Annotated in this window: 62 protein-coding genes, 1 tRNA gene and 1 pseudogene (1 of these 64 running past the window's edge); 18 read left to right on the top strand and 46 right to left on the bottom strand. The window is 36.1% G+C overall.

Translation table 11 applies throughout. The features are described from left to right. The 4 genes from AC0INN_RS03170 to AC0INN_RS03155 all read left to right on the top strand — a co-directional run. A protein-coding gene (locus tag AC0INN_RS03170) for a DUF3574 domain-containing protein (RefSeq protein ID WP_273647612.1) crosses the window boundary here: on the top strand, positions 1–375 show its 3' portion. The gene continues 21 nt to the left of window position 1, outside the view; the window shows 375 of its 396 coding nt (coding positions 22–396); its start codon lies beyond the left edge, outside the window; its stop codon occupies positions 373–375. Between the two features lie 285 nt (positions 376–660). Next, positions 661–1119, top strand: coding sequence for a MaoC family dehydratase (locus AC0INN_RS03165; protein ID WP_273647611.1), 459 nt, complete (start codon positions 661–663; stop codon positions 1117–1119). Positions 1120–1178: 59 nt separating this feature from the next. After that, positions 1179–1709 (top strand): Crp/Fnr family transcriptional regulator, encoded by a 531-nt coding sequence (locus AC0INN_RS03160; RefSeq protein WP_273647610.1) that lies wholly within the window; start codon positions 1179–1181, stop codon positions 1707–1709. Positions 1710–1784: 75 nt separating this feature from the next. Then, the gene (locus tag AC0INN_RS03155) at positions 1785–2168 is read left to right on the top strand and encodes a hypothetical protein (protein WP_273647609.1); all 384 of its coding nucleotides are present in this window, start codon (positions 1785–1787) and stop codon (positions 2166–2168) included. 78 nt (positions 2169–2246) lie between these two features. On the opposite strand, the gene AC0INN_RS03150 is transcribed toward AC0INN_RS03155, so the two are convergent. The 3 genes from AC0INN_RS03150 to AC0INN_RS03140 form a co-directional block, all read right to left on the bottom strand. Then, complete coding sequence (locus AC0INN_RS03150; protein WP_273647608.1) at positions 2247–4046, bottom strand: BamA/TamA family outer membrane protein; 1800 nt, start codon at positions 4044–4046, stop codon at positions 2247–2249. A gap of 295 nt (positions 4047–4341) precedes the next feature. Next, positions 4342–4806, bottom strand: coding sequence for a hypothetical protein (locus AC0INN_RS03145; protein WP_273647607.1), 465 nt, complete (start codon positions 4804–4806; stop codon positions 4342–4344). A 165-nt stretch (positions 4807–4971) separates the two neighbouring features. After that, complete coding sequence (locus AC0INN_RS03140; protein WP_273647606.1) at positions 4972–5577, bottom strand: DUF6134 family protein; 606 nt, start codon at positions 5575–5577, stop codon at positions 4972–4974. A gap of 434 nt (positions 5578–6011) precedes the next feature. Between AC0INN_RS03140 and AC0INN_RS03135 the strand changes: the two genes are divergently transcribed. Then, positions 6012–7508, top strand: coding sequence for a BspA family leucine-rich repeat surface protein (locus tag AC0INN_RS03135; RefSeq protein ID WP_273647605.1), 1497 nt, complete (start codon positions 6012–6014; stop codon positions 7506–7508). A gap of 232 nt (positions 7509–7740) precedes the next feature. Here the strand turns inward: AC0INN_RS03135 and AC0INN_RS03130 are convergent, their stop codons facing one another. Beyond that, positions 7741–8595, bottom strand: coding sequence for an erythromycin esterase family protein (locus AC0INN_RS03130; protein ID WP_273647604.1), 855 nt, complete (start codon positions 8593–8595; stop codon positions 7741–7743). Here AC0INN_RS03130 and AC0INN_RS03125 point away from each other — a divergent pair. Then, entirely contained in the window at positions 8571–8762 is a 192-nt protein-coding gene (locus AC0INN_RS03125) for a glycoside hydrolase family 30 beta sandwich domain-containing protein (RefSeq protein WP_373428006.1), read from the top strand. The two genes, AC0INN_RS03130 and AC0INN_RS03125, sit on opposite strands and share 25 nt — an antisense overlap. 491 nt (positions 8763–9253) lie before the next feature. Here AC0INN_RS03125 and AC0INN_RS03120 read toward each other — a convergent pair whose 3' ends face one another. From AC0INN_RS03120 to AC0INN_RS03085, 8 genes are all read right to left on the bottom strand, one after another. Next, the gene (locus AC0INN_RS03120; RefSeq protein ID WP_273647603.1) at positions 9254–10270 is read right to left on the bottom strand and encodes an NADPH:quinone reductase; all 1017 of its coding nucleotides are present in this window, start codon (positions 10268–10270) and stop codon (positions 9254–9256) included. 23 nt (positions 10271–10293) lie between these two features. Next, positions 10294–11133 (bottom strand): AraC family transcriptional regulator, encoded by an 840-nt coding sequence (locus AC0INN_RS03115; protein ID WP_273647602.1) that lies wholly within the window; start codon positions 11131–11133, stop codon positions 10294–10296. 6 nt (positions 11134–11139) lie between these two features. Beyond that, a complete protein-coding gene (locus AC0INN_RS03110) occupies positions 11140–11631 on the bottom strand; it encodes a cupin domain-containing protein (RefSeq protein WP_273647601.1) in 492 nt (163 codons plus the stop codon). A gap of 975 nt (positions 11632–12606) precedes the next feature. Continuing rightward, entirely contained in the window at positions 12607–13017 is a 411-nt protein-coding gene (locus tag AC0INN_RS03105; RefSeq protein ID WP_273647600.1) for a nuclear transport factor 2 family protein, read from the bottom strand. Between the two features lie 33 nt (positions 13018–13050). Then, entirely contained in the window at positions 13051–13869 is an 819-nt protein-coding gene (locus tag AC0INN_RS03100) for an MBL fold metallo-hydrolase (RefSeq protein WP_273647599.1), read from the bottom strand. Between the two features lie 95 nt (positions 13870–13964). After that, the gene (locus AC0INN_RS03095; protein ID WP_273647598.1) at positions 13965–14543 is read right to left on the bottom strand and encodes a Crp/Fnr family transcriptional regulator; all 579 of its coding nucleotides are present in this window, start codon (positions 14541–14543) and stop codon (positions 13965–13967) included. A 162-nt stretch (positions 14544–14705) separates the two neighbouring features. Further along, positions 14706–15569, bottom strand: coding sequence for an alpha/beta fold hydrolase (locus AC0INN_RS03090; RefSeq protein ID WP_273647597.1), 864 nt, complete (start codon positions 15567–15569; stop codon positions 14706–14708). Between the two features lie 48 nt (positions 15570–15617). Continuing rightward, a complete protein-coding gene (locus AC0INN_RS03085; RefSeq protein ID WP_273647596.1) occupies positions 15618–16163 on the bottom strand; it encodes a carboxymuconolactone decarboxylase family protein in 546 nt (181 codons plus the stop codon). 382 nt (positions 16164–16545) lie between these two features. Between AC0INN_RS03085 and AC0INN_RS03080 the strand changes: the two genes are divergently transcribed. The 3 genes from AC0INN_RS03080 (at position 16546) to cuyB (ending at position 19982) form a co-directional block, all read left to right on the top strand. Beyond that, complete coding sequence (locus tag AC0INN_RS03080) at positions 16546–17121, top strand: isochorismatase family protein (RefSeq protein WP_273647595.1); 576 nt, start codon at positions 16546–16548, stop codon at positions 17119–17121. Positions 17122–17194: 73 nt separating this feature from the next. Beyond that, on the top strand, positions 17195–17926 hold the full coding sequence (locus tag AC0INN_RS03075; RefSeq protein ID WP_306611620.1) for a pirin family protein: 732 nt from the start codon (positions 17195–17197) through the stop codon (positions 17924–17926). A gap of 634 nt (positions 17927–18560) precedes the next feature. Continuing rightward, the gene (gene cuyB, locus AC0INN_RS03070) at positions 18561–19982 is read left to right on the top strand and encodes a cysteate racemase (protein WP_273647593.1); all 1422 of its coding nucleotides are present in this window, start codon (positions 18561–18563) and stop codon (positions 19980–19982) included. 624 nt (positions 19983–20606) lie between these two features. Here cuyB and AC0INN_RS03065 read toward each other — a convergent pair. The 8 genes from AC0INN_RS03065 to AC0INN_RS03030 all read right to left on the bottom strand — a co-directional run bounded on the left by AC0INN_RS03065 (position 20607) and on the right by AC0INN_RS03030 (position 26336). After that, complete coding sequence (locus tag AC0INN_RS03065) at positions 20607–21218, bottom strand: pyridoxamine 5'-phosphate oxidase family protein (RefSeq protein WP_273647592.1); 612 nt, start codon at positions 21216–21218, stop codon at positions 20607–20609. Between the two features lie 22 nt (positions 21219–21240). Continuing rightward, the gene (locus tag AC0INN_RS03060) at positions 21241–22209 is read right to left on the bottom strand and encodes a type I glyceraldehyde-3-phosphate dehydrogenase (protein ID WP_306612894.1); all 969 of its coding nucleotides are present in this window, start codon (positions 22207–22209) and stop codon (positions 21241–21243) included. An 82-nt stretch (positions 22210–22291) separates the two neighbouring features. Continuing rightward, a complete protein-coding gene (locus tag AC0INN_RS03055; protein WP_273647590.1) occupies positions 22292–23311 on the bottom strand; it encodes an Atu2307/SP_0267 family LLM class monooxygenase in 1020 nt (339 codons plus the stop codon). Positions 23312–23384: 73 nt separating this feature from the next. Further along, positions 23385–23912, bottom strand: a complete 528-nt coding sequence (locus AC0INN_RS03050) for a YceI family protein (RefSeq protein ID WP_273647589.1) — start codon at positions 23910–23912, stop codon at positions 23385–23387. A gap of 191 nt (positions 23913–24103) precedes the next feature. Further along, the gene (locus tag AC0INN_RS03045) at positions 24104–24472 is read right to left on the bottom strand and encodes a VOC family protein (protein WP_273647588.1); all 369 of its coding nucleotides are present in this window, start codon (positions 24470–24472) and stop codon (positions 24104–24106) included. 84 nt (positions 24473–24556) lie between these two features. Continuing rightward, positions 24557–25204 carry a malonic semialdehyde reductase gene (locus AC0INN_RS03040; RefSeq protein ID WP_273647587.1) on the bottom strand — a complete coding sequence of 216 codons (648 nt, stop codon included), beginning with the start codon at positions 25202–25204 and terminating at the stop codon, positions 24557–24559. 276 nt (positions 25205–25480) lie between these two features. Further along, positions 25481–25615 carry a hypothetical protein gene (locus tag AC0INN_RS03035; RefSeq protein WP_273647586.1) on the bottom strand — a complete coding sequence of 45 codons (135 nt, stop codon included), beginning with the start codon at positions 25613–25615 and terminating at the stop codon, positions 25481–25483. 136 nt (positions 25616–25751) lie between these two features. Then, a complete protein-coding gene (locus AC0INN_RS03030; protein ID WP_273647585.1) occupies positions 25752–26336 on the bottom strand; it encodes a Crp/Fnr family transcriptional regulator in 585 nt (194 codons plus the stop codon). Between the two features lie 280 nt (positions 26337–26616). Here AC0INN_RS03030 and AC0INN_RS03025 point away from each other — a divergent pair. Both AC0INN_RS03025 and AC0INN_RS03020 read left to right on the top strand, forming a co-directional pair. After that, a pseudogene (locus AC0INN_RS03025) lies at positions 26617–26697 on the top strand (hypothetical protein); the annotation flags it as partial. 113 nt (positions 26698–26810) lie between these two features. After that, positions 26811–27059 (top strand): hypothetical protein, encoded by a 249-nt coding sequence (locus tag AC0INN_RS03020; protein ID WP_273647584.1) that lies wholly within the window; start codon positions 26811–26813, stop codon positions 27057–27059. Between the two features lie 669 nt (positions 27060–27728). Here the strand turns inward: AC0INN_RS03020 and AC0INN_RS03015 are convergent. From AC0INN_RS03015 to AC0INN_RS03000, 4 genes are read right to left on the bottom strand one after another with little or no spacing between them, the layout of a single operon-like run. After that, complete coding sequence (locus AC0INN_RS03015) at positions 27729–28262, bottom strand: PH domain-containing protein (RefSeq protein ID WP_306611615.1); 534 nt, start codon at positions 28260–28262, stop codon at positions 27729–27731. Next, positions 28240–29154, bottom strand: a complete 915-nt coding sequence (locus AC0INN_RS03010; RefSeq protein WP_306611613.1) for a sporulation-delaying protein SdpB family protein — start codon at positions 29152–29154, stop codon at positions 28240–28242. The genes AC0INN_RS03015 and AC0INN_RS03010 overlap by 23 nt, the downstream gene beginning before the upstream one ends. After that, entirely contained in the window at positions 29151–29720 is a 570-nt protein-coding gene (locus AC0INN_RS03005; RefSeq protein ID WP_306611611.1) for an SdpA family antimicrobial peptide system protein, read from the bottom strand. Before AC0INN_RS03005 ends, AC0INN_RS03010 begins: the two co-directional genes overlap by 4 nt. Before the next feature lie 9 nt (positions 29721–29729). Then, positions 29730–30485, bottom strand: coding sequence for a sporulation delaying protein family toxin (locus AC0INN_RS03000; protein WP_273647582.1), 756 nt, complete (start codon positions 30483–30485; stop codon positions 29730–29732). Between the two features lie 156 nt (positions 30486–30641). Here AC0INN_RS03000 and AC0INN_RS02995 point away from each other — a divergent pair, with 156 nt between their 5' ends. Beyond that, a complete protein-coding gene (locus tag AC0INN_RS02995) occupies positions 30642–30965 on the top strand; it encodes a helix-turn-helix domain-containing protein (protein WP_273647581.1) in 324 nt (107 codons plus the stop codon). 54 nt (positions 30966–31019) lie between these two features. Next, positions 31020–31364, top strand: a complete 345-nt coding sequence (locus tag AC0INN_RS02990) for a hypothetical protein (RefSeq protein WP_273647580.1) — start codon at positions 31020–31022, stop codon at positions 31362–31364. A gap of 784 nt (positions 31365–32148) precedes the next feature. Here AC0INN_RS02990 and AC0INN_RS02985 read toward each other — a convergent pair. The 4 genes from AC0INN_RS02985 to holA form a co-directional block, all read right to left on the bottom strand. Further along, on the bottom strand, positions 32149–33369 hold the full coding sequence (locus AC0INN_RS02985; RefSeq protein WP_273647579.1) for a site-specific integrase: 1221 nt from the start codon (positions 33367–33369) through the stop codon (positions 32149–32151). A gap of 253 nt (positions 33370–33622) precedes the next feature. Further along, positions 33623–33707, bottom strand: a tRNA-Ser gene (locus AC0INN_RS02980). A gap of 226 nt (positions 33708–33933) precedes the next feature. After that, positions 33934–34875, bottom strand: a complete 942-nt coding sequence (gene trxB, locus AC0INN_RS02975; protein ID WP_172277927.1) for a thioredoxin-disulfide reductase — start codon at positions 34873–34875, stop codon at positions 33934–33936. Positions 34876–35143: 268 nt separating this feature from the next. Then, positions 35144–36181, bottom strand: a complete 1038-nt coding sequence (holA, locus tag AC0INN_RS02970; RefSeq protein ID WP_306611606.1) for a DNA polymerase III subunit delta — start codon at positions 36179–36181, stop codon at positions 35144–35146. A 6-nt stretch (positions 36182–36187) separates the two neighbouring features. Between holA and AC0INN_RS02965 the strand changes: the two genes are divergently transcribed. The 3 genes from AC0INN_RS02965 (at position 36188) to AC0INN_RS02955 (ending at position 38403) form a co-directional block, all read left to right on the top strand. Continuing rightward, entirely contained in the window at positions 36188–36622 is a 435-nt protein-coding gene (locus AC0INN_RS02965) for a type I restriction enzyme HsdR N-terminal domain-containing protein (RefSeq protein ID WP_273647577.1), read from the top strand. A 232-nt stretch (positions 36623–36854) separates the two neighbouring features. Then, positions 36855–37466 (top strand): HAD family hydrolase, encoded by a 612-nt coding sequence (locus AC0INN_RS02960; RefSeq protein ID WP_273647576.1) that lies wholly within the window; start codon positions 36855–36857, stop codon positions 37464–37466. A 193-nt stretch (positions 37467–37659) separates the two neighbouring features. After that, entirely contained in the window at positions 37660–38403 is a 744-nt protein-coding gene (locus tag AC0INN_RS02955; RefSeq protein ID WP_273647575.1) for a dienelactone hydrolase family protein, read from the top strand. Between the two features lie 84 nt (positions 38404–38487). On the opposite strand, the gene AC0INN_RS02950 is transcribed toward AC0INN_RS02955, so the two are convergent. The 7 genes from AC0INN_RS02950 to AC0INN_RS02920 all read right to left on the bottom strand — a co-directional run bounded on the left by AC0INN_RS02950 (position 38488) and on the right by AC0INN_RS02920 (position 43074). After that, a complete protein-coding gene (locus tag AC0INN_RS02950; RefSeq protein WP_273647574.1) occupies positions 38488–38847 on the bottom strand; it encodes a cupin domain-containing protein in 360 nt (119 codons plus the stop codon). After that, the gene (locus tag AC0INN_RS02945; protein ID WP_306611603.1) at positions 38844–39374 is read right to left on the bottom strand and encodes a GNAT family N-acetyltransferase; all 531 of its coding nucleotides are present in this window, start codon (positions 39372–39374) and stop codon (positions 38844–38846) included. The genes AC0INN_RS02950 and AC0INN_RS02945 overlap by 4 nt, the downstream gene beginning before the upstream one ends. A gap of 5 nt (positions 39375–39379) precedes the next feature. Beyond that, positions 39380–39985, bottom strand: a complete 606-nt coding sequence (locus AC0INN_RS02940; RefSeq protein ID WP_172277915.1) for a DUF2911 domain-containing protein — start codon at positions 39983–39985, stop codon at positions 39380–39382. 78 nt (positions 39986–40063) lie between these two features. Then, a complete protein-coding gene (locus AC0INN_RS02935; protein ID WP_273647572.1) occupies positions 40064–40618 on the bottom strand; it encodes a DinB family protein in 555 nt (184 codons plus the stop codon). A gap of 54 nt (positions 40619–40672) precedes the next feature. Next, positions 40673–41206 carry a Crp/Fnr family transcriptional regulator gene (locus AC0INN_RS02930; protein WP_273647571.1) on the bottom strand — a complete coding sequence of 178 codons (534 nt, stop codon included), beginning with the start codon at positions 41204–41206 and terminating at the stop codon, positions 40673–40675. A 48-nt stretch (positions 41207–41254) separates the two neighbouring features. Then, positions 41255–42298 (bottom strand): bifunctional transcriptional activator/DNA repair enzyme AdaA, encoded by a 1044-nt coding sequence (locus AC0INN_RS02925; protein ID WP_273647570.1) that lies wholly within the window; start codon positions 42296–42298, stop codon positions 41255–41257. Further along, positions 42298–43074, bottom strand: a complete 777-nt coding sequence (locus tag AC0INN_RS02920; protein WP_273647569.1) for an isocitrate lyase/PEP mutase family protein — start codon at positions 43072–43074, stop codon at positions 42298–42300. The genes AC0INN_RS02925 and AC0INN_RS02920 overlap by 1 nt, the downstream gene beginning before the upstream one ends. 123 nt (positions 43075–43197) lie before the next feature. Here AC0INN_RS02920 and AC0INN_RS02915 point away from each other — a divergent pair, with 123 nt between their 5' ends. Beyond that, the gene (locus AC0INN_RS02915; protein WP_273647568.1) at positions 43198–44049 is read left to right on the top strand and encodes a pepsin/retropepsin-like aspartic protease family protein; all 852 of its coding nucleotides are present in this window, start codon (positions 43198–43200) and stop codon (positions 44047–44049) included. A 35-nt stretch (positions 44050–44084) separates the two neighbouring features. On the opposite strand, the gene AC0INN_RS02910 is transcribed toward AC0INN_RS02915, so the two are convergent. From AC0INN_RS02910 to AC0INN_RS02880, 7 genes are all read right to left on the bottom strand, one after another. Further along, positions 44085–44588: a hypothetical protein gene (locus AC0INN_RS02910; protein ID WP_273647567.1), complete on the bottom strand. Its 504-nt coding sequence runs from the start codon at positions 44586–44588 to the stop codon at positions 44085–44087. A gap of 178 nt (positions 44589–44766) precedes the next feature. Then, entirely contained in the window at positions 44767–45351 is a 585-nt protein-coding gene (locus AC0INN_RS02905) for a hypothetical protein (protein ID WP_172277902.1), read from the bottom strand. Positions 45352–45598: 247 nt separating this feature from the next. Continuing rightward, positions 45599–46018: a hypothetical protein gene (locus tag AC0INN_RS02900; RefSeq protein WP_273647566.1), complete on the bottom strand. Its 420-nt coding sequence runs from the start codon at positions 46016–46018 to the stop codon at positions 45599–45601. Between the two features lie 199 nt (positions 46019–46217). After that, positions 46218–49400, bottom strand: coding sequence for a carbamoyl-phosphate synthase large subunit (gene carB / locus AC0INN_RS02895; RefSeq protein WP_273647565.1), 3183 nt, complete (start codon positions 49398–49400; stop codon positions 46218–46220). Between the two features lie 58 nt (positions 49401–49458). Next, positions 49459–49812, bottom strand: coding sequence for a four helix bundle protein (locus AC0INN_RS02890; protein ID WP_273647564.1), 354 nt, complete (start codon positions 49810–49812; stop codon positions 49459–49461). Between the two features lie 53 nt (positions 49813–49865). Then, positions 49866–50939: a carbamoyl phosphate synthase small subunit gene (locus tag AC0INN_RS02885; protein WP_273647563.1), complete on the bottom strand. Its 1074-nt coding sequence runs from the start codon at positions 50937–50939 to the stop codon at positions 49866–49868. A gap of 86 nt (positions 50940–51025) precedes the next feature. Continuing rightward, positions 51026–51916 (bottom strand): aspartate carbamoyltransferase catalytic subunit, encoded by an 891-nt coding sequence (locus tag AC0INN_RS02880; RefSeq protein WP_172277892.1) that lies wholly within the window; start codon positions 51914–51916, stop codon positions 51026–51028. 243 nt (positions 51917–52159) lie between these two features. Here AC0INN_RS02880 and AC0INN_RS02875 point away from each other — a divergent pair, with 243 nt between their 5' ends. Beyond that, the gene (locus tag AC0INN_RS02875; RefSeq protein ID WP_172277890.1) at positions 52160–52621 is read left to right on the top strand and encodes an Lrp/AsnC family transcriptional regulator; all 462 of its coding nucleotides are present in this window, start codon (positions 52160–52162) and stop codon (positions 52619–52621) included. A 92-nt stretch (positions 52622–52713) separates the two neighbouring features. Here the strand turns inward: AC0INN_RS02875 and argH are convergent, their stop codons facing one another. The 4 genes from argH to AC0INN_RS02855 form a co-directional block, all read right to left on the bottom strand. After that, the gene (gene argH, locus AC0INN_RS02870; protein WP_172277888.1) at positions 52714–54018 is read right to left on the bottom strand and encodes an argininosuccinate lyase; all 1305 of its coding nucleotides are present in this window, start codon (positions 54016–54018) and stop codon (positions 52714–52716) included. 246 nt (positions 54019–54264) lie between these two features. Further along, positions 54265–55347: a M20 family metallo-hydrolase gene (locus AC0INN_RS02865; RefSeq protein ID WP_306611595.1), complete on the bottom strand. Its 1083-nt coding sequence runs from the start codon at positions 55345–55347 to the stop codon at positions 54265–54267. Then, positions 55322–56113 carry an acetylglutamate kinase gene (argB, locus tag AC0INN_RS02860; RefSeq protein ID WP_306611593.1) on the bottom strand — a complete coding sequence of 264 codons (792 nt, stop codon included), beginning with the start codon at positions 56111–56113 and terminating at the stop codon, positions 55322–55324. Before argB ends, AC0INN_RS02865 begins: the two co-directional genes overlap by 26 nt. 9 nt (positions 56114–56122) lie before the next feature. Next, complete coding sequence (locus AC0INN_RS02855; protein WP_306611591.1) at positions 56123–57085, bottom strand: N-acetylornithine carbamoyltransferase; 963 nt, start codon at positions 57083–57085, stop codon at positions 56123–56125. Positions 57086–57183: the final 98 nt, after the last annotated feature.

Below are 57183 nucleotides of genomic sequence, written 5' to 3'. Positions count from 1 at the left end.
TTATCTGTATCTATTTTCAGTCTTGTTCTTACTTCCTGCGCTACCATGCAGCGAACCGATCTGTATTTTGGAACCAATATCCCGACCGGAGGCAATGTAACCCAGCGGCAGTGGAAGGAATTTTGTGACGGGGTTATTACCCACTACTTCCCTGAGGGATATACAGAAGTAGATGCTGTCGGGAAATGGATGGACACCCAGACCAAACAAACCATTTCCGAAAATACCAAGGTGGTGACCTTTCTCGGTAAACCCACCAAAGAAAGAAATGCTTCCCTCGACAGTATTACACAAAAGTATATTCGTCAATTTCACCAGCAAAGTGTACTGAGAATAGATAGCAAGCCCAAAGTAAAATTCATCAGTAAGACATAATCTGTTTGTAAATTACTCTTTTCCTACATTTCATCCTTCAGGAAACTCCGTGTATACCCTTTCCATTAGAAAAATCATTAGTAACTGATTTTACTTATATTTTTTACAAGTAAGCTCAAAGTGAAATTCTTTTGTTCAAAACCCTCATCATCATTCATATAAAGAACAACCAAAAAAGTGAAATGAGTTTTAATATGTAATTCCGGATCAATAGCCTTAACTTGGCAGGAAACTTGGTAAGTAAAACAATAAAGCCGATCAGGTTAAAAAATAAACGGAAATACAATGGTAACGATCAACAATTTTGAAGAATATAAGTCCTATGAAGGAAAAACCATAGGTGTTTCCAACTGGCATCAGATAGATCAGGAACAGATCGATAAATTTGCTGATGCAACTTTAGACCGGCAATGGATACATGTCGATCCGGAAAGGGCAAAAAAAGAAGGACCTTTTGGATCAACCATAGCCCACGGGTATCTCACTCTTTCTCTTATCCCCTATTTATGGAAGCAGATAGCGGATGTCCGTAATGTAAAAATGGAAATCAATTACGAAATAGAAAGCTTCAAATTTGGGCAGGCTGTACGTGTTAACAGCGAAGTACAGCTACAAGCCACCGCAAAAATGATATCCAACCTCAGAGGAACTGTTAAAGCGGTGATCCAGGCTAAGCTGATCATTAAAGGTGAAGAGAAACCCGCATACACCGGTGATGTTATTTTTCTTTACCACTTCGCTTAAAAACAGGAAGAATTCATTATTTTCATCCCGTAAACATGAATAATGTTTAGTTGCATTCTATGAAAGACCACGAATTACATCAGCTTACTGATCTTCTTTTCAAATCCGGGAAAGAAGAAAAATACGGGCCTAAAAGCGTAATAATCGAAGAAGGAACAGTTTCGCGAAAGTTCTATTATTTAAAAAAAGGAATTCTGAGAGGCTGGACAAATTATGACGGTAAAGAAGTCACATTTCAATTCCTGTTTGAAAATCATATTTTTTGCTGTTCCGAGAGCTTCTTTTATCATCAGCCAAGCTCTTATACAGTGGAAACGATCGAAGCATGCAGCCTTTTATCAGTAGAAAAAACGGATATCGATACATTATCCGAAGACATTACCTTCGTGAATCTCTTTAATAAATATCTCATAAGCCGGGTAAATGATTACCAGCAGTTATTGATCTCTCAGATCCGGGAAAAGCCGGAGATGCGCTACAAAAAGCTTCTTGAAGAAAATCCGGAAATCATCCTCCGTATTCCTCAGCATTTGATCGCGTCTTACCTCGGTATGACGCCGGTCAGCTTAAGCAGGATCAGAAATCGATGAACGCTTCATTTCTTTACAATTGTTAACGACGGATCACTTACTTCCAGGCTACATTTGTTGAAAATTATATCAACAATGGAAAAATTAATACAAGCCGTATTCAAAGAAGTCATAGAAAACAAAAATTATGACGAATCCCTGATCAACAAATACTTCAGTGAAGATTATATTCAGGAGGTAGATGGGGTAATGCTGGATTTTAATTCTTTTAAAAATCATATCCGGAAATTAAAGGAAAAAGTAGTTGAGCAAAAGGTAGTGTTTGACAATATAATGAGTGATGAAAATTGCGTGATTACAAAGCATTATGTGACCAGTATTCTTCAGAATGAAGAGGTAGTAAAACACAAAGTCTTTGCAGAATTCAAATTCAAAAATGACAAAGTAGTCCATTGTGACGAACTAACTTTCCTTTTAGAAGGTGATTCATCTGAAAAAAAATTAGGTTCTGAAGTTTGATCTATTTCGGGCTATAATCTAAAACAAAAAGAGCCTTCTCAGGAAGGCTCTTTAAACGAAAGTATAAAAAACTGTTCTTTAATTTCCAAAATTCACAAAATGCGGAATATCGGTCGAAAAGTTATTGATTGGTAAAAGATTATTTCGGTTGCTGTTAAAATCAAAAACCGAATTATTATCAAACGGAACACGCGGATAATAAGTAAAAGAGATCTGGATCCTGTTGAATACCAGAAAAGGATTATTGATCAGAACACCAATTCCTATTTTTGTGTTGGCTGTTGTTTTCAGTAATTTGTCATCAGGCATACCCAGCCAGCCCACTGCGGCGGTTAAATACGGGCTGAAGTGAAAATTCTTCCATGTTTTATTAACGAACAACTGAAGCTGATATCTCAGAACCAGTTTCTTAGTCCCGATATAATCCGAGTTATAAACCGGAAATTCATCTGAAGCCGAAAGATTAATTCTGTCTTTGTACGAATAGTTATGCTGTGGATTTCCCAAAGCCAGGGTCGGAGAGAAAAAATGTCTCACCTTGGCAAATTTCCAATCCATCAGATGGGTAAAATAAGTTCCATCCAACCGGAAGGACTCGCGATTTTGATTGTCTTCATTAAAAAACCTTCCGAACTCAGCTTTTAAATTAAAATATCCCAGCCTGGTAAAATTACCATAAGATGCCGCAACTCCCACATATGGTTTTACGTCGTTATTCCTTGACAATCCCCCGGCAGTCAAATTCAACGATTTACCATAAGCAATATCTTCCGGCAAATCATATTGAAAAATATTTTTCTGAACCGAGAAATTTCTTTGGATAAACCCGATAGACATCAGGAAACTGCTGTAAGAATTAAAATACTGATACCGGTCGATTCCCGGGCTGTCTTTATATTGATAGTTTTGAAACCTCCCGATTATGGCAATATTACTGGAGACTTTTTCATTCGGATCGGATGAAACAGGAATCTGATATCCACCCCATACATCCTGGCTATATACCTTGATCTGGACTTCCGGATATGTTGTATCATTCTCTACAGGAAGTAAAACATGCCTCATGAAATATTCCAGACTAACACCACCGGCCCATTTGGTGAGCGGTGAGAAAAAGTCTCTCCTGACATTGAAGTTGATTCTTTCATTTTTAAAAAAATCCCTCTCCCCCAGAATCTGTGCATCAACATAGGACCCGAAAAGGTTATAGGCCGTGTAACTTCCCAAAAGGTAGTTTTGCTTTTCTTTAGAATCGTTTCGGTAAAGGAAATCGAAGGTATGGCCTAATCCCAGAACATTTTCTTCCGTAACTCCAAGGCCGATTTTACTTCCCGAGTAGCTTAGCCTGGGTTTTAAACTCCATGAGTCGAGAACCCTTACCACCACATCAATAGAATCATTGTTGGAATTACTTTCCTCAACACCGATATGAACCCTGTTGACAAAAGCCATCTTTCTCAACAAACGTTCGGATTCATAGAGTTTCTGCGCATTATACTCTTCCCCCTCGTGAAAAAGCAGGTAATTATTAACCGTAGAAGTCTTGGTATTAGGATGAAGGTGATTGGTGATCCAGTCGTACCATTTAGATTGCTCTTTGGTATCCTTGGAACCATATCCAAAGGGGTCTATCGTTTCTATACGGATATTTCTGATGTATTTCCTGTTATATTTCTCCTGCGATAGCTTTTCAGTTCTGGACTTAACAGAAGTAGAATCCGCTTCTCTACGGAATATGAGACGGTGAAAGAATTTGGTCACTTTATGATGATCCGAAAATTCTTCTATTTTGTAATAAAGAGAATCTTTTTTTTCCTGTGCATTTAAAAAGAAAAAACCACTGAACAGCAAAATTAAAAATATAGTAGATCTAGTCATTAGTCATCAAAAATTCAATAAGCTTGATAATATCAATTTACAAGCCAATAAGAATTAAAAACGTACTAAATTCTATTGAAATCACATCATCTTTCACTCCAGGAAAGATGAATGCATCTGCAGATAGCAAATGAAAAGTTATCTTTTGGTATAAGTTGAACTGAAACAAATTCAAAATCAATCAATTACTTTGTTATAGATCAACTGGCAATTTATTGCGCTTTGAACCAAAATAAACAGCAAGCGAAATACTGGGGTGTTCAACCGTAATAGCGCAAAAAACTTTTGTAGAAAACTATTTCAAAAGCGACCAGATAAGAACCCCCGCACCGGCATAGGCCGCTACCGTAATGATATCAGCTATGGGTTGCGAAAATCTTTTTTCAGCAATTCTTTCGGCATTAATCTGATTCTTATGAAATTTTAGAATTTTCTTGGGATTATGGACCGGATGCGCAACCAGACTATCACTCTCCCATCTGTCCACTATTACTTTGTAGGTTTTGCCGTCTGCTTCAATCCTCACATTTTTATTAGGTGAGAGCTTCTCCTGAACATTCACAGGAGCGGATACTTGTTGCAGATTCAGATTTTGGGAATCAGCGTTTGGATTTTTCGTTTGCGCAGGTGCATTATTACCAGAGCTCATTTTGGATGCCTGCTTATTGTCGGCTGTGGGATCGGCCTGTTTTTTTACCTGATAAGTATAGCAACTCACAAGAGAAAATGATATAAGGATACAATAAAGATTCTTTCGCATGAGTCAAATTTAAGAAATAAACGCAAAAATCAGTATTTTCTTTTGAAAGATCCTGTGATATTATTACCAAAACAAAAAACACTGTCAACAATAATATTTCCCTGTTTTTAAATGTATTGATTTCGGCCTTTAGGAGAAAGGGTTCAGGTCATTTGTTACTCCTGATTATCGGTTCTGATCAAGAACAAATTTTAAGTTCGCAAAATCCGTATCGGCTTCCACCAAAGTACAAATTCCATTGCTGTAGGTATAAGTAGTGGAGTTTCCGTTGGGCAGATCGATTCTGTACTTTCCCGAAGTAATCTTCCGGACAGGAATCATTTTTTGGAATTTCTCCGAAAAAACGGATTTTATATTTCCCGGTTCATTAAAATACAAACTTGCCGTCGAACTGAAAATTGACTGTTTCAGCGAGCCACTAGCTCCATCTTTATCCGAAAGATGATAAAAACTTCCGTTCCAGGTAGCGGTATTGTTCACCTTTAGTTTCCCGTTCATTGTCCGGTAAAGTCTGGCCTGCTGAAGGATATTCTGTTTAAAGGTAACCCCCATTTTGTCATAAATTTCAATACTGTAAAGAAGTTTTACTTTGGCCCTGGATTCAAAAAGATATTCAGTGACATCATCTTTTAGAGAACGTTCCACATGGATCTTGCCAATCATTTTATTGTCCTTGATAATGGAATAGTTCAATTCTTTGTTAATGGGTGGTGCCATGAAAGGTTGAAAATAATTGTACACCATCACCGTAAAAATCAGGAGTGCTTTCATAATAAAAATATTTATGAAGCAAAATTAGTCCGGGAAAAAGCTTAAAATGTTCCGGAGGATAAATGTGAACTTATTATTTTAAATAATTTAAATGATTAAAAATGAGATATTTGAATACGGATCTTCGTTCTTGTTTATAAAATTGAACTTTTTTAAAATAATTGTACTAAGCTTAGCCACCGATTCGTATTGCTGCAACCCAATTGACATGGGATACATTTTTCTTCACACTCTTTCCAATTTAAATTGTTCTGTTGTTACCAATATTTACAGGATAATTTTCATCAAAAAACTCAAAAAAAGAAATGATAATTTTTAATACGACGAGTTCTGTCGCTGTGCAAAAGTACCTTTGTATTAGAGATAAGATAAAGAATCCCGGGAAATTAATTGTCTTACTAAGCCAAATTTTAACCTAAAAACAACTTTTTTACATGATGTTTAAAAAACAACTGATAATCATTTTTCTTCTTTCTTTTTTCATTTCCTACGCGCAGAATGAATTTACTACGCTCTGGAAACCAAATGCAAATGGCATTATTGATCATTCAATAAAGTTCGGCGGCACAGGAACCGATTACACCATTTATTGGGAAGAAGTAGGATATCCTCAGCATAATGGAATCATGAATTCTGTCACTTCAAACAGTAACAATCCTATAACCATAAATTTCGGACCTTCATTACATGCGGATCCTCTGCAAGCCACCTACGAAGTGAAAGTATCCGGCGGTAACGGATTATTTTATGGGTTCAGGGCCAATACCGGTATTATGCCTCCTGAGGGAAATCAGGAGCTCATAGAAGTAAGTCAGTGGGGAAATACTACATGGCTCCAGCAATTCGAAAGTGCATTCGCGAACTGTCCCAGTCTTAATGTAACGGCTGCAGATACTCCTGACCTTACACATATAAACAATTTGTCACAAATGTTCCTAAACTGTTCATCTTTGACAGGGCACACTTCATTTTCTTACTGGAATCCGTACAATATTACGGATATGAGCGGTATGTTCAGCGGAGCTACTCTGTTTAATCAGAATATTGGAAACTGGGATACAGCAAAAGTAACCAATTTTAGCGGCATGTTTTCTTCTGCTTCTTCTTTCAATCAAGATATTTCTTCCTGGAATACAATGTCCGGAACTGACTTCTCTTCTATGTTTTCGGATGCTACTTCTTTTAATCAGCCATTAAATTCATGGAATACGGAAAATGCTACTAATTTCCGTTATACATTCTATAATGCAAAAGCATTTAATCAGCCTCTTAATAACTGGAATACAGGTAAAGTAAAAGATTTTGAGCATATGTTTGAAAATGCAGTATCATTCAATCAGCCCATTGGAAATTGGGACGTAAGCAAGGTTGATTATATTGCCGGATTTAATATGTTTTCGGGTGCTTCCCATTTTGACCAGGATATTTCTTCGTGGAACATCAAGCTTCAAAATTTCAGCTGGAATGCAATCTATTTTGGATTTAAAAATGCGGGCTTATCATGTACGAATTACAGTAAGTTTCTTATTGCTCTGAATAATAATCCTACATGGGGGAACTCAACAATAACATCCGGAACTATAGATGCAACAGGACTTGTTTATTCTACACCGCAGGCTATGCTGGCCAGAGCTCAGCTGATCAATAAAGGGTTTAATATTATTGGAGATTCCTATATTGCCGGTTGTTTTCTGTCAACAACAGAAGTTTCACCAAAAACAAAAACCTCTGCTTATCCTAATCCAACGACAGGAGTGATTAATGTGGAATCCGCTTCGGACGAAAATGTTCATTTATATAATATCAATGGTAACCTCATTAAAAATATGATGTTTAGAAAAGGGAAAAACACGATCGATCTTACTGAATATCCATCGGGAGATTATTTCTTAAAAGGTGATACGACTCTAACTAAAATAATCAAGCAATAACAGGTTAATTTACAATTAAATCAGCTCCAAAGTCATTGTACTTTGGAGCTTTTTAAGTATTATATTTATGTAGGTGAAGAAAATTTAAAAGGCAATATAAAATGACAAAAATTTGATAATTACTATATTATCCTTACCGCTTTAGCAGCTTGTGGATGCACAAAAATGCATTTTTAAGCAACTGTGAACCATGACGACTTATCAATTTCTTTCATCTGTTGTGTATTTCCTGTTAAAATCCTCTCAATAAATTTGAATGCGAAGATTTATTGATAAAAATCAAATAGTCAAAAGAATCTGCAATATTTGTTTTTCTAAACTCATTACTTTCAGTTCCGGAACCGGTTTTTCGAAACAGAATCTTTTTCAATATCCATTCTCCCAATTCATTTTTATCAGTCTTTATAGATTTTAAATCTAACACAAAATAAGGTATGTTTAATGAATTTAAATTATATTCTAAACTACCTTGTGGTGATGTTTGTGATGTGAATGTTCCTATCTTTTTATTTACGCTCGCCGTGTAATTCCCTTCAAAAAATGCAAATCCAAAGTTCACATAATCACTTTGATATTTTTTGTTTATATGAAACCCCATTGACGAGGAATCTTCTTTAGAAACATGGAAGTTATGGGCAGATACGATTACCCTGCTTGGGTTATAATTTTGTTTGATCCAATCTATATTTTCAGCCATAAATTTATCCCTGGTAACTGAACTTCCAACCTGTATATTTTGTCTTATTACTGTAATATTCTGTAAATATCTTTTCTTTGTCTCTGCATCATCAATTTTCACAGCATTTTGGGAGATTTTATCCAATAAGTTATTTATAGCATCCTGAATTTTATCTGTATATTTTCTTTGACCTCGATTGTTTTCTTTTAAAATTTTAGTCAGATTATTAATATCATCTAGCTCATAATTATTTGCTTTATAAATGTCTGTAATCTGCTGTAAAGCTCCAAAATAACATTGCATGTCAAAGCCGTCAAACAGTATTTTGTTATTCATATTTTCGTTATGAAGCTTTAACCATTCAACAAAATCCAAGGTCTCTTGTGTTTGCCAAAGCCAAAAATACATTCCGTGCAACAGCATTTAGAAATCCCGATGGTTCAAAGGTTCTTATCGCATACAATAATAGCAGCTCAGCAACTTCATGCAAAGTCAAATGGGGGGCACAATCCTTCACCTATAGCATACCTGCCAATTCGGCGGCCACATTCAAATGGATTGGCAGTGTCTCATAGTCATCCACTGCACCAGGTAGTTAACAATTCCTGTCTAATTTGGCTAGGCGAATTAGATCATCAATAAAAATGTTTGAAGATACGCTTGTTTTGGTCACATGACAAGATTATTCAATTCTGCAATTCTTTCTAAATCTTCCACTAAATGTTTCGATATTTCTTCTGTTACTGGTACCAGAAATTCAGTATTATATAAACAGTTAATGACAGGCTTTCCTAATCAGAGAAGCATGAGATCGGGTTGTCTAAAAAAAGCAATAGAATCCAATTAAAAGAAAGTTAATAAAATTGTAGATACAAAACTAAAATTTAATGCGAGGTTACTTAACTACAAAAATTGCGTTACTAATCTTAAAAATTGCATTTACATTAAAAATATATTTTGGTACACTTATGTATATTATTACCGAAGTTTTTTCTCTTATAATCTTTAAGCTTCAACTTTTTAAAAAGAAAATGAATTGGTACACTAAAGTGTATCATTGCCTATTTTAATTTTCGTCATTTAAAATCCGTACAAGTACTTTCCCTTTAACCTTATGAAACTCCAACGCTTCATGCGCTTCCCAAATCTTGTCAAGAGGAACAGTGAGTCCAATAGTAGGAGTATATTTTCCTTCACTAATACAATTACTAATATCTTCAATCGCTTTCTTTTTAAATTCTTCTGGCATTGTATAGACATATACAAATCGGAAGGCAATATTATTTATCATGGAATTTAATATCGAAAGAGCGAAATTTTCGTCCATTTTTTTTGCAGAGTATGTACTTATAACTCCGCCTTTTGCAATGCTTGCAAGATCAATATTTAAATTGGAACTCAGGTCAACTTCAATAATCCGGTCCACTCCCCGACCGTCTGTTGCTTTTTTTATTTCCTCAGCTACATCTTGGTTACTCATGTTGATAACAACATCTGATCCTTTTGAACGGACACGCATTTCGTCATCCGGGTTCCTTATGGTAGCTGCAACCCATGCTCCTGACCATTTAGCAAGCTGTATTGCCGCTTCACCGACTGCTCCTGCTCCCCCTTGAATTAATACCCTTCGACCTGCGATATTCCCGTCTGCAAATAAACAATAATGCGCGGTCATTGCTGCTATTCCTAAACTTGCACCAGTCTCAAAAGAAACATTTTCAGGTAGTTGTACAGCCTGATTGGCAGGAATAACAATGTACTCGGATGCTGTTCCATTTGCTCTGCCATATTGTGCTTCATATATCCAAACTCTTTCGCCAATCCTTATAGCATCTATTCCTTCTCCCACAGCATCTATAATACCTGCACCGTCCTGATGTGGTATAATTCTGTTAAAAAGCATAGGCCCCAAAAAACCTGTCCTCGATTTTATATCAGAAGGGTTGACGCCTGATAAAATAACACGGATACGAACTTCTCCTCGTCCGGGAACAGGAATCGGCAATTGATTTACCTGCAAAACGTCGGATGCTGATCCCTGTTGTTCAAAATAAGCAGCATGCATCGTAATTTTATCTGTCATAACTTTTATTTTTTAATTAATACTTAATACACAGACTCTGTAACTTTTTTACGGTAATGAACAGGGGATACTCCTTCTTTACTTTTAAAAAACCGACTGAACGTCTGAATATTATCATATCCAAGTTCGTAAGCAATCTCTTTTATGGATAAACCAGAATAATTAATCTGTCTTTTTGCATGAATCATTATTCTATCATGAATTATATGAAGCGGAGCCCGACTAGAAACAAGAGAAAATAAGTTCGACAATGTTTTTGGAGATTTATTGAGTCTGGAAGCATAAAAAGCAACATCGTGATGCTCTGCAAAATGTCTTTCAACCAAATAATTAAATTCCCTGATTACATCACTTTGGCTTTTTTCAAGATTACTAAATTTGTTTGACTGTCTGAGGATTCTTACAGATAAGATTAACATTCTTTTTAATAAAGATTGTAACATGTCTTGCTTAAGAATATCGTTTTTATTTATTTCCGAGCAAAAAATCTCCCAAGATAACTCAAAATCCCTTATCATATCATCATCAACAGTAACGATAGGAATGTCCGAAGCTCCGAAAAACAACATTCCTTTACTACCAACTTCATTATCATGGTTTACAATACAATAAAACGGTTGATTAAATCTTACCATTCTGGCAGACTCAATCTCCAGAGAATCAATCTTATGGAATTCTGTTAGAAATATAATCTGATTCTTTTGAAGAATATAAACATATTTATCTACCTCTATTTTCATGGATTGCCCCGTATTCCATATAAAAGTCATGTCAGTTTTTTGTACGTTTGAAACGATATCAGCATTTGTCTGGTCTAGATTACAGACCTGCAATGTTTCATTTAAATCATTCGTAAAAATCATAATTTTTTAATCTAAATAATTAACATCATAAGTTTTTTGTCCATTAAGTTCATCCAAATGTTTTAAAAAACTTTTTCTTTCTTCCGTCATTTCGGGAACGGGTAAAAATTCATTTTCTGCCACTGGCTGGCCGATCGCTTCAAAAATCTTTTCCAAACCTGCAGGCATAACCGTACAAAGAAGTTTAACAAAAGAATCCGATGTATTTTTAAAACAATGAATTGCACCACCAAGAGGGATTGTTACAAATCCACCTTGAGAAACGACTTCTTTTCCTTTCTCTGTTTTAATTTCAACTTCTCCTTCCAGTACGTAAAATATTTCATGTGTATCCGGATGAGAATGAGGCGGGGGACCGCCTCCGGGCGGAACCGTCATTTCGATGACTGCATAACTTTGATCAGTGTCATCACCTGACACAATTACTCTGTAATTACCGCCCGCAACACCCAATCTTTTTCCTTTTTCTTTATCTCTGATGCTTATCTCTGATTCCATAATTTTCAGCTTAGGGTTTTCTGTAAGCAAATTTACAGACCATATAGCTTCAAAACGTTGACATTTGTCACAATACTCAAATGATAAATAATGAAAAGAAAAAGAAACTATGTTACAAAAAATATCAGGGAATACACTAAAGATCACGATCCGATCAAGATACTTTATCCTGGTTCAAATAATTACTGCAGACTCAGATATTGGAAGTATCGGAATAATAGATCACGTGACATTTCGGAGTAAACAGAAATCCCTATGCATCCTCACGTTAAAAATGAAATTCTTTCTTATTTCAGTATAGGAAAAGTAAAACATTCGGATTCTGAAGATTCACTGAAAATCTTGGTAGCAAGAAACTAATGCTGATGGAAACTGGTAAACGATTTATCATGAAGAAGATATTGACGGACAGGCCAAGTTGCTCGAGAGACTACAAATATATATCGAGTCCGGAGAGAGTCTGAAACCAGAGGTAATCATCCAGGATTTCGATAAGCTCTACAGCAATAACAAATGACGTTTGCTGGGATCTCAATCAGCAAAAACCAAATCCCACTTCAACAGCCAGACCTGAATATTTTTTACAAGATTGTTCGGTATACAAACATTGTCCTTCTAGATTGTCTTAAAATGGTCTTATCGGCCTGCTGCACGTTTATCCAGGCTTTTCTATAATAAATTCGGAGATTATTTTAGAAAAAAATGATTCACTTCTTTTCATAGACGAAAAATTTACTATCGTCACTTCAGCGGAAGTAGAATTGGTTTATTTTTCACAGATGAAAACAGTTCTATTTTTAAAAGAGGCATGTATGGTGGAAATAAAAGGGGTTAAAGTTATTTAATACAAATTAAGACCTACTATCCCCACTTCGTGCTAGATAATAAGTCTTTTAATTTTTTTAATGTAACTTTTAGGATATTTAAATATAAATTAAAAAACAGTCTTAATTAGACTGTTTTTTTAAGTGGTTGCTAAAATCGTCTTTCAGACTCCTGTATAGGAAGATCATTTACGCTTGCAAAACGTCTCTGCATCAAACCATTCTCATCAAATTCCCAGTTTTCATTACCATAAGCTCTGAACCACTGGCCTTCTGCATTATGATATTCATATTCGTAACGTACAGCAATACGGTTATCCGTAAAAGCCCACAGTTCTTTTTTCAATTTATAATCCAATTCTTTTTGCCACTTTCCTGTTAGAAATTTTATAATTTCTTCACGGCCTGTTATAAATTCAGAACGATTGCGCCACTGGCTGTCAACTGTATATGCTAATGCTATTTTTTCAGGATCTTTAGAATTCCAAGCGTCTTCTGCCAACTGTACTTTTTGTATAGCAGTTTCCTGAGTAAATGGAGGTAAAGGATGTTTCTGTTCCATCTTGTTATATATTAAAGGAGATTGAAATTGTATTTAATTTGAGTGTAAAGAAAGCATAGTTTCAACACCTGGTTTTAAAATCTGAAGTCTTTCTCTAATTCCCAAAATATCGAAAGCCTCTTCCAAATTGGCATTGTTTTCTGTATAATGTGACCATCCTTCCGAATGTAAAGGAATAATAATTGATTTTGGAAAAACATGAGCGGTATCTAGAACATCGTTGGTACCCATTGTTAAGTTAAATGGTCCCCTGGGACGAGCCGCTCCTGCAAATGCGAAAATGTAGGCCGGATTTATTGTTTTCCCGAGATTTTCAATTTCATTGTAGAAGACGGTATCTCCGGTAATATATAATTCAAAATTATTTTTTCCTGAAACGGCAATATGAAATCCTATAACATCGCCTGCTAGCTTTTCTATTCCTGCGGGACCGTGGCGGGCAGAAGTAGCTGTTATTCTGATTTCGTCCCCAGCAGGGGAACTATAAGCTATATATTCTTTAGGATCTAAACCGATACTGTTTCCTTTTAATCTTTCCGCTCCTTTTTTCGTGGTCAGCGTTGCTTTCACTTCTTTTAGGTATTCCCGGCCCATGTTATCTAAATTATCAAAATGCTGATCATGACTCAATAAAACAATGTCAACGGGCTTTCCGGGAATTATTGCAGGTCCCGACAACTTTGACTCTTTCATTTTTTCATTTAAAATGAATGAAGTTCCTTCAGGATCTAAAGTAGGATCAGTCATTATACGAAATCCGCCAATATTAAGAAGTACTGTAGGACCTCCGATATATGTGGCAGTCATGAGAATATTATTTCCCGTATCTGTAGTTTTGATATTTCTTTCCATGATTTTAATTATAATTCTATTGAAACAAATTTACAGCAGCTGCACATTCAAAACGTTGATATTTGTCACAAACTCACAATCGACAGAAAAATCAATTACCGAAAGCTTTGTTTACGGATTCTGCTTAATGTCTCTCTTGAAATTCCCAAATAAGAGGCAATCTGATGCAATGGAAATCTTTGGATCATTTCAGGATGAAGTTTAACGAAACTCTTATATCGTTCCAAAGCACTCAGGCTAATCGCATCGTCAACACGTTTTTGCGTTGCGATATGGTTGTTTTCACTCATCTTCCAAAACATGGCTTTAATAGCCGGAATTTCCAGAAACGCATCCAGATTAGGTCTTGGTAACACTAATAATTCTGTGTCTTCCCATGCTTCAATATAATATTTTGAAGGTGTTTGATTAATAAAACTCTGCCGGTCTACAATCCACCAATTTTCTATTGCCAATTGAAGAATGTATTCGATGCCGTGGCTGTCTACACTGAACATCCGGATTGCTCCATTAAGAATAAAACCTGTGTATGGACACGCATTACCCTCCTCCAAAAAATATTGTTTTTTTCGCAACTTTTTAGGAAGCAACAACGATTGAATTGTTATTTTTTCTTCGGACGAAAGCCCTGAATTGCTGTAACGTTCTATATAATCAAAAAGCGGTTCGTACATTTTTAATAATTATTTGTTAGTTGGCAACCATAAAAGTCGCTTATTATCAAAATTAAAAAAATTCCCGCTTTTTTCATATTTGTATATTTTATTAATTTAAATAGTAGTGAGTATTAAAATCACCCTGTAAGTTTTATAGGGTGATTTCAAAAAGTGAACAACTTATTTAACTTTTCTGTCTAAGAAATTTTCAATAATTGCCGCAATTTCGTCACCATGACTCTCTAAAGCAAAGTGACCAGCTTCAAACAAATGGAATTCAAGATTTTTTACATCTTTCTTAAATGCTTCTGCCCCTGAACCCGGAAAAATGTAATCATCCTTGCCGTAAACAATAAGCATTTCCGGTTGATAATCTCTGAAATATTGCTGCCAACTCGTGTACAAAGGGATATTATTCTGATAATCATAGAATAAAGCTAATTGTATTGCTCCGTTTTCAGGTCTTTCCAAATGTCTCAGGTCAATTTCCCAGTTATCCGGAGAAATTACGCTTGGATCCGTTACACTGTGGGTATATTGCCATTTCAGACCATTGAGGTCATGGAAACCCCTTAATGTATTTTCAGCTTCTTTATTGTTACGATCTTTCCAATAGGCTTTAATCGGATCCCAGAACGCTTCCAGCCCCTCTTCATAGGCACAACCGTTCTGTACAATTAATGAATCTATTTTTTCAGGGAATGCACTGGCAATTCTAAAACCGATGGGAGCTCCATAATCCATCAGATAAAGACTGTATTTTTTAATATCAAGTTTTGCTAACAACTCTGTCACTATTTTTGCAAAATTATCAAAAGTGTATTCGAATTCACTCATAGGTGGCTGCTCACTTCTTCCATAGCCTGGATAATCAGGAGCAATCAGATGATATTTATCTGAAAGATCATTGATAAGATTTCTGTACATGTGCGATGAGGTCGGATAACCATGTAACAAAACTAATGTCGGATTTTTTCTGTCACCTGCCTCTCTGTAAAAAATTTCTATTCCGTTGATATCAATTGTATTGAATGTTGTCTTCATTGTTGTAAGTATTTAAGTTTAAGATTTATTTTAAATTATAAGTGTTGATTAGTTTTTAGAGATTGGAGCCAGCTTTGGAAAGTCAATATCTGTATCTGCCAAAATATTTGCATAATTAGTAAAAATGCTGAGTGATACCTGAGCTAAAATTTCCAGAATCTGAGCGTCATTGTAACCTGCTGCTCTTACTCTTTCTAAAGATTCATTAGAAACTACTCCTTTAGTATTCAGAATTTCTTTAGCAAAAACCAGGGCTGCATTTACCTTCTGATCTGAAGAAACTCCATTTCTTGCATCGTTAATATCCTGTTCGCTGATTCCCATTTTGCCACCGACAAAACTGTGTGCAGCGTTGCAATAGTTACATCCGTTTTCGTTGGCTACGGTAAGTGCAATCAGTTCTCCTAATTTTCCTCCAAGCGAAGAATAACTTAATCCGGCATTGAAACCCAGATATCCATTAAGTACCGCTGGAGAATTTCCTAAAGTTCTCATCATGTTGGGAACCATTCCCATTTTAGATTTTACAGTCTCGAAAAGTTCTTTTGTTTTTCCGGTAGCTTCCTCCGGATTTAATGCTTTAATGCGTGCCATAATAATATTGTTTTTAAATTATTAAATATGTTTGTCGTTATTGACGGTACAAAATTGTGAATTTGAACCAGGCAACAGTTAGGCATCATTTCCCGAAGAGTTGGCAATTTTTCTAAGCGTTATTTTTCTTAAATTTTTTAACAATTATTTTTTTTAAAATGACAAAATATCAATTCCAAGATGGTCTTTTATCATTTAATAAACTGATAATCAGGTTTTTTAGATATAAAATTTAAAAATTGATTGACATTTATCACAGTTTTTTTGTATCAAATATCACCGTTTTAGGGCTTGCAATGAGCATAATTTTGTCCTGTACAACAATCATATAATTTCTGTTGTAGCAAAAACAAATTTTTATTAACATTTAAATAATTACATTATGCACACAAAAGCATTCAACCCGGAAAACGCAGCAATGCTGCTAATTGATCACCAAGTAGGAACAATGGCATGGACACATTCTCATGACATTAATTTAGTAAAGCAAAACGCAATTAAACTGGCAAAAATTGCAAAAGCGCTTAATATGCCTGTAATTCTTACTTCAAGTATGGAAGAGTATGTACAGGGACCGTTGATTCCTGAACTTGAAGAAATTTTACCGGAAGCATTCAAAGCACGTATTAAACGTCCGGGAATTGTAAATGCCATGCACCATGACGGTTTTAATAAAGCAGTAAAAGATTTAGGACGTAAAAAACTTTTCGTAGCCGGAGTCACTACTGAAATCTGTGTTACTTTCCCGGTTTTACAGATGTTAGATGAAGGATATGAAGTGCAGGTTTCTGCGGATGCATCGGCTTCTTATACAAAATATGGAGATAATCTAGCTTTGGAAAGAATGAGACAGGCAGGAGCTATTATTACAACAGTTGACCAGATTATTTCTGAATTGGCTATCGACTGGACAAGCCCTAACGGACAGAAATTGGTAGGAATTTTAAACTATCATTAATCGTCAATTTAACAAAAAGAAACACGGGTTCTGTGGAACTACCTGTGTTTCTTTTTTTATTAAAATCAAAGTTATGAAAATTATAAAAGCTTCAGAAAAACATACTCACGGAAATTCTACTTTTCAAGTGGAAATTCTATACCCTGGTGCCAATTTGGATAAAACAGATACCGGCTTTTTTACCATTGGAAGAATTGATCATGCGCTATTCAAACCTCCCGGACTGGTGCCGATGCATCCTCATCAGAACGATGAAATTTTATCTTACATGCGCTCAGGAAAAATGATTCACAAAGACAGTACCGGACATGAAGAGCATTTGAATAGCTCTTATATGATGATGATGAACGCCGGAAGTGGTATTTCACACGAGGAAAGTTCAGAAGAAAACGTTGAAATACTTCAGATCTTTATGCGCCCTACAGAAAATGATTTGCCTCCGAAGGTTCAGTTTCATCAGTTTGAAAATATTTACAGCGATAATATTTGGCGTTTAGTTGCGGGAAATCAAAAACACGCTCCTTTGAAATTAAGAGTGGAAACTAATATTTTTGATATAAGATTAAACAAAAAAAATTCTATTAAAGTTCCTGAAAATTATGATAAGATTATTAATTTTCTTTACTGTTTTAATGGAAATATTAAAATCGGAAATGAGACAGTTACAAAAGGGGATTCTGTGATTTTTGAAGAAAATTTAATTATTGAAGCTGAAACAGAGAGTAATCTGGTTTTATTTCAAATTAAAAAAAATGCAGAATATAGTGATACCGGAATGTTTAGTGGTAACAAGTTTTACATTTGATTTTACCTATAAGCTACTTTGAGACAATTTGTTGAATTCCCTCCATACTCTGCTGTATAATTTGTCCCGATATACAATTTATCCAGATTCGTTCCGTCTTCATAGTAACCGATCGGCAGGGTGTGGTTTCTTGCGCTAAGATTTGCTGTGGCCAACAAATCTCAGGTCCATACGTTTGAAGACTTCAGTCTGTTCATATTTTGCAAGTTTTATAAAATCTTAAGTTTAGCAGTCCTAGTTTTAAACTTTGTTAACAACTCCTTAAAAAAACTATTATAATCCCTTCTGTACTGTAAGCATCCAGGAGCCGAACGTTATACACTGGTTTCCATGTATACAGAAGCAATAACTTATTTCACACCACATGCATATTTTGAGCCATTACCTAATTATTACACTTCTTTGAAATGATATCAAAAATACTCCATTCTTTCACAAAATAGCTTCCAAGCTCAAATAACTATTGATAATTCGTTTTTTTCTAAGATCTTGTAATTCATTATATTGATATTAACTAACAAAGCAAAGTCGCCCTTTCATTAGTAGTTCTTTTTTTATCGCTAAACTAAAAATTAGTCCTTAAGTTTTGCTAAAAAATTTTGTAAATTTGTAAAATATTATTTAGTCAAGCGGAATGGTAGAAAAAATTGCAGTAATCGGCGGCCTTGGCACTTTATCCGGTGGCGACCTGTTCTTCAAATTACTCAAAAACAAGAAAGTTCTTAAAAATCAATTGGGCTACCACTTTATCTTTGAACAGCAACCCTACAGCCAGATTAACCTCCCCTTACATCAGGAAGAGGATATCAGATCAAGAAAATTTTATACATATAATGTTAGTAAGAATTTTGAGAAAAGAGATGTCACTAAAATACTACTGCCCTGTTTTGCAAGCCATTCTTTCATTGATGAGCTACAGAAGGAAATTTCTATTACGATCGTAAATATATATGATGCTCTTGCCGCTTATATACGTTCGAGATTCTCCTCTGGAACCAGAATTGGTATACTTACCTCTGATTTTGTTAGGCAGAGCAAAAAGCTTGACGAATATTTTCTTGATTATGAACTCATATTTCCTATTGATCAGGATAAGTTGATGGAAGCAATATATGGTAAATATGGAATAAAAAACGGATATTTTGAAGGCCTATCATTCGAGTACATTTACAAAATCTGTGCAGAACTAACTGAAGGCGGCTGTGATATTATTTTGCCAGGTATCACTGAACTCTCACTAATTACTGAATTATTGCATAGACGTGGTATCCAAATGATTGATGTGAATCAAGTGTATGCAGACTATGCCCTGCTGAATCCTAACAGTAATGTAGAAAAGTCTTTTAAAATAGGTATCCTTGGAGGAGTCGGGCCATCAGCTACAGTAGACTTCATGAACAAGATTATACAGAGTACACCTGCCCAAAAAGATCAGGATCATATCAAAATGGTAGTCGAACAAAATCCGCAAATTCCCGATAGAACTGCTAATCTTATTCGGCAGGAAACTGATCCTACTGTAGCCATGTTTTCAACTTGTAAGCGATTAGAGGCGGAAGGTGCAGATGCGATCGCCATTCCGTGCAATACGGCTCATGCTTTTGTCAAAGATATTCAGGAGCATCTGGGAATTCCAATTATTAATATGCTGAACATTACCGCTGAGCATATTCTACAAAATTATGGTTATATAAAAGTTGGTCTGCTTGCTACCAGTGGAACTTTACATAGTAGGGTTTATCATGATGTGCTAAATGAGATGAAATTGGAAGTTATTATACCCGATACAAAACATCAGGAGTATGTTATGGAAAGTATTTATGGTCAATTAGGTGTAAAAGCAGGATTTGCTGAAGGTATTTGTAAGGAATATGTACTCAAAGCCGCTGACTTTTTGATTCATGAAGGTGCTGATGTGATCATCCTTGGTTGTACCGAATTGCCATTAATGTTCTCATCGGAAGACACTATTATAAGTAAGGGGAGAAAAGTTACTTTAGTAGATCCCACACTAATTTTAGCTAAGAAAATAGTTGATCTTTCAACAGTACAATGAATCATATAGATTTGAAGTTCTGATGACTATTAATATATTTTTTTAGAATATTTTATCATTGAAAATTTTGCGACATTTCCAGGCAGTATATTGAACCCTATTGAAATATTGCTCGTAAAGAGAAACTGCAGGACCGACTACTAAAATTGCAAAGCCACAATCGGAAATCTTATTGGCTCCCAACGGAATAAGCCACACCCTGATTTGCTCCTAAAAATCCCATTTTGGAATAATTCAGGTCATTTCTGTTTTTCAAATAATTATAAGCGGAAACAGCATCATCCGATAAGTCATTAATATCTGCGGAGAAAAAATTACCAGTTGATTTTCCAGTCCCCTTTTATCAGCTTTTCATTATAGTACACGGTATCCTCTTTTATATACAGCTCAAAATTCTTTCTTCCACTTACACGGTAATATGAAAGCCCATCAAATCCCCCGTGATTCGTTCGATGCCTGCAGAACCGTGTCGTGATTGAGTTGCCAGTATCTTAATCTGATCGCCGGAAGCTGTGCAATATGTTCAATTTTGAAAAGAGGGGAAGGTTAACTGAGTTTCGCTATAATCTTTCAGCACCACCTTTAGTGGTCAGAATATCATCTGTTTTTATTTTTAGTTAGGAATTACCCTTTTATACGATTGCGCAAAGTACTTAGTTCTTCCTCTAGCTTTTCAATATATTCCAACTTAGGTCCAAGTATTTCTGTAATTTCCGACTCGGTGTATCTCGGTATAATATGTTGTGGGCAGTTCCAGTCGTAAGCTTCGATCCGAAAGATCAGCATTCGCTCCGGTTTGAATTTATAATCATTAGGTTTCAATTCTTTAAATAGAGCCGGATCGTCCTCAATTTCTATAACCTCAGCCTTAGCATAGATTTTTAATCTTGCACGCATAGGATATGACATCATTATCAGTGATACCTTATTATTGGTGACAATATTTCCAACGGAAATATATTGCTTATTCCCACTGAAATCAATCATACCAAGGGTCTCCTTATCAATAACTTTAACAAAGCCTTTTGGACCACCACGATGCTGAATATAAGGAAATCCATTTTCGCCAAATGAAGCCAGATAGAAGCTATCCATCCCACTTATAAAACCCTTTTCAACTTCTGTCAGACCATCGCGGTAACTTTGTTTTTCCATCCGTTCATAGATATCACGGCTTCCCTGTTGTTCCTGGATCGCCTTAATTACTTCTGTAAATGCTGTGTTTGCATAATTCATCTGCTGTAGTTTTTTGATAGTTTTAAATAGACTGGATCTGTCTGATCATCTGATTGCTAAATCCCCATTCATTGTCATACCATGCCATAACCTTTACCAGGTCACCATCAACAACACGGGTCATTTCCAAATCAACAGTTGAAGCAAATGGACTTTTGATGATGTCAGTAGATACAAGAGGTTCGTCTGTTACAGAAATAACTTTACTATACCGCTCAGTTTTTGATTCTTCAGTCAAAATTTGGTTAATTTCTTCAATGCTCGTAGGTCTTTCTGCAACAAAAGTTATGTCGGATATAGAGCCTACAGGAACTGGTACTCGAACTGCTATACCATCAAACTTTCCTACATACTGAGGTAGGGCTTTTGTTGTTGCTATAGCAGCCCCTGTAGCAGCTGGTGCCAGATTGATACCTGCTGCTCTGCCCATACGGGGCTCTTTCTTAGATGGGGCATCAATTAGGGTCTGAGATGCTGTATAACCATGTGTTGTATTCAAAATTGCTTTTTTGATACCAAGTCGTCTTCCCAGTATTTCAATAATGGGGCTAATGTTATTGGTAGTACAGCTTGCACATGAAAAAACTGAAACTTTACCGTCCTCTGTATTTACACCATGTACGACAGTTGGAGTATCCTTGGTCGGACCGGAAATCACCACAAATTTTGCACCGGCTGTAAGGTGCTTCTCAGCATCATTTTTATTGGTGAACAAACCTGTACTTTCAATGATTATTTCTGCGCCTATTTCTTTCCATGGTAAACTTTCTATGTCCGTGACGTTAGTATATTTAACTGGCTTACCATTCACAACAATTGTATCACCAGCAATCTGAACATCTTTTTCATATTTGCCATAGTTACTGTCGTATTTGAGCAGGTACACAGCATTTTCTATACTCATTAGATCATTGATACCAACTACTTCAAGATCATTCGTATCAAAAATGATTTTTAAGGCAGCACGGCCAATACGGCCAAATCCGTTAATAGCGATTTTTTTTCATTTTGTTACTTTTTTAATATATTTGGAATTGTGAAATTTGAATGAAATTACAACATATTTTCTACATTTATGTCATGTTCACAGTCGGAATAACCTTGGAACCAATTAGTTCTATGGCCTTCATTAACTGGCTGTGTGAAAGACCGGCATTGTCCATCTGAAAAGTGAATCTTTGGATACCTCCGAGTGACTCACTGTGATTAATTATTTTTTCTGCTACCGCTTCGGGACCACCTACTACTAATACACCTTTGGGACTGACATTTAAATCAAACTGAGAACGTGTGATTGGCGCCCACCCTCTTTCTTTGCCAATTCTGTTCCACTGATCAACATGTCCGGGATAATATTCGGCGATAGCATTCATATCGTTTTCAGCAACATAACCAGGTGAATGCAGACCGACCTTTAAATCCTCGGGTCTAAATCCAGCCTTAGCTCCTGCTTCTCTGTATATATCAACCAAAGGTCTAAATCGTTCCGTAAAACCACCAATGACAGCTACCATTAGTGGTAATCCTAATCGGCCTGCCCTTTCAAAAGAGGCTGGAGTACCGCCCACTCCCAACCAAATAGGGAGCTTTTCTTGCAAAGGTCTTGGATAAACTGGAAGATTGTCTAACTTTGAACGAAATTTACCGCTCCAAGTCACGAATTCGTTTTTACGGATTTCCAGCAAAAGATTCAGTTTTTCATGGAACAGCTCATCATAGTCGCTGAGATTCAGTCCGAAAAGCGGGTACGCTTCTATCGAGGATCCCCTGCCAACAACCATTTCTGTTCTTCCCTCAGAAATAATATCCAGAGTTGCAAAACTCTGGAAAAGCCGGACGGGATCTGCAGCTCCAAGAACTACTACTGCGCTTGCCAGCCGTATCTTCTTGGTACGAGCTGCTGCGGCAGCTAAAATAACTGCAGGAGCAGAATCTAAAAATCCTTTTTTATGGTGTTCACCAATCCCAAACACGGATAATCCTACCTGGTCGGCAAGCTCGATACGCTCAAGCAATTCTTTCATTGCAAGATCTGGTGTAATTCCTGTAGTGCCATACATGGCAGATGCAAAACTGTCAATTCCTATTTCCATAATAAATATTTGCTTTTGAATGAAAGCGGCTAACATTTAGCTGGCCGCTTAAAATTATTTCTTCAGAAATGCTTTAGCCTTCTTGTACCTGCTTTACAAATTGCAGATCTCCAGCTAATTTGACATCTTCTCCAATCATTAGCCCGCCTGTTTCCAGGGCAGCATTCCATGTCAAACCAAAGTCTTTTCTGTTGACTTTTCCTTCAAAAGAAAAGCCAGCTCTCGAATTTCCATAAGGATCTACTTCGATCCCGTTAAAATCCAGGTCGATGGTAACAGGCTTAGTAATTCCATTGATGGTAAGATTACCTGTAAGCCCATCACTAACATTTAGTGCTGAAGACTCAAAAGTGATGGTTGGATTTTGTTCCACATTGAAGAAATCAGCGGATTTCAGATGGTTATCACGATCAGTATTATTGGTTGAAATCGAATCGGTTTTGATCGTTACTCTCGTTTTTGCATTAGTAAACGTATCATCCTCAGTATCCACTTCCACATTAAAATCTGTGAAGCTTCCTCTTACGTTAGAAATCATCATGTGCTTTACTTTAAAAGTAATATCACTGTGCGTTGGGTCAAGATTCCATTTTGTTGCCATGTTTGTAAATTTTTAAGTGTTATTTATAATTAATTTTTATTTCTATTAGTAACTTCTTAGAGCAAGAAGATTATATATTGATAATCGTATCTGAATTACTGTCGTTCTTAAAGTTTGTATGTCAAAGTTCAGCTATTGTCAAAAGATAGGGAATGATGTTTATCAAAAAATACGATTGATAAATGTCAAGCCTAGTCGATCTGATAAAGTCCAAAAAGATTTCCGTCAAATAAAAGATGACTGTAAGCATAGCTTTCACATGTCCTGATAATACCATCAACAGGTTCAACTCCAGCTTTTAGCAAAATATCCACGGATTTTTCTAGGTCGTCCACCTGGAAACCTATCACAATATCGCCGTCTCTAAAAATCATTTGAGGACCGACCAGACCTGTTCCATAAATCTCCAATACTGTATTATCATTTAGCTTATAGGCCGAAAGGCCTGGATCTCCCAGCATGTTTTTTGCTCCCAATACCTTTGCAAGTGCTTCCCAGTATTGCGCAGTTTCAGGTTTGCCATTTATAGAAATTCGAAGCGGAATTTTATTTTTTCTCATAGTTTGAAATCTTAATTTTTGAACTTAAGAATGATAAAATGAAAAACACTTTCGTTTTATCATTCTTTAATAAATCCGATAGCTTTATTCAAAACGACAAGCTTCTTCAAAGGCCAGACGCGGATCACGCGGATGCAATTTGGAATCATCTCCATAACCGATCGTGCAGATGAAATTTGCCTTCCATGAAGTCCCTTTAAAAAATGTTTCATCGATAATATTATTATGGAATCCGGACATTGGACATACATCCAGTCCGAGACCACGTGCCGCGATCATGAGATAAGCTCCAGTTAGGGAACTGCTCCTGTAGGCTATAGATTCAGCAAAGCTGGGATCATTTTCAAACATTGGTTTAACATCTATTCTCGGAAATAGTTTTGGTGCCTCCCGCCAAAAAAGCTCGTCCTGTGCTATGATCGCGGTCACTGGTGCTGACTTAACCTGTCCTAGATTGCTCCCCATCCCTTCTAATGCGGGATAAAGTTTTTCTTTCCCTGCTTCACTTCGAACAAATATAATTCGGGCAGGTTGCAGGTTGCCGCTTGTCGGACCATATTTTACGATCTCATATAGTTTTTTTAAGTCTTCATCTGAGACTGCCTTATCCGTCCAATGGTGGTGTGATCTTGCTTTGGTAAAAAGCTGATCAAAAACATCGGTAGAAAGAATTTTTCTATCTAAACTTTCGGCATCATTGTAATTTGTGTGAGGATTTGAATTTGTTGTCATTATAGTAAATTTTAATTGTCCTTATATTATCTAATGTATTCTTTGTTTATAGGGACATTGCCCTTGATTCATTTTGATGTTACAAATTTGCGTTAATCATAAATAAGCATTAATGACCTTTGTCAAAAAATGGTCTTGACATTTATCAAGAGCATAGCACTGACATCAATCATGGATTCGTGTAAGAGAGCAGATGTTTATAAACAAAAAAAGGACTCAAGCGAATCCTTTCAATTACTAAAACGTTTATGCAGTATTGGAAATTTACAGCCGTCTCTATTTTATGTTTTTATGCAACAGATTATCCAGCGCTACCTTTCCTGAACCATATTTCGCCAGCACCACTAATATTCCTATCACAAGCAAATGGTATTCATAACCTTCCCCTTGTAAAGTGCCGGCCCAGCCCATAAAGAATCAAACTTGGATATGCGCTTTAAAGATCATACCTAGCCACAGCAGTGATCCGCTTAAAAAGTCCAAATAAAATAAGCAGGAAAGTAACCACCTTTTGATTGTATGATCGTATAATTGTATAATCATTTAATCAACCGTTCAAGGCATTCTTTTTAATTCTGCTTAATGTTTCAGGGGAAATACCTAGGTAAGATGCAACCATGTTTTGCGGAAATCTTAAAATGAACGATGGATAGGACTTCATCAACTCTTCATAGCGCTCTTCTGCGCTCATGCTTATGGCTGCATGTATTCGTTTTTGGCTTGCTATGAAACTCTGCTTATCCATTGATTTTAAGGTAGCTGCAACAGCAGGAATCGCCGCCATAAGATCTTGAAGATGCTCCCAGGTAATCTGCAATAGTTCAGAATCTTCAAGCATTTCTATGTGAAATTTTGTAGGGGTGCCCTGCGTATAGCTTTCAGGATCACCGAGCCACCAATCCTCGACTCCAAAACGAACAATATGTTCCTGACCTTTATCATTAACCGAAAACATACGGGCAGATCCTTTAACAACAAAGCTGGCATATTTGCACACATCACCCTCCTGCAGAAGATATTGCCGTTTCCGAAATTTTTTTGGTTTGAATTTTTCTTCTATGAGGATCTTTTCATCAGATTTCAAGGTCATTCCGGATTTGTCTTCAATATATTTGAATAAGGTTTCGTGCATAGGTGATCAAATAAAAGCTGTACTAAAGGTAAAAAATCTTTTTTAAGTAGAATAATGTGCTAATTGTTATTCTTACTATAGTTTACTTAAGATGCTTGTATTCCTAATCTACCACATTCCTTTTAAACATATTTTGAGTTTAATATTTTTGTTTTCAGGATGCCGTGATATTTTTTTGTTAACAATTTTTTTAATGATCCAGACCGATAATATAGATAACTAATACTTTAGTGAAGTCTTTCACAATACTTCACTCGGGAATCTTCCCGGTGAAGAATGGAAATCTATTGAAAATTTTGAAAACTACGCTATTTCCAACTATGGAGATATGAAAAGCCTTGAGCACCTGATTACATCATAAGATGAAAAAAGCGTAAGCCATCGGAATTGATTATGAGACAATTCATGAAATTCTTCAACAAATACCTAGAAAAGATTTTTATAATATACCTGCTTATTATAATCAGAGGGAAAATGATAGCGAAGGTCTGTGCCCCGTTTGGTATAACATCATTTCGTGGAAATTCAAATACCGAGCCTTTTCTGATCTCATTTAAAGATGGTAATAGGTTTCACCTGCATGCTGAAAACTTGGAAAAGCTATCTGTCAGTAAAGACCATTTTAGAAGAACCGGGGCAAACCTGGTTGCAAATAGCAGAGACATGTATGAAAAAGAAGGTAACCTATACAGTGTTGAAGGTGAGCTTATAGCCACTTTTTAAAATATCAATATTAACAGCAGGGCCCTGGAAATTGTCAGTAGAAATAACCTTCACAAACTAAGCATGAAACATCTCACAGTAGGAGGATCCAGATGGTTCTTTAAGAATTACCATCCTACAAAAGAAGATTTTATTTATAAAAAGAATAATTCGGAAACAATAAATTATTAAAGGAATCCCTTGGAAAAAACTGGGTACCGCATCCATAAAATACCCCATGCATGAATTTAAGCTTTTGGAAACAAGAATAATGTCTATTAATTTGAGAAATAAGCATGACGAATAATCCATACTTTTATAGCCCAGTAAATCATGATAGTTAAAAAATTTTGTTATCACTTACCAGTTACTTTATGAAAGAATATGACATTAATGATAAAACACTTGTTATAATTAATGAAAATGAACCCTTATGGGATTTCAATATATCCAAACTTTGGTTATACTCAGAGTTTCTTTACTTAAGGGAAAAGATAAATGATAAAATACTGATCGAAAATATTTAATAAGTAGGTAATGATGGTTTATTGAATTTTTCGGTTTCGTTTCTTTTTATAATTTCAAATTCGTCACCCTTGTTACCTCCAAATTGCATTAAAGAAATCCTTAAAATTTTCTCAAAAGCTGAAAACGGGATGTTATTATCTTCGAATACTTTTTTACAGAGTCCTAATTAATTTTTTCTAATTGCTGAGATCTGATACTCTGACAGGTTGTTATAAAATCAAGCCTTTGTCTTGGGCTGATAATAGTGATATCCTTAGTCTTTGTAATAATAAATACAAGATCTGTTAGATTGGAAGCATATACTGAATACCTGCCATATGGTTTTGAATTAAATATTCCAAAGTATCCCCAAAAACCCTTCGAAGCAAACATACGCATATGCATGTTGAATGCACGTGTATTTGTTTCTTTTATATCCACCAAATCATAAATGTTAATCTTTTTTATTGTAAAAACAGGTGATTTTATAAGGATATAATTATCCTTTATCAAATACTCTCTAGGATGTAATATATAGGGGACTATCGCTATTATTGCAAACAGCATTAAAAGAAAATACTTCGCTGCTGCTGAAGGAACCTCAACATAATCTTTTTTAAAAATAATAAAATAATAAAGACTAATAATAAATAGATTTAAGACTAATGTTAAGACTATAGTCATTGTGCCCATTTTAGCTTTGTACTTTCTTACCATAATAGTTTTTGATAAATAATTTTTTTATTTTCGAATATATGATATTTTCATCATCAAGATAGAGTATCAATGCTGCAGCCATGGAACAGAAAAAAGAAACTAAGCCATGAGTAAAAATAATACTCAAGTGAAAAATCAACCCAACAATTAAAAAAGAATATCTTAATTTTCTATTGGTAGCTAATATACATGCAAAAAGTAAGAGTTCCAAGATAATTACAGACCATGTAAATAAAGGAGTAAATTTACTTAGTGTAAAAATATTGTAGATTCTCTGAATCCAAACCGGCGCTCCAAATACGTTGTGCGTAAACCAATAATAGGCACAGGTTCCATTTCTCCATTCTTCATTGTATAGTTTTCCAACAGCCGAATGCAGGTATATTATAGCAACCTGAAGAATAATCAAAAAATAGTATATATTAAAAAAAACATTAATAGGCTTTCTTCCCTCACTTTTTCTTTCTGGTCTCCATTGATTTAACCGATTATCAAATAAACAGATAAGAACAAGCAGAATGGTAAGATTTGAGGCAATTTGATCACCACCTTCCACAACCAAGAAACTATTACAAATGCTATAATGTACCCATGCTTGTAATAAGCCTGTTACCTGGGGAATATATCCCGTAAAAACAGATAGCAGGATCAGGATCGAAATATATTTTCCCAACTCCAAACCTAATAAATAGAAGATACTGAAATTGGCGAGTGGTATATTTCTTACGAATATCATTTCCTGTTTATTCGACAATAACTCAAAATCAGCCAATTCTGGGACGTTATTGAATAAAAGAGTTAATAAGGCGCCTAAAGCAAATATAGATCGGGCAAATGCTAAACGCTCACTAAATATAGATTTTCTTTCCAACAACAAAATTAATGACCTCATTTCGTGATAATATTTATGGGGAAAACTACAAATTTGGAAGGGTACTCTGGACTTTGGTTTAATAAAGACCAGGGCGGGAGAAATTCCAATGAAATTAAGTATCTTCCATTAAAATTTTTAATACTTTTCTTATCTATCACCAAATCTGAATATTGTAAAGTGTCAGGTTTTATCCCATCCAGAATATTTAATTCAGACTTTGTAGTTATTGTGAAAGATTTAACAGAATCTTCTTTAATTCTTTGTGTAATATTGCCTATTTCAACATTTAATACCCGATTGTGTCTCGATATACCAAAATAATATTCAGAAGAAAAATTTCTAAGATTAAGGTATTCTATCTTATTCCCTTTGACAGAAAAGATATGAATTTTTGGATCTTTTGAAGTCTTGGTAAAAAAAGCCCAACCTTCCGGAAAAAACGATACGTAGGATGCTTTTATGCTCTGACTATTGTTAAGAGGATTATTTCCTAAATAAACACTGAGGAGTTTAAAGAATATGAATAAAACAATAAATAGCCCTGAAAAGAGAGCTATTATTGAATATATACTTACTTTCTTCATGTAAAATACTTAAATTCCCTTTAATTGCATTGTTACATCCGAAGTAAATTTTTCTTGTAAGTAAGGAGTATCCATTCCTGTCTGTGGAGCATATAAAAACACAGCTACTGCACCTACAACCACCACAGCTCCTGCAACTGCCACAACTGCCCAAACAACAGTGTCAGTATCAAACCAAACCGTATCCCCAGCCTGTATTTTGATTTGTCTCGCTTTTGAAGCAACCTCTGGGACTGATGTAGAACTGCTGATGTCACTTTGTTCTTTGACCTGTGTCGCATAAAGATTTGTAAGCTCTGTTGCCGTTGCATCATTAGTTTGAGCTAATGCTATTGTTTCTTTTCTTACAAGCTGGGCAGCCTCTTTAATGGCAGCTTCAACTTTGTAATAATCCCCAGAAGAAATGTCTGTTCTGAATTTATCCAAATAACCAGGATTTGAAACTTCAATATTATTAACAACATTATTTTGGAATGCTTCAATCTCTGCAATTTTTGTATTGTCAGTAATAAAGTTTCTAAAGTTTAATTCTTTAAAATCTGATAAGCTATTAGCAATATCTCCTTCAAAAAACATTACTCCTTTAAAAACATCAGCATCACTAAGCGATGCTATTTTTGAAAAATTACTACTGTTTTTTTCATTTTTGATTTCAATACTCTGATTGTCACGAGTATCACCTTGACTACACGACATGTTTAAAAACGAAGCAAGTAATGTACCTAATATGATAGGATGACTTGCGATTTTTCTTACCGATTTCATAATATAATGTTATTAAGTTTTAATATTTGGTAAAACTATAGATTAATACCTTATTTAACAATCCGTAAAATGTATACTTTATACGTTTTTAGAATACAATTATTTTGTTTATAAATTCACAATAATTTTATATTTTTGATTTATATTTTTGACATTATGAAAGTCAGATTAGAAAAAATAAGAGAAAAACGCATACAAAAAGGTTATTCTCAAACATATATTGCAGATCTACTTGATATTTCACAAGCACAGTATAGTCGTTTAGAAAAGGGAGAAAATGATTTTGATATAAAAAAACTGGGTGAATTATTAGAAATTTTAGATATTAATTTTTTTGATGTCATTGAATTCAGTGGTAAGCAAAAACTTTTTGCTAATTCATTACTATTAGGAGGTAGTGGCTTTTACAATAGAGATGCTGAGTTGATTAAGAAAATTGTAACTGAGGTTGTGGATAATTTATTTACTTATCTCCAATAAGTTTGAAAATATTTGAAATTTCTAGATTTAATTGATGTAAAATAGAGATTGATCGTGAGAAATAATGTCATTAAAAATATATGTATCGCCTTAACTACAGGATCTGCAGTCTATGTAATTAATAAGTGGTACTATACAAAAGAATTAGACTATCTTGCATTAGTATTTGTTATTTTATTCCCTCTTATTGCAACATTACTACCATACTTCAATCGTAAAGATTATATTTTTAAATTTGAGCCATCTGATTGGACTCAACTTCCAGATGGCCACTTCCACATGAATGTTCCTTACAAAGTCCATGGAATAGAAAACCCAAAAGCAGTACTTTATGTTATAATTAACAATTCGTTATCGCGTGTATCCGGATCTCTTAATGTGGAAACAAATATCTCTTAAATTGAAAATAGTGAATCCCTCCGTAAGATCAAACAGGTCTACAGGAAGGTTCAGTGCTTTGTACAGCTGAAATAGAGAATGAGATTCGAAATAGTCTAGTGATTCCAATTTTACTGCATTACAAATTTGAATTCCAAATTTAATAATTTGAAAACTTAAACTGATGAAATCAGGAATTGATTTGTAGTCTTGATACAAATATTAATATTTAGAAAATGCTTAATCCTGATATGCTCCTCAATGTCTATAATTACCTGATTGATAAGCTAATATTTTTTATAGTAATTCAAACAACAGGTTAATAACTAGATAACACCATAAAAAAATAAGCACACCCAACGGCATTCATTGTTGCGGGTCTGGCATCAAATATAGAATCTAGTACTCTCAATAATTCTATCTGGACTAACGATTATCGCCCGAATCGGTTGTGATATAGATAGCTCCGTCCTTGTTTGCTTCGTATAAATCATCTCCCTTTGCAAAAACTTCAGCTAATTTATCCACCTACCTTTAATTTCTTTACACTTTTAACAATAAATGCTAAAAGCAGTTCACCACTTGTGCTTATCCTAACTTATAGTAAATTTCAAATTATAATACTAAATATTTCTGAAGAAAAAATTGATTCTATAAGTATAGTTTAATTTGACTTAATCGAACCAAATCATCGATAAAAGTGTTTGAAGATACGCTCGTTAAGGTCCCTTGACAGGAATTATTTTAGACTTTCCGTTTTCAATTAATGACTGTTCTACCAAGATAATTGAGCAAGAAATAACGTCTATTTTTGTTCTCCAAGTTTACCTTTTAGAGTTAACATGTCGTTACTCAATTTTTCATCCAAAATCTTAGCATATTGTTGTGTAGTTTTAATATTTTTATGTCCCAGCATTTTGCTCACGCTTTCAATCGGTACTCCATTAGACAATGTAACAGTAGTAGCAAAAGTATGTCTTGCTATATGAAATGTCAAATCTTTATTGATTCCACAGACACTAGCAATTTCTTTGAGATAAGAATTCATTTTCTGATTGCTAAGAACTGGGAAAAGGACATCTGAATTCACACATTGCGGATGATTTTTATATTTTAAAACCAGCTCCTGAGCTAAAGTCAATAATGGAATTCTGGTTGAAGTACCGGTCTTTTGACGATGTGTAAAAATCCACTGTTCCCCATCAATACCAATATTGATGTTAGATTTTGATAATTGTTTTACATCTACATAAGCCAGACCTGTATAGCAACTAAAAAGAAAAATATCTCGTACTTGCTTCAATCGATCGGAAACAAATTCCTTCTCATAGATCATCTGAATTTCTTCTTTAGCAAGGTAAGGACGTTCAACAGCTTTAATCTTTGCTTTATAGCCCAGAAAAGGATCTTTAATGATCCATCCGTGGGCCATACATAATCGGATGATCTTTTTGAAATTCTTTAGGTATTTCACAGCTGTATTGTTTCCACATTTACGTACACTGCGGAGCCAGAAGTCATAATCACTTACAAAACCGTGATCGATTTGCGTGATATCAATATCAGAAACTTTGTATTTCCATCTAATGAATTCCTGTGTATGCTTTAAAGAAGTTTTATAACGCTCCAGTGTTCCTGGGGCAAAATCCTTACCAACCAAAGCTTCCACTTTGTCATTATGCTCCTGGAATATCGGAATAAGCATTCTTTGCTCAATATCAGTTCCAAGCAGTTTAGATTTTAAACTCTCTGCTGTTACAAAGTTTTCATCTTTCAGCATCAGGTAGTGGAAATCGTAAACTTTCTGTTCTAAAGTTTTAAGATAGAGATTCAGTGTTTTTGCTTCTTGCGAATTGCTTAGTGCTTTGTGTGCTTTAACATCCCATTTCTTCGGATCGATATACCTTTTAGCAGCAATGTCTGCTGCCTTGCCGTCTATCGTAATTCGTAAGTAGATGGGAGCGGTTCCGTTGTTTCTGATTTTATTCTTTTTGATAAAGAATAACAGGTTGAATGTTTTGTTCATTGTGTGATAACTTTAATGATTTACTAATTTACTTTTTGTTACCACTTTTTGCAAGATGTACAATCGTTAGACTGCTTATTGGTCGGGCTTTCCGTGATTTTTCGTGACCCATTTTTGTTATTTTTCGAATGGGATACGAAATAGGACATATAAATCGTGACCTAGTTTGTTTTTTTTTGATACTGCACTAAAACAAAAAACGCTGTAAACATGATGTTTACAGCGTTTTAGCTTATTTTGGTTTCTAACCTTGCGGAGAGTGAGGGATTCGAACCCCCGGACCTGTTACAGTCAACAGTTTTCAAGACTGCCGCAATCGACCACTCTGCCAACTCTCCCTGAACTCCGGCTATGCCTTCGTTTTCAGTGGTGCAAATATAGAACGTTTTTTAATTCTGACAAAATAATTCCCGGATAAATTTTAACAAAATAAAATAATCAGCTAGAAATCAACCGGATTAATTTCCTGGGATTGTCTTTCTGTGTGTATTGATCAACAAACAGGATAAAAAATAAACGCACCAATTCATGATGCGTTTATGATATGATGTATTGATTCAAGTATTAATGCAGTTCAGCAAGATACTTTTCAGCATCCATGGCTGCCATACATCCGCTTCCCGCAGCTGTAATGGCCTGTCTGTAGATGTGATCCTGAACATCTCCTGCTGCAAAAACACCAGGAAGGTTGGTTCTTGTTGATCCTTTCTCCGTTTGAATATACCCGTTTTCATCCAGATCAATTTGTCCGGCGAAGATATCTGTATTAGGCTTGTGGCCGATGGCAATAAAGATCCCGTGCACATCCACGGTAGATTTTTCCTGAGTCTGGTTATTGATCACCACAGCTCTTTCTACAAGATTGTTTTCCCCTTCGATCCCGATCAATTCGTGATGAAACTTCACTTCAATATTCGGTGTATTCTGAACTCTGTGAACCATTGCTTTTGAAGCTCTGAACTCATCCTTTCTTACCAACATGGTTACTTTATTCACCAATTTTGCAAGATAGGTAGCTTCCTCAGCAGCTGTATCACCCGCTCCTACTACCACTACGTCTTTTCCTCTGTAGAAAAATCCATCACAAGTGGCACAAGCAGATACTCCTCCTCCATTATATTTTTTCTCATCGTCCAGCCCCAGATATTTTGCAGTGGCTCCTGTAGAGATAATTACTGTTCTTGCCAGGATTTCTTTGTTTCCAGCATACAATTTATGAACACCACCTACTTCTTTAGAAAATTCAGCCTTTGTGATCATTTCATAATGAACTTTGGTGTCAAATCTTTCTGCCTGTTTCTGCAAATCCATCATCATTTCAGGACCTGTAATACCTGCAGGATATCCGGGAAAGTTATCAACCTCCGTTGTTGTTGTTAATTGTCCGCCCGGTTCCAAACCTGTGAACAATTCAGGTTTAAGATCTGCTCTTGCTGCATAAATTGCCGCTGTGAACCCAGATGGCCCTGATCCAACTATTACACAATCTAAAATGTTTTGCTCCATAATTTACTTTTCAAAAAGATTAAAATTAAAGTTCGCTAATTTCGTAATTTTTAATGTTTTATTAAAGGAATTTTAATGATACTTGTCAATAATCAATATGTCGATTGTCGATGAATGTAGTATTGGTTATCAGGCGCTGGTTTCGGGTTCATCAGAGTTTCAAAACTGCTAAATTGCTTAATCGCGAAATCGCTTTATATGTCAACATGAGCAATCTCCGACTTCTCAGCGCTCTATAAAAATCTTACCCCCTCAACTCTCATCCAACCTACACCTTCATCTTAAACTTATCCACATTAATAATCTTATATACCAGTTCCTTGATCAATTCTGCTTCGCTCATATTCACGGCACCAAGCCCCTTTCCTTTCATATCGAATTCCCTTAAAATAGAAATAACCCTTGTTGCATGTTTCAGAGGATATAGCCTGGCTGTTTCTGCATAATCTTTTATAAAATAGGGGTTGATTCCCATCTGAGAGGCGATAACCTGTGGTGGCTGCCCTGCCATTGTCTGGTAAATAATTACATTTGAAAAATAATTGTACAAACTGGCCAGCATCATCACAAAAGGATTATTCTTGGGATTTTTTCCCATAAAATGGGCAATTTTAAATGCTGCATTGGAATTCTTTGTTCCCAAAGCCTTCTGAAGTTCAAAGACATTGAATTCTTTACTGATCCCGATGTGGTTTTCAACGATCGTTCCGTCCAGAACTTCTCCTTCCTTTAAAATGATCTTTAATTTTCCAAGCTCATTGGCGATCCGTGAAAGATCATTTCCAAGATACTCCGCTAAAAGATGGGAAATATTAGGTGCTGTCTTAATATTCAGCTTGATGCATTCATCAGCAATCCATTTAGGAAGATTATTCTCCCGGATCGATTCGCTCAGGAAAAGAGCCTTTGCCTTGTCCAATGCTTTTGTTACTTTTTTGCGGCTGTCCAGCTTTTTATGCTTGTGGGCAAAAACAAGAACGGTGGAAGGTACAGGGTTTTCAACATAAGATTCCAGGATTCTGCTTTCCTCTTCATTCAGCCTGAGATCCTGTGCTTCTTTTACAATGATCACCTGCTTGTCCCCCATCATAGGAAATTGTCTTGCCAGCGAAAGAACTTCCTGATAGGTAGTATCTTTCCCATAGGTCACGGTCTGGTTGAAAGCTTTTTCATCCTCTTCCAGAAAGTCGTGTTCAAGAGCCTTTACGGCAACATCAATAAAATAAGGTTCATCTCCGTGGAAAAAATAAATCGGTAAAACTTCTTTATTTTTAATATTTTTGAGGATTAAATCTAATTCTTTCATCTTTTAATGGAACTTCCAAAACTGAATTTTCAGGAAACTTTTGATTTTAAATTCAAGAAAGACAAAGATAAGTTTTTTATTTATGACTTGGTTCGTAAAACTTACCTTTTGCTTACCCCTGAAGAATGGGTAAGACAACATTGGATACATTATTATCTTACTGTAAAATCCTACTCCGTATCTGCTTTGGTTACGGAAAAAAAGATCGTTTTAAACGGCCTCACAAAAAGAGTTGACCTGCTGATCACAGAAAAAGCCCAGCCTATTGTTTTGGTGGAATGCAAAGCTCCCCATATTAAACTGACGGAAAAAACTTTTGAACAAACGGCAAGATACAATTCGATCATCGGAGCTAAAGAAATTGTCCTTACCAACGGCCTTCAACATATCAATGCTTATTTTGAGAATGAGCAGTATCAGTTTTATAAAGCGGATCATTAAAATTCCATTTGCCATTCAACACATCAGCAACCGATTGTATATGAATCCTCCCGTTAACTAATAGTTCACAATTTTTAAACACAGTCTATAGTTCATAAGAGCATAAATCTCCCTACATTTAAGCTACAAAAATTGTAAATCATTAAATAACAAAGCACTTAAGAGATTCAGTTGAATGTAAAATTCAGATGATAAAGCTATTGTGCGGTTAGTAAATATTGAGCGGATTACTATGAACATCAGGAATATTATATTCGATTTCGGGGGCGTTTTAATGGATTGGAACCCAAGATATTTTTTCAGGGACTATTTCAATGACGATGAGAAAATGGAATATTTCCTTACCCACATCGCACAGTCTGAATGGAATGAGGAACAGGACCGGGGAAGAAGTCTTATGGAAGGAACCAACATTCAGGTTCAGAAATTTCCGGATTGGGAAAGAGAGCTTAGAGCCTATTATGACAACTGGCATGTTATGCTGAAAAGTGATATTCCACAAAATGTGGAGGTTTTAAGAAAACTCAGCAAAACCAATTATCATCTTTACGGACTCACCAACTGGTCTGAAGAAACATTTCCCTACGCTCTTGAAAATTATGATTTCTTCCAGCTTTTTGATGGAAAAATTGTGGTCTCAGGAACCGAAAAACTGATAAAACCGGATCCCAAAATATGGCATCTCCTACTGGAACGTTACGATATCCATGCTCATGAATCTGTTTTTATAGATGACAATCCAAAGAATATTGAAATGGCAGAATCTTTAGGTTTTCATACCATACAGGTATATCCTACAACAGATCTGGAAAAAGAACTGATCGGTTTGGGATTGAAATTCTAATAAATAACGGATTAACAATGTTTTAATGGTTCTTCTAATAAGTTATTTTTATTAACTTAGATGAGGATTTTGATACATTTTTGTTACTTTATTGAGGAGAAATCCCCTCTCTTTACATGCAGTTTCAAGATCGTATCTCATCCATATTCCTTCAGCTATTAAAGAATAATTAGTGTAATTAAAATAACAAAATATGATACGTTCCATCTTATTAACCACCCTTTTTATGACATCGGGAGCATTATTCAGTCAAAACTTAAAACCCGTTTCTTATCAGGACGGCTCACAGAAGCTCAATGGCCTTGTAACATCCAATGCCGGAAAAAAGCTTCCGGGAATACTGATTTTACCCGCCTGGAAAGGAATTGATGACGAAGCCAAAACAGCTGCTGTAGAGCTTGAAAAACAAGGTTATATTGCGTTTATTGCTGATATTTACGGTGAAGGGAATGTTCCTGCCGACAACGACGCAGCCGGAAAAGCAGCGGGACATTACAAACAAAATTATACGGAATATCAAAAACGGATTTCATTGGCGTTAGAACAGCTTAAAAAGAGCGGTGCATCCAACGGGAAAGTAGCTGTGATCGGCTATTGTTTCGGTGGAACCGGAGCTTTGGAAGTTGCCAGGGCCAATATGCCTGTAGCCGGTGTTGTATCGATTCATGGAAGCATTGGTAAGGACCAGACAAGAAAGAACGGTCCGATCTCAACGAAAATGCTGATTGAAAATCCAGCAGACGATAAAGGAGTTACCCAACAGGATTATGATAACCTGGTGAAAGAAATGAACGACGGGGCTGCTGACTGGCAGATCATCACCTATGCTCATTCAAAGCATACGTTTACTGATCCAAAATCTCCTGATTACAATGAAGTGATGGCTAAGAGAGCATGGAACCATACCCTGATGTTTTTGAAAGAAATTCTGAAGTAACTTTTATCCGGACAATGTATTGATCTGGCGATACAACAACCTTATATTGTCAGATCAATATACTGTCCGGTTTCTTATTAATGGCTACTCTTCCCTGTTCACCAGTTCCATGGAAAAGGCAGGAAGACAGATCGCAATGTATTCACAGGGCTCAGTAAAAGGATTACTGTAACGTACTCTGGCTCCCTTTTCCACAAGAATGCTTTGCCCCTTTTCAAGGATGACCGTTTCACCGTCAATTTCAAACTGCTTTTTTCCGGAAACAATAATGGTAAATTCATCAAACTGAGGAGTCTGGTGAGGTTCGCTCCAACCGGGAGGTGCTACCATATGAGCAATTGATATATCTGAATTATTCGTAGAATTTCCCCAATGTTCCTCAATGAGTTTCCCATCTGTAGTGGGAACGATAAAAGGGGATTTCTGAATTTTATATTTTTTCATTTCAGCCAGCTTTCTTTTTTGATTTCGTACACAAAGTTGGTCCGGGTAGGTTCTGCAAAATAAGCAACCTCTTCTTCTCCTGTTTTTACACCTCCCAATCGTTCCATAGCAATCTGGGAGCGGAGATTTTCTTTTCCTACATGGAAATGAACTTTATCCACGAACTGAAAAATGTAATCCAGCATCAGCTTTTTCACTTTAGGATTGATGCCTTTTCCCCAGGATTTTGTTCCATAAAACGTATACCCGATAAAGATGCTGCTGTCATCTTCGTCGTAATTATAATAACGGGAGCTTCCCAATACGTCTCCCGATGCTTTATCAATAATTTTAAAAGCTCCTTTACTTTCCATCGCTCCCTGAAAAAAGCTTTCAAAAATGTCTCTCTTGTAACGGTCTTTGTTCGGGTGTTGTTCCCAGACCTTAGGATCTGAAGCCAGCTCGTATACAGATTCAAAATCCCCTTGTACCAAGGGGATTAATTGAAGTTCATCATTTTCTAAAATAGGTTGAACAGAGAAATTCATACGTCTTAGCTTTTGGTTTTAGCTGCGTCGGTTTCTATTTTCTTGATTTCTTTCAACTTATCAGAAATTTTGATCACCGCATCTAATTTTGCCGGCTTCAAAGCAACTTCTGCCTGAGCCATATCCCACTTAATAACCAAATTTCCGGAATTTTCATCGGTAGGGTTTAATGTAATTTCAAACCATTCCTGCTTATCTGCTAATTTATTTACGGGTACGGTAACGTCTACAACATCCTGCTTTGGATCATAGGTGTACGCGCCCCATTGCTGGAAATCTTTATTTAAAATAACTTTCCATTCTTTTTCAGTTGGAATAATGAATAGTCCATAAGTCCCTGCAGGAACTGTTTTCCCTCCAAAGTTAACGGACTGTCCGAAAGTAATTTTTGTTGAAGAGTTTGCTCCTGCTCTCCACACCTGTCCATAAGGAACCAATTCACCGAAAATTTTACGGCCTTTCACTCCGGGTCTTCCATAATCGATCGTAATCTTAGACATCGAAAATTGTTGTTCCACTCTCTGACGTGGACTTGCTGCCGGTACAGAATAATCCTGTGCAAAACTTAAAGCTGAAGCAGACAGGCAAACTGCGAATAGTAATTTCTTCACGTGTAAATTTTTGCCTAAAATTACGAAATCAAAATAAAACAGCCCTCCCCATTCTTAATAATTTTTGCTTTCGCACTATTAATTTTTAAGACTTTCCAATACTTTTTTTGCCTGCTCAATATGCCTCAAATGATGGTAGATCACAAAACGTAAAGTGTCTCCCAGCTTCAGTTTAATAAGCTTTGAAATACTGATGTTCGTTCTGGTCTTTTCAAGGTTAATATCTTTAGCTTTCTCAAGCAGTCCGAGTAATTGATGCTGTTGTTCAATAAAATCCTTCAACACGTTCTTATCCAATTTACTGTGAATGGAATTCATTGTTTTGAATGTTTTCATTGGATTAAGCTTCTCTTTTGGAAGCATGGACTTTGCGAAGTAGTCCCCTAAAATTCCAGGTGAAAAAGTAACTTTGGGTGGAAATTTTGAAGATAATATCCTTCGGTGGATTTCCGGAATATAAAATTGACCGTACCGGTTAAGGTGCGCTATACATTCCAGTACAGTCCAGGAGTTTTCAGAGGTTCTGTAATTGAGTTCCTGATCCGTTCTATTGAGAAGAGTTTCTACGTACCGGGTGTTATTTTGCGTAATTTCCTTTAATTCTGATAATAATTGAGCGGTAAGAATTTTCATTGATCCTTTTTCTACAAACTTCAGGATTAATCCATTCTGAAATCTTGATTGAACTCAAGATTTCTTTAGCCTCGATAATGTTTCGGGGCTCATGCGCAGATAATTGGCAATATATTTATTGGGAATCTCCTGAAACAGCTTCGGACTCCTTTTCAAAACCCTCTCAAAACGCTCACGGGGAGAATAGATCAGGAGATCTTTTTCCCTTTCAATCTGTTGCAGAACGAGATCTTCCAGAACATGGGTCCACCAATTCAGATGCTGGTAATCCGACCGGATCAACTCATAAAAATTTTTCTTGGTGGCTATTTTTACAGTAGTCCTTTTTATAGCCTGGATGTAAAAATCAGAGGGTTTTTCTGATAAAAAAGAATCAAGTGAAACAATAATGTTCCCCTTATATCCAAACCTGACGATCCGTTCTTCATCCTCATCCATGATAAAAATCCTTACACTTCCTTCTTGCACAAAGTAAATATGAGTATCAGTCTCTCCTTTTACTTTTAAAAACTGGTATCGCTGAATGGTTTTCTGAGCCTGAAATAAACCGGCATCGATCATTGTTTGGATGGTATTTACAGAACTCATAAATTCCGGATATTTGTTATGATGTGTTCTATAAATTTAAATAAAAAATCAGAATAAGATCGCTTTTTCCAGCTCCAGTAATTTTTGTTTTCTCCAGATGCCACCGGCATAGCCAACCAGGTCACCATTAGACCCGATCACCCTATGACAAGGAACCAATATAGCTATTTTATTAATCCCATTGGCGGTTCCTACAGCACGTATAGCCTTTGGGTTTCCTAAAACCTCAGATTGCTGCTTATAGGTCCTGGTCTCTCCCATTGGAATTTCACGTAGCAGCTGCCATACTTTTTCCTGAAACTCTGTACCCGTTATGTATAACGGAACATCAAAAGACTTTCGCCTGCCCTCAAAATATTCCTGTAATTCTCTTTCGAGCTGCTGGAAATGTTTGTTTTCTCCCTGAACGATTTCTGCATTGAGGAATTTTGACAACGAAGCAAACTGCCGGTCCATATTTTTCCGGTCTGTAAATTCAAGAAGACAGATTCCTTCATCAACAGCACAAGCAAACATGATTCCTAAAGGTGTTTCAATCCTTTTAAGGTCAATAATCTTCTGCCTTCCTGTATGTTTTGGGGAGACTCCTACTATATTTTTAAAGCGTTCATTAAAACCACTCAGACTTTCATAACCCGAGGCCATTGCGGCATCGAGAATACTTTCCCCGTTTTTAATCCTTTTGAAAGCCTTATTTACCTTCAGTTTCCTTTGAAAAGCATGAAAAGTGATCCCGTGATTTTTCAAAAACCAACGGCGAACTGTTACCGGCTCTATATTTCTCGCGATCAAGTCGGAGTCTTTAATTTTCACCGATTCATCACCCATTAATTCATTCAGCAATTCCCGGATGTAGGATGGTGTTTCATTGAGTTTTTCCAGCGGCCTGCATACTTTGCATGCTCTGTAACCATGTGCGATAGCCTCTTTCGTGTCTAAAAAAAACTCCACATTTTCTCTTTTGGGCTTTCTGGCAGTGCAGGTGGGACGGCAGAATATTCCGGTCGTTTTTACGGCCATCCAGTACGTTCCTTCAAATGTGGAATCCTTTTCCAGGGAAGCCTGATACATTCTGTCTTCTGTAAGCCTCATTATGATATAAAAATAGGTGAAAAGCTTTGTTTTGCAACAACCTCGCGGCCCGCATCTTCCAAATGATCATAAATGTATCCGTTTAAAAAACTACCTGAGGAAATTCTTTTTACATTAAGCGTTTTTAAAGTTTCAAAATCGGGTAATTCCGGCATACACATAACATTGATAGGAGTCTCCGTGGCGTTCACAATGGTTTTGATATCCTCTTCATCGGTAATACACGGTACAAAGATCCCATCCACTCCCAGTTCTTCAAAGATCCGGATTCTTTGCAAAGTTTCTTCAACAGGATTTTCAATTCCCATCAAAAAGGGATCTGTGCGGAAATTGATGAAAATCTCAACAGCATTGTCTTTCAGTTTTGAAATAACAGGTCGGAATTTTTCATAAATCTCATCCTGTGATAGTAATCTCCTTTTTCCGTCCACCACGATACTGTCTTCAATATTAATCCCTACAGCTCCGGCAGCCGACAGTTTGGAAATATTGGAAACGATCTCATCGGTTGTATTTCCATAACCCGCTTCCAGGTCCACGGATACAGGAATATGAACAGATTTCAGTATCCTTTCAGCCATATAGAAATACTCATCAAAACTCATCTCTTCTCCATCCTCGTACCCCAAACTATGCGCTACCGCAGAGCTTGAAGTGGCTAAAGCTTTATAGCCCAGCTTTTCGTATACTTTCGCGCTTTGTACATTCCATACATTTCCCACCAATAAAGGTTCATTACCATGATGCAGATCTCTGAAAAGTTGAATATTTGTCATTTCTCTTTTTTTTATAAAATTAAGTACTATGTGGTATATTTTGCAACCGAAAAATGAACAAGTATTTTTATTCTTTTATATTTCAAAAATAAAGGTTAATTTCTATACCGAAATCTTTTATCCATGCTGACAAAAATAAAATTCATACTCTTTTTCCTTATTGGCCTCACTACTCTTCACGCACAGGAAACAATTCCTTTCAGATTAACCAAGCACAATAATATTATTGTAAAAGCACTGGTTAATGACAAGGATTCACTAGATCTGATGTTTCAGATTGCCATGGAGGATGCTTCAATATCCCCTCAACGAACCCGGAAGGTAGATCATATTATCTTTAATAAGGATGAAATCAGTGACAACAACAGAGTACAATTGGAAAAAATCACCTGGAAAAATGTGCGTTTTTTTGATAATGAACTGACCGGACATGAAGCTGACGGAAAGTTCGGAACAGGAGCTTTCTCCGGAAAGGCCTTCAAGATCGATTATGACCATAATCAGTTTGTAATTTATGATCATCTACCCGATCTGGAGGGATTTCAGCCTATAAAATTATATCCGGAAAGGGATCAGTTGTTTATTGAAGCAGAAAATATAATCGATGGGAAGACAATTACCGGCCGCTTTCTGTTACAATCGGGATATTCCGGTGGACTTCTGTACAATAATCAGCTTGCGGAAGATAACCTGCTGGATAAAAAATTAAAAATAACGGGCGAGAAAACATTAAAGAATTCCAGCGGAAAAAGTGTGATCACAAAACAAGGAATTTTACCTGAGTTTAAAATCGGAAATACAACATTAAAAAATGTTTCTGCAGGATTCTTTGCCGGAGATCTTAAAACGCAAAAAGTAAGTTATTTTGCAGCTGACCTGATCAAAAGGTTCATATGGATATTTGATGCAGACCGGAAAACAGCTTATATTAAACCCAGCCGATATTTCTCCGATCCTTATTATAAAATCAATTAAAAATAAAAAACTAGCTAATGTTAGGCATTCTATAGTTATATTACAGAGGCTGAACTCATCATAGACATGTAATAATTGGCACAATGCAATGAAGTGATCAATATAATTTCTTTATCAGGAATTTCTTCAAAAGCTTCGGAGGTAGCGATCTGGTATTCATAATCGGGGTTATTCCACTTAAAATTAGGTTTCATCACTACATATTCAGAACCCTCTTCATCCACCAGCACGAAAGATTCTTTAAAAATCCCTCTGTGCTTAAAGGCATAACTTTTTTTACAATCATTAAAATGGGTCTGAATGACGATTTCTCCGTTCCAGTTCATTCTGAACTTCAGCAGAACACGATCATGGTATTTCAGTTCAATCGTTGTTCCCCAAAAACCTTTAGGTTCTATTACATAATGGGAATAATCCGCCAGGTCAATGACTGCATTGAACTTAAACCAGCTATTATAAGAAAGTTTTCCAATTAATTTCTCATCTTTTGTCACTTCAAAAGATAAAGCATTATTTGATTTTGCGTTGTATTCTGCCATGGTTACTTTTGATTTGATGGAATTCCTATTAGTTTTTTTACAATTTTAACAGCCTGAATTTTAACGCTCTAATTTATAAATAAATCGGCAAAAAAAAACTAATATGTTTACATCAACTAAAAACCCCGTAAAAAATTACGGGGCAAAAATTATCTGTTTTTTTATATCAAAATATCGATTATTCTTTTATCGTATTCAGGAAATCCTGGCTGTTGACCAGCTGCTCTACAAGATTGTCGATAGCCGGTGGCAGGAATTTTTCAAATTTGGCTCCTTTTGTGTTTGCCTTTCCTGTTATCAGATCAGTCCAAACCACTTTTCCTTCATTGTCAATCAACTGAAACTTTACGGTGATCTGAGGAATCAGCTGAACAGTAGAGAATCCGGAAATGGCTTCGTAATCCATTTTTTGTAATTCTGATTTTAACGTAAAACTTTTATTATCGCTGCCTAAGTTAACATTCTTTTCTTTAAGCCCGTTTTTTATAGCGTCCGTAAGGATTTCTGAAACAGGTTTTTCAGCCATATAAGCACCGGACATGGTTTGGTTGTACATGTTTTTCTTATAGAAAATAACTTTATTATCCTGATATCCCCTTGTATCTTTCATAGGATCGATCTGAACAGTCTTACTGGAAGCTAATTTATTATCAATTTTTAACCCTGATTGATAATTAATTTTCTGAACAGAATTAGATAATGCACAACTCGTTAAAGACGTCAACGAAACACCTAAAACAAAAATTTTAAATTTTGATTTCATTCAATTTTATTTAATAAATTTTAACGGGCTAATTTACATATTTATCAATTTCCTTTTACCTACTCTCTTTAATTTTTCCAATGTTTATCGTACATTAAAATAAACCCAATAAAATATTCGCCAAAAATAAAAACACACCTTAAATTATTCATTAAAGTGCGTTTAGAACTATGGTAAGAAAAATGTCCGAAGTCATTGTATGATAACCTTTGTAATATCGTAAACCTTATATTGTAGAACCAAAACTTTACTCAAGATAATATTGATTGAAATCAATAGAGTCTTTTGGTTTATTTAACCCCGTCTTATTTTTAAACTCCTTATCAATTACAAAATTCTTTTCTGTAATTATTACCTCTTCACTGTTTTTGAACAATTTTAAAAGTTCAATTTTATATTGTGAATGTAATGTTTGAAAATATTTACTATACAAACACATCCCAATTTCTTTTTCAGCGAACTGTTTTCCAAATGCTGTGGTTGGTTGTGGTTTTATATAGGAATCCCTTAGTTTCCAATCATCAAAATAATAGTCTCTGTAAGTATATTCACAATCGAGTACTTTGATTTTTACGGTCTTATAGGGGTTTTCAAATAAAGCATAAAAAAATGCGGTTAAGAAGACTACTATACACACTCCAACAATGAAAATTCTTTTATTTTTCATATAATATATTGATCCGAGAAAATTAAAATCCGAAAAATATTTTAAAAATTTCTTTATACATTGATTCAAATAAAATAGTGAATCATTCAAATTTAGACAATGATTTCTTCATTATCTCTATTATCTCTATAAGATTTATTCTTTACTAAAAAACGCACCCCAATTACTTAGGGTGCGTTTTACATTTATTTTTTAGGAATTACATCGCTTCCATTTTGAAAGTCATGCTTTCAATTACTTTTAGAATTGCTTCTACAGTATCCATGGAAGTTAAACATGGTACTCCGTTTTCAACACTCATTCTTCTGATCTGGAAACCGTCTCTTTCAACTTGTTTCCCTTTTGTCATGGTATTAACTACATACTGTACTTTACCTTTCTGGATCAGGTCGATAAGGTTGACATCCTCTTCTCCGATCTTGTATCCTATTTTACAAGGAATTCCTTTCTCTTCAAAGAATTTAGCCGTTCCCTCGGTTGCCCAGATTCTGAATCCTACTTCATGGAATCTTGCAGCAAGATCAGCAGCCTCTTCTTTATGCTTATCAGCCACAGTGAAGAGAATAGAGCCATGCATCGGAACTTTTCTTCCTGCAGCGATCAAACCTTTGTAAAGTGCTTTTTCCAGAGTTGTATCTTTTCCCATTACTTCTCCTGTAGATTTCATTTCAGGTCCCAGGGAGATATCAACTTTTGTTAATTTGGAGAAAGAGAACACAGGAACTTTTACAAACACCCCTTCTTTATTAGGTACCAGTCCGTTTTCATATCCAAGGTCTTTTAGTTTCTGACCTAATATTGCTTTTGTTGCCAGATTAGCCATCGGCACATCCGTAATTTTTGAAAGGAAAGGAACCGTTCTTGATGAACGTGGATTTACCTCGATCACATATACATTCCCTTCAAAAAGAACATATTGGATATTCATTAATCCGATCACATTAAGGCCTTTTGCCAGCCTTTGTGTGTAATCCACCAATGTATCAATTTCTTTTTGAGAAACATTCTGCGGTGGATACACTGCGATAGAGTCTCCGGAGTGAACCCCTGCTCTTTCAATGTGCTCCATAATTCCAGGGATAATTACAGTTTCCCCGTCACAGATGGCATCCACTTCCACTTCTTTTCCGGTGATGTAGCGGTCTACCAGTACTGGATGTTCCGGGCTTGCATCTACCGCAAATTCCATATAATGTGCCAGTTCCGCTTCTGTATATACAATCTCCATGGCTCTTCCTCCCAACACATAACTTGGTCTTACCAACACGGGATATCCGATTTCATTGGCAATCTTTATTGCCTCTTCTTTCGAAGTTGAAGTTTTTCCCAGTGGTTGAGGAATTCCAAGTTCCTGAAGCGCTTTCTCGAATTTATCTCTGTTTTCAGCTCTGTCAAGATCTTCTAATGAAGTTCCCAGGATCTTTACTCCATGGCTGGCCAATTTATCTGCAAGGTTAATCGCTGTTTGTCCTCCGAACTGTACGACTACTCCTGTTGGCTTTTCCAGTTCGATGATGTTCATTACATCTTCTTCCGTCAGAGGTTCAAAATACAGTTTATCTGAGATTGAGAAATCTGTAGAAACAGTCTCAGGGTTGTTATTGATGATGATTGCTTCATATCCCATTTCTTTGATCGCCCATACTGAATGTACCGTTGCATAATCAAATTCTACCCCTTGTCCGATTCTGATAGGTCCCGAACCTAAAACAATAACCTTTTTCTTATCTGAAACCACACTTTCATTTTCCTCCTCATAGGTTCCGTAGAAATATGGGGTTTCACTTTCAAATTCAGCTGCGCAGGTATCCACCATTTTATAAACCGGCATCACCCCGTTTTCTTTTCTGAAGTTGAAAACTTCACGCTGTGTCGTCTCCCAAAGGTGGGCGATATTAAGGTCTGCGAAACCTAATTTTTTAGCTTCAATTAAAGTCTCTTTATTGAATTTATTGTCTGCAATAACTTTTTCGAAATCAATAAGCTTTTTGATCTTCCAGATAAAGAATTTGTCAATTTTACTCCATTCTACGATCTGTTCCCAGTCATATCCTCTTCTCAACGCATCCCCGATGATAAATAATCTCTCATCATCACAAACTCTGATTCTTCTTTCGATTTCTTCTGCTGTAAGCGCTTCTGCCTGTTTTTTCTTTAATCCGAGATGTCTGATTCCTGTTTCTAAAGAACGGATCGCTTTTTGTAAAGACTCTTCAAAATTTCTTCCGATGGCCATAACCTCTCCGGTAGCTTTCATCTGAGTAGAAAGTCTTCTGTCAGCAGTTTCAAATTTATCGAACGGGAATCTCGGGAATTTGGTTACCACATAATCCAGTGCAGGCTCAAAACATGCATATGTTTTTCCTGTAACCGGATTCATAATTTCATCCAACGTAAGTCCTACTGCAATTTTAGCCGCAATCTTAGCGATCGGATATCCTGTTGCCTTACTTGCTAAAGCTGATGATCTGGAAACCCTAGGGTTTACCTCGATGATATAATAATTGAATGAGTGAGGATCCAGGGCCAGCTGCACATTACATCCTCCCTCAATTCCTAATGCTCTGATGATTTTAAGTGATGCATTTCTCAATAGTTGATACTCTCTATCCGAAAGTGTCTGTGAAGGCGCCACAACAATTGAGTCCCCCGTGTGAACTCCTACCGGATCGATATTCTCCATGTTACAAACCACAATGGCATTGTCGTTCGCATCACGCATTACCTCATATTCAATCTCCTTGAAACCGGCAATTGATTTTTCGATAAGACACTGGGTAACCGGGCTGTATTTCAATCCTAATTCAGCAATCTCCTTCAATTCAGCCTCATTGGAAGCGATTCCACCTCCTGTTCCTCCCATCGTAAAGGCAGGACGAACAATTACAGGATATCCGATTTCTTCTGCAAAATTAAGGGCTCCTTCCACTGTATTTACAATATCAGATTCCGGAACCGGCTCGTTCAGTTCTCTCATCAACTCACGGAACAGATCTCTGTCCTCCGCTCTGTTGATCGCTGAAAGTTTAGTTCCAAGTACCTCAACTTTACATTCTTCAAGAATCCCTGATTTCTCTAATTCTACCGCCATATTCAATCCGGTTTGTCCTCCCAAAGTAGGAAGCAACGCATCCGGACGCTCTTTTCTGATGATATGACTTACAAACTGAAGGGATATCGGCTCGATATATACTTTATCAGCGATCTCCACATCCGTCATAATCGTTGCAGGATTTGAGTTGATCAAAATTACCCTGTAGCCTTCTTCTCTCAAAGACAAACAAGCCTGCGTTCCTGCGTAATCGAATTCGGCAGCCTGTCCAATGATGATAGGCCCGGAACCAATTACTAAAATTGTTTTTATATCTGTACGTTTTGCCATTTTCTTTTTTTAGATACAAGATGTTAGATGTCAGATTTCAGACTTCCAACATTGTGTTTTACTTTTTTAAATTAGATTTGAATGTATAAATCATTCTTTGAATTTCATTCAGTTGTGATATTAGACTGTCGACTTTTTCCACACTTAGCAATTCCAGTTCTCTTGTTAATATTAGCTGTGTCTGTAGCTCAAAAGAAGAGGCATTTGCAATACCCAGAAAATGATAAAATTCTCTATCATTATTTCTTCCTGCTCCCTCCGCAATATTAGATGGAATTGAGACTACGGATCTTTTAATTTGAGAAATCAAGCCAAATTTCTCATCCTTCGGTAAATCAACACAAACAAGGTAAACTTCTTTTGCAAGTTGAATTGATTTCTGCCAGAAAAGTAATTTCTCAAAGTTGTGCATATTTACTTTATTAAAGTCTGAAGTCTAGTGTCTGATATCTGATGTCTATATTATTACTTCTTAAATTTCTCCATTAAATCAATAAACTCATCAAACAAGTAGTTCGCATCTTCAGGGCCTGGGCTTGCTTCCGGGTGATACTGAACAGAGAAACAAGGGTGGATTTTGTGTTTTAATCCTTCATTTGTTCTATCGTTCAGGGCGATGTGCGTTTCGATAAGATCAGTTCCTTTAAGGCTTTCCTGATCCACTGCATAACCGTGGTTCTGAGAAGTGATTGAAACTTTGTTTTTCTCTAAATCTAACACCGGGTGGTTACCTCCTCTGTGTCCGAACTTCAATTTGAATGTTTTAGCTCCGCAGGCTAATCCTATCAATTGGTGTCCGAGACAGATTCCAAAGATGGGAACTTTTCCTAAAAGACCACGGATCATTTCCAAAGCTTTAGGATTATCTTCAGGGTCACCAGGACCGTTTGAAAGCATAATTCCATCCGGATTCATTAATAAAATTTCTTCGGCTGCAGTATCGTGTGATACTACAATAATATCACAGTTTCTTTGGGAAAGTTCTCTGATGATTCCCAGTTTGGAGCCGAAATCTACCAGCACCACTTTAAACCCTCTTCCCGGATTAGCATATGGTGTTTTTGTAGAAACCGTTTCTACCTGGTTGGTAGGGAAAGTTGTTGATTTTAATTCCTGTACGATTGTGTTTTCATCTGCATCGGCGTTCACGATTTTCCCTTTTACAACTCCCGAATTACGAAGAATCCTTGTCAGTTTTCTTGTGTCAATTCCTGAAATTCCTGAAAGGTTTTTCTTTTTGAATAATTCATCTAAAGTAATCTGCGTACGGAAATTTGATGGCAAATCGCAAATTTCTTTTACAATAAGACCTTTAATAGCCGGCTCAATACTTTCATAATCATCACGGTTGATCCCGTAATTTCCGATTAGCGGATACGTCATACATACAATCTGACCACAATAAGATGGGTCGGAAATCAATTCTTGATATCCCGTCATTCCGGTATTGAAAACCACTTCTCCTGCAGTTTCCAATTCTGCTCCGAAACCTTCTCCGTAAAAAACCTCTCCGGATTCTAATATTAATTTCTTTTTCATTTTTATTTTTGTTGTATAATGTATTCATGTATTAACGTATTAACGATTTTCATGAATACCTTTTACATTAATACTTTTTACAATAATTATTTAAATTTAAATCCTTTTTCTTCCAATGCATTTTTCAGTATGGCCATCCTTGCAAAAACCCCGTTCTGCATTTGTTTGAAGATCCTTGAACGTTCACATTCCACAAGATCTGTGTCAATCTCCACTCCTCTGTTGATCGGTGCCGGATGCATAATAATAGCTCCTTTCTTCATTGCCTGCTCCCTTTCTTTTGTTAATCCGTATTTTCTATGGTACTCGGATGCTGAAAAGCTCATTTTAGCATCGTGTCTTTCGTGCTGAATTCTCAACAGCATCAGGACATCCACTTCATGGATCAGCTCGTCTACCGATTGGTATGTTCCGTTGATTAAGGCTCCCTCATCAAACCATTGCTCAGGCCCAGAAAAATATACTTTGGCACCTAACCTTCTTAATGCCTCAGCATTCGAGTTGGCTACCCTGCTGTGTTTCACATCTCCTACGATTCCTATTTTCAGTCCTTCGAATTTCCCAAACTCCTGGTAGATGGTCATGAGATCCAGCATACATTGTGACGGATGGTTTCCGGTTCCGTCTCCTCCGTTGATCACAGGGATGTTGATATTTTTCAATTCTTCGAAGAACCCGTCTTTTTTGTCTCTTATTACGACTAAGTTTACTCCTATACTTTCGATCGTCTTCACAGTGTCATATAAACTTTCGCCTTTATTTACTGAACTGTGAGAAGCATCAAAAGGAACCACCTGCAATCCCAGTTTTCTTTCAGCCACATCGAAGCTTGTCTTTGTTCTGGTGCTGTCTTCAAAAAACAGATTTGAGCAAAAAACCTCACCGTCAATTTTAGCTGTTTTTCCTTCAGCAAAAGCCAGCGCTTCTGTTAGTATACTGTTGATTTTCTCTGTACTTAGTTCTGCAATCGTAAACATAATATCTTAATTTTTTTACATAAAAAAAGCGAAGACAAAATCTTCGCTTAATAACAATAAATATCGTAAAGGGCGCTTTCGCCCGGTAAATCTAATGATATAAATACTCTTTTATTCATTAGGTGCAAAGATATAACAATTAACCGAATTGACAAAACTAAAGTTCTAAAAAAATTAAAAAACTTTAATCACACCTTATTCTCATTTTTTCTTAATATTTTTGTTAAAATTCAAATTGCTCATATGGACGCCAAAGACAAAATGATTCTCAGTATTATCCAGGAAGACTCTACCTTATCTGTAAAAGAAATCTCCGAGAAGATAGGTCTTACTTTTACTCCTACTTATGAGCGTATCAAGCAGCTGGAGAAACAGGGTGTCATTGAAAAATACGTCGGCCTTCTGAATCGTGAAAAACTAGGCCTTAATATTGTGGTGTATTGTAATGTCCGGCTCAAAGAGCAATCCAAGAAAGTATTGGAGACTTTTGAGAAAAACATCAGCAAATATGACGAGGTTCAGGAAATCATAAGTCTCTCCGGAGAATATGATTATATGTTAAAGATCATCGCTAAAGATATCAACTCTTATAATGATTTTGCCGTAAGCGTGATTTCAAACATTCCTAATATTGGTCAGTACCACAGCTCCATCGTTCTGCATGAGGTTAAAAAATCCACCAAATTTAAAATTGACCTGGACTAATTTCTTTTAGCAGAAAGGCATAATGGCCATTATACGATTGGGCAATTCAGCTATTCTACCTTTTTGCCGGATTGGAAATCCAATGTACTGATTTACCCTACTATCTTATTTTTTAATTTATTGAACTGGTAGCTTACTTTATCCAGACAAAGGTTTCCGATACTTCCCTGGTGAGAATGATGGAGGTCTGTAATTTCATAATCAAACTCATTATTCTCAATTTCCTGTCCTACCTTTATATATGCATCACGGAAAGAACTTCCTTTTTTAACCTCTTCATTGATCTTCTCTACACTGAACAGATATTTATATTTCTCGTCTTCAAGAATACCATCCTTTACCTTAATATGTGGTAAAGTGTAGTTCAGGATTTCAAGACATTCCTTTAAAGAGTCAATCGCAGGAAATAAGATTTCTTTTGTGAGCTGCACATCTCTGTGATATCCCGACGGAAGATTATTCGTTAATAAGATAAGCTCATTGGGCAGCGATTGAATTCTGTTGCATCGTGCCCGTACCAGTTCGAAAATATCAGGATTCTTTTTATGAGGCATAATACTGCTTCCGGTAGTAAATTCTTTAGGAAAGCTTATGAAATCAAAATTCTGACTTAAATACAAACATACATCATACGCAAATTTCCCAAGGGTCCCAGCCATTGTTGCCATTGCCATTGCAAGCATTTTTTCAGATTTACCACGGGTCATCTGTGCATATACTGCATTGTAATTCATTGTCTGGAAACCCAGATTATAGGTGGTACTTTCACGATCTATAGGAAAAGAGGAACCATAACCCGCAGCAGACCCTAACGGATTTTTATTAATGATGTTTTTTACCGAAAATAACATTTCAAGGTCGTCCAACAAAGCTTCTGCATAGGCTCCGAACCATAGTCCGAAGGAAGATGGCATTGCAATCTGTAAATGGGTATACCCGGGAAGCAATACATTTTTATGCTGGTCTGCCAGCTGGATAAGCAGTTGGAAAAACCCATCCGTAAGACCTGCTATTTCACGGATCTCATCCAAAAGGTATAGTTTTATATCCAGTAAAACCTGATCATTACGGGATCTTGCCGTATGAATTTTTTTACCGGTATCTCCTAATTTTTCAATCAGGATGGCTTCAACCTGTGAGTGGATATCTTCTGCCTGGGTATCGATTTCGAAATCTCCGTTTTCTATATCTTTTAATATCATCGACAGAACAGAGGTCATCTGTTCAGCTTCTTCATGGGAAATAATTCCAACCTCTGCAAGCATCTTACAATGCGCCAAAGAACCTTTAACATCATATTTCGCCAGACGTTCATCAAAATCAAGGTCTTTACCGACAGTAAACTTATTGACTAATATATTGGTGGCAAGATCATCTTTCTGCCATATCTTTTTCATAATTGTTTGTTTAAAATATTATTAATTGATTTTAGGTTGTTTTTTTACCCAGCATGCTCTTTCCGTCTTCCTGAACTGAACATCTTCCACATTCAACAAAGTCTTTTATTTTTAATTGTCATTTTGCATAAATCTTATTAAAAACGATACTCTTCATTATGATCATGCTGGGTGTCAAAACATTTTCTTTAGATTTCAGATGTCAGATATTTAATGCTTTCAAATAATTCTGATACCTGCTGTCTTTTACAAAACCCTTTCTAAAATCCGGATATAAATATCAATCCCTTCTTTTATCTCATGGAGTTCTATAAATTCATCAGCCGTATGAGAGCGCCTACTGTCTCCGGGACCGATCTTAACAGAAGTACATGGGATAATTGCCTGATCCGAGGATGTCGGGGAACCGTAAGTCGACCTTCCAATAGCCAGTCCTGCCTGTACAAAAGGATGGTCAGGTTCTATTTTTGAAGAATTCAGCCTGAAAGACCTTGCCGTAAGGTTGGATTTAATTTGGGACTGAATGATATCAAAAGCCTCTTCATTCGTATACTCATCCGTCACCCTCACATCCAATGTAAACTGGCAGGATTCGGGAACTACATTGTGCTGAACTCCTGCATGGATACCGGATAGGGTAATTTTAACCTCTCCGAGATAATCAGATACCTTTGGGAATTTAAATTGAGTAATATGCTGCAGATCCTCCATACATTTTACAATGGCATTATCATCATTGGGATGGGCAGCATGGGAAGCAGTTCCTTTCATTTCACCGTCAATGACCAGAAGTCCTTTTTCTGCTATCGCCAGATTCATCTGTGTAGGTTCTCCCACAATAGCCAGCTCCACCTTAGGTAATTGTGGAAAAAGAGCTTCAATTCCATCAAATCCTGAAATTTCCTCCTCTGCCGTCAGGGCAATAATTAAATTATATTTTAAATCGTCTCTATTATAAAAATGTAAAAAGGTTTGTGCTAAAGAAACCAAGGATGCTCCTGCGTCATTGCTTCCCAAACCATACAGTTTTCCATCTTTTTCAATCGCCGTAAATGGATCCAGTGTATACGCTTTATTAGGTTTCACCGTATCATGATGGGTGTTCAATAACACAGAAGGTTTGGATGCGTCAAAATATTTATTGACAGCCCAGATGTTATTTTTAAAACGTTTTACCGGGATCAGATGCTTCTGAAAAAAGTTTTCAATAGCTACAGATGTATTGTACTCATCCTTGCTGAATGAAGGAATTTCAATCAGTTTTTTCAGCAGTTCAATCGCATTATCGAACAGTTCTTCTTGACTATAAACAGATTTCAGTGCCTCCATGATGGTTTTCTATATGGTTTTTTAATTGAGTTTCTTTTATTAAGAATACCTTATTTACATTGTTTTTAATCGCACCCAGTGCGTTTTCAAGTTTTGGCAATATGCCTTTATGCAGTTTTCCTTCTTCTTTCAGCGTTGAAAAATCTTCGGACGATACGCTTTTAATTACAGAATCAGGATCATCCACATTTTCCAATACTCCTTCTTTATCAAAACAATAGAGCAATTCCACATCGTATTTCTTCGATAAGGCCTGTGCAATCACCGAAGCTATTGTATCTGCATTGGTATTGAAAAGATTTCCTTTTTTATCATGCGTAATAGCCGAAAATACAGGAACAAGCTCAAGCTTAATTAATTTGGATATCAATTTATTATTGACACTTTTCTTCTCAATGTCTCCTACAAATCCAAAATCAATTTCTGCATGTTCTCTTTTTTTGGCTTTAATCAAATTGGCATCAGCTCCTGAAAACCCTATTGCCTTACATTTTTTCTGCTGAAGTTTTGCGACAATATTTTTATTAATTCCACCTGCATACACCATTGCCACAATATCCAGAGTCTCCTTATCAGTAATTCTGCGCCCGTTGACGAGCTTCTGCTCAACTCCCAATTTATCAGCCAGGTCAGTAGCAAGCTTTCCGCCACCATGAACAAGAATCTTCTTTTCTTTGATTTGAGAAAACTGATCTAAAAACTGATCCAATAACTCTTCGTCATCAATTAAGGCACCTCCTATTTTTACAACAAAAAGCTTGTCCATAATCTCCTGTTATTTACTTTGGTTAATTTCATCCAGGATTTCACTGAACACTGCCTGAGCAGAAAAAATCCGGTTTTTAGCCTGTTGGTAAATAATAGAATTTTCACCATCCATCACTTCGTCACTCAATTCTACATTCCGGCGAACCGGAAGACAATGCATTACTTTTCCGTTATTGGTTTGCGCTAACTTCTCAGCCGTCAACATCCAGTTTTCCTTCACTTCAGGCATCGCAGCATATTCATCAAAAGATGACCAGTTTTTAACATAGATAAAATCCGCATCTTTTAAAGCTTCATCCTGGTTATGAATGATTTTCGTATGTTTTGTGAAGTTTGGATCCAAATCATACCCTTCGGGATTGGTGATAACGAAATCCACATCCATTTCCTGCATCCATTCCGTAAAGGAATTCGCAACTGCCTGAGCGATCGGCTTGATATGAGGAGCCCAAGTAAGGATTACTTTAGGCTTACGTTCTTCTTTCCAGTTTTCGCTAATGGTTATACAATCCGCTAAACTCTGCAGAGGATGACGTGTTGCCGACTCCAAAGAAATTACAGGAACCTTCGCGTGTTGCTGAAACTGTCTTAGAATACTTTCATTCACATCATCTTCTTTACTTTTCATTCCCGCAAAGCAACGAACCGCAATGATATCGCAGTATTGATTCAATACTTCTATCGCATCTTTAATATGTTCTACAGTATCTCCGTTCATTACAGCTCCGTCGGCAAATTCAAGATTCCAGGCTTCTTGTGCAGCATTTAATGTCAAGATATTAAGTCCCAGGTTCTGTGCAGCGATCTGGCTGCTTAAACGGGTTCTCAGACTTGAGTTCAGAAATACCAATCCAATGGTTTTTCCCTTTCCTTTTTCGGTTTCAGAATGGGGATTTTCTTTTATATATAAGGCTTTTTTTATAATTTCCTGTAAGTTTTCAATATCGCTTACAGCAGTAAAGTTTTTCATTGTATAAATTTTATTTAATGGTCAACAGACTCTTATTTCTATATTTTTAAAACCATTAGAGACATCTCTATAGTTTACCCTTTTACGATTCTGCAATT

It is taken from the genome of Chryseobacterium subflavum (assembly GCF_055762745.1).
The sequence above is the reverse complement of the archived record's forward strand: the minus strand, read 5'-3'. Positions and strand labels throughout refer to the sequence as shown.

Bases quoted from the DNA above. Each gene is read 5' to 3' on its own strand.
- AC0INN_RS03085 (WP_273647596.1), bottom strand. From the start codon at position 16,163: ATGGCACGCATTAAAGCATTAAATCCGGAGGAAGCTACCGGAAAAACA.
- AC0INN_RS02915 (WP_273647568.1), top strand. From the start codon at position 43,198: ATGCTGACAAAAATAAAATTCATACTCTTTTTCCTTATTGGCCTCACT.
- AC0INN_RS03120 (WP_273647603.1), bottom strand. From the start codon at position 10,270: ATGACAGATAAAATTACGATGCATGCTGCTTATTTTGAACAACAGGGA.
- AC0INN_RS03100 (WP_273647599.1), bottom strand. From the start codon at position 13,869: ATGGAAAGAAATATCAAAACTACAGATACGGGAAATAATATTCTCATG.
- AC0INN_RS03055 (WP_273647590.1), bottom strand. From the start codon at position 23,311: ATGGAAATAGGAATTGACAGTTTTGCATCTGCCATGTATGGCACTACA.
- AC0INN_RS03000 (WP_273647582.1), bottom strand. From the start codon at position 30,485: ATGAAATCGGTAAGAAAAATCGCAAGTCATCCTATCATATTAGGTACA.
- AC0INN_RS02955 (WP_273647575.1), top strand. From the start codon at position 37,660: ATGATACGTTCCATCTTATTAACCACCCTTTTTATGACATCGGGAGCA.
- AC0INN_RS03065 (WP_273647592.1), bottom strand. From the start codon at position 21,218: ATGAATTATGCAAACACAGCATTTACAGAAGTAATTAAGGCGATCCAG.
- AC0INN_RS03145 (WP_273647607.1), bottom strand. From the start codon at position 4,806: ATGCGAAAGAATCTTTATTGTATCCTTATATCATTTTCTCTTGTGAGT.
- AC0INN_RS02995 (WP_273647581.1), top strand. From the start codon at position 30,642: ATGAAAGTCAGATTAGAAAAAATAAGAGAAAAACGCATACAAAAAGGT.
- AC0INN_RS03095 (WP_273647598.1), bottom strand. From the start codon at position 14,543: ATGTACGAACCGCTTTTTGATTATATAGAACGTTACAGCAATTCAGGG.
- AC0INN_RS03010 (WP_306611613.1), bottom strand. From the start codon at position 29,154: ATGAGGTCATTAATTTTGTTGTTGGAAAGAAAATCTATATTTAGTGAG.
- AC0INN_RS03075 (WP_306611620.1), top strand. From the start codon at position 17,195: ATGAAAATTATAAAAGCTTCAGAAAAACATACTCACGGAAATTCTACT.
- AC0INN_RS03045 (WP_273647588.1), bottom strand. From the start codon at position 24,472: ATGAGAAAAAATAAAATTCCGCTTCGAATTTCTATAAATGGCAAACCT.
- AC0INN_RS03140 (WP_273647606.1), bottom strand. From the start codon at position 5,577: ATGAAAGCACTCCTGATTTTTACGGTGATGGTGTACAATTATTTTCAA.
- AC0INN_RS02950 (WP_273647574.1), bottom strand. From the start codon at position 38,847: ATGAAAAAATATAAAATTCAGAAATCCCCTTTTATCGTTCCCACTACA.
- AC0INN_RS03155 (WP_273647609.1), top strand. From the start codon at position 1,785: ATGGAAAAATTAATACAAGCCGTATTCAAAGAAGTCATAGAAAACAAA.
- AC0INN_RS02885 (WP_273647563.1), bottom strand. From the start codon at position 50,939: ATGAAAAAGAAATTAATATTAGAATCCGGAGAGGTTTTTTACGGAGAA.
- AC0INN_RS03020 (WP_273647584.1), top strand. From the start codon at position 26,811: ATGATAGCGAAGGTCTGTGCCCCGTTTGGTATAACATCATTTCGTGGA.
- AC0INN_RS03090 (WP_273647597.1), bottom strand. From the start codon at position 15,569: ATGAAGACAACATTCAATACAATTGATATCAACGGAATAGAAATTTTT.
- AC0INN_RS03135 (WP_273647605.1), top strand. From the start codon at position 6,012: ATGATGTTTAAAAAACAACTGATAATCATTTTTCTTCTTTCTTTTTTC.
- holA (WP_306611606.1), bottom strand. From the start codon at position 36,181: ATGAAAGAATTAGATTTAATCCTCAAAAATATTAAAAATAAAGAAGTT.
- AC0INN_RS03130 (WP_273647604.1), bottom strand. From the start codon at position 8,595: ATGTATTTTTGGCTTTGGCAAACACAAGAGACCTTGGATTTTGTTGAA.
- AC0INN_RS03030 (WP_273647585.1), bottom strand. From the start codon at position 26,336: ATGCACGAAACCTTATTCAAATATATTGAAGACAAATCCGGAATGACC.
- AC0INN_RS03015 (WP_306611615.1), bottom strand. From the start codon at position 28,262: ATGGTAAGAAAGTACAAAGCTAAAATGGGCACAATGACTATAGTCTTA.
- AC0INN_RS02925 (WP_273647570.1), bottom strand. From the start codon at position 42,298: ATGAGGCTTACAGAAGACAGAATGTATCAGGCTTCCCTGGAAAAGGAT.
- AC0INN_RS03105 (WP_273647600.1), bottom strand. From the start codon at position 13,017: ATGGAACAGAAACATCCTTTACCTCCATTTACTCAGGAAACTGCTATA.
- AC0INN_RS02910 (WP_273647567.1), bottom strand. From the start codon at position 44,588: ATGGCAGAATACAACGCAAAATCAAATAATGCTTTATCTTTTGAAGTG.
- AC0INN_RS02935 (WP_273647572.1), bottom strand. From the start codon at position 40,618: ATGAAAATTCTTACCGCTCAATTATTATCAGAATTAAAGGAAATTACG.
- AC0INN_RS03050 (WP_273647589.1), bottom strand. From the start codon at position 23,912: ATGGCAACAAAATGGAATCTTGACCCAACGCACAGTGATATTACTTTT.
- AC0INN_RS02890 (WP_273647564.1), bottom strand. From the start codon at position 49,812: ATGCACAACTTTGAGAAATTACTTTTCTGGCAGAAATCAATTCAACTT.
- argB (WP_306611593.1), bottom strand. From the start codon at position 56,113: ATGGACAAGCTTTTTGTTGTAAAAATAGGAGGTGCCTTAATTGATGAC.
- AC0INN_RS03005 (WP_306611611.1), bottom strand. From the start codon at position 29,720: ATGAAGAAAGTAAGTATATATTCAATAATAGCTCTCTTTTCAGGGCTA.
- carB (WP_273647565.1), bottom strand. From the start codon at position 49,400: ATGGCAAAACGTACAGATATAAAAACAATTTTAGTAATTGGTTCCGGG.
- AC0INN_RS03110 (WP_273647601.1), bottom strand. From the start codon at position 11,631: ATGGAATCAGAGATAAGCATCAGAGATAAAGAAAAAGGAAAAAGATTG.
- argH (WP_172277888.1), bottom strand. From the start codon at position 54,018: ATGAAAAAGATATGGCAGAAAGATGATCTTGCCACCAATATATTAGTC.
- AC0INN_RS02880 (WP_172277892.1), bottom strand. From the start codon at position 51,916: ATGTTTACGATTGCAGAACTAAGTACAGAGAAAATCAACAGTATACTA.
- AC0INN_RS02985 (WP_273647579.1), bottom strand. From the start codon at position 33,369: ATGAACAAAACATTCAACCTGTTATTCTTTATCAAAAAGAATAAAATC.
- AC0INN_RS02920 (WP_273647569.1), bottom strand. From the start codon at position 43,074: ATGACAAATATTCAACTTTTCAGAGATCTGCATCATGGTAATGAACCT.
- cuyB (WP_273647593.1), top strand. From the start codon at position 18,561: ATGGTAGAAAAAATTGCAGTAATCGGCGGCCTTGGCACTTTATCCGGT.
- AC0INN_RS02900 (WP_273647566.1), bottom strand. From the start codon at position 46,018: ATGAAAAATAAAAGAATTTTCATTGTTGGAGTGTGTATAGTAGTCTTC.
- AC0INN_RS02875 (WP_172277890.1), top strand. From the start codon at position 52,160: ATGGACGCCAAAGACAAAATGATTCTCAGTATTATCCAGGAAGACTCT.
- AC0INN_RS03160 (WP_273647610.1), top strand. From the start codon at position 1,179: ATGAAAGACCACGAATTACATCAGCTTACTGATCTTCTTTTCAAATCC.
- AC0INN_RS03080 (WP_273647595.1), top strand. From the start codon at position 16,546: ATGCACACAAAAGCATTCAACCCGGAAAACGCAGCAATGCTGCTAATT.
- AC0INN_RS03040 (WP_273647587.1), bottom strand. From the start codon at position 25,204: ATGACAACAAATTCAAATCCTCACACAAATTACAATGATGCCGAAAGT.
- AC0INN_RS02960 (WP_273647576.1), top strand. From the start codon at position 36,855: ATGAACATCAGGAATATTATATTCGATTTCGGGGGCGTTTTAATGGAT.
- AC0INN_RS02865 (WP_306611595.1), bottom strand. From the start codon at position 55,347: ATGGAGGCACTGAAATCTGTTTATAGTCAAGAAGAACTGTTCGATAAT.
- AC0INN_RS03115 (WP_273647602.1), bottom strand. From the start codon at position 11,133: ATGATTTTTACGAATGATTTAAATGAAACATTGCAGGTCTGTAATCTA.
- AC0INN_RS02965 (WP_273647577.1), top strand. From the start codon at position 36,188: ATGGAACTTCCAAAACTGAATTTTCAGGAAACTTTTGATTTTAAATTC.
- AC0INN_RS03150 (WP_273647608.1), bottom strand. From the start codon at position 4,046: ATGACTAGATCTACTATATTTTTAATTTTGCTGTTCAGTGGTTTTTTC.
- AC0INN_RS02905 (WP_172277902.1), bottom strand. From the start codon at position 45,351: ATGAAATCAAAATTTAAAATTTTTGTTTTAGGTGTTTCGTTGACGTCT.
- AC0INN_RS02930 (WP_273647571.1), bottom strand. From the start codon at position 41,206: ATGAGTTCTGTAAATACCATCCAAACAATGATCGATGCCGGTTTATTT.
- AC0INN_RS03035 (WP_273647586.1), bottom strand. From the start codon at position 25,615: ATGGGCTGGGCCGGCACTTTACAAGGGGAAGGTTATGAATACCATTTG.
- AC0INN_RS03165 (WP_273647611.1), top strand. From the start codon at position 661: ATGGTAACGATCAACAATTTTGAAGAATATAAGTCCTATGAAGGAAAA.
- AC0INN_RS02945 (WP_306611603.1), bottom strand. From the start codon at position 39,374: ATGAATTTCTCTGTTCAACCTATTTTAGAAAATGATGAACTTCAATTA.
- trxB (WP_172277927.1), bottom strand. From the start codon at position 34,875: ATGGAGCAAAACATTTTAGATTGTGTAATAGTTGGATCAGGGCCATCT.
- AC0INN_RS02855 (WP_306611591.1), bottom strand. From the start codon at position 57,085: ATGAAAAACTTTACTGCTGTAAGCGATATTGAAAACTTACAGGAAATT.